This is a genomic window from Granulicella sibirica (genome assembly GCF_004115155.1).
Taxonomy (GTDB): domain Bacteria; phylum Acidobacteriota; class Terriglobia; order Terriglobales; family Acidobacteriaceae; genus Edaphobacter; species Edaphobacter sibiricus.
In genome coordinates this window covers 115343-173013 of the sequence record NZ_RDSM01000007.1, presented here as the reverse complement: position 1 = coordinate 173013, position 57671 = coordinate 115343, and the positions used below count along the sequence as shown (strand labels likewise).

At 54.4% G+C, this 57671-nt stretch carries 47 protein-coding genes and 2 pseudogenes (2 of these 49 running past the window's edge); 21 read left to right on the top strand and 28 right to left on the bottom strand.

Translation table 11 applies throughout. From position 1 onward, the window contains the following. From GRAN_RS24960 to GRAN_RS24950, 3 genes are all read left to right on the top strand, one after another. A protein-coding gene (locus tag GRAN_RS24960; RefSeq protein WP_128915783.1) for a GNAT family N-acetyltransferase crosses the window boundary here: on the top strand, positions 1–309 show its 3' portion. It extends 237 nt beyond the left edge of the window; 309 of the gene's 546 nt are visible here — the last part of the coding sequence; its start codon lies beyond the left edge, outside the window; it ends in the stop codon at positions 307–309. Positions 310–394: 85 nt separating this feature from the next. Beyond that, a complete protein-coding gene (locus tag GRAN_RS24955; RefSeq protein ID WP_128915782.1) occupies positions 395–1360 on the top strand; it encodes a 6-bladed beta-propeller in 966 nt (321 codons plus the stop codon). 371 nt (positions 1361–1731) lie between these two features. Next, positions 1732–3066: a glycoside hydrolase family protein gene (locus GRAN_RS24950; protein ID WP_128915781.1), complete on the top strand. Its 1335-nt coding sequence runs from the start codon at positions 1732–1734 to the stop codon at positions 3064–3066. Positions 3067–3543: 477 nt separating this feature from the next. Here GRAN_RS24950 and GRAN_RS24945 read toward each other — a convergent pair whose 3' ends face one another. Together GRAN_RS24945 and GRAN_RS24940 are read right to left on the bottom strand one after the other, a co-directional pair. After that, entirely contained in the window at positions 3544–3831 is a 288-nt protein-coding gene (locus GRAN_RS24945; RefSeq protein WP_128915780.1) for a hypothetical protein, read from the bottom strand. A 385-nt stretch (positions 3832–4216) separates the two neighbouring features. After that, on the bottom strand, positions 4217–5953 hold the full coding sequence (locus GRAN_RS24940) for an FAD-dependent monooxygenase (RefSeq protein WP_128915779.1): 1737 nt from the start codon (positions 5951–5953) through the stop codon (positions 4217–4219). 250 nt (positions 5954–6203) lie between these two features. Between GRAN_RS24940 and GRAN_RS24935 the strand changes: the two genes are divergently transcribed. Continuing rightward, positions 6204–7064: a helix-turn-helix transcriptional regulator gene (locus GRAN_RS24935; RefSeq protein WP_128915778.1), complete on the top strand. Its 861-nt coding sequence runs from the start codon at positions 6204–6206 to the stop codon at positions 7062–7064. Positions 7065–7677: 613 nt separating this feature from the next. Here GRAN_RS24935 and GRAN_RS27245 read toward each other — a convergent pair. The 3 genes and pseudogenes from GRAN_RS27245 to GRAN_RS24925 form a co-directional block, all read right to left on the bottom strand. Next, the gene (locus tag GRAN_RS27245) at positions 7678–7848 is read right to left on the bottom strand and encodes a TetR/AcrR family transcriptional regulator (RefSeq protein ID WP_421800892.1); all 171 of its coding nucleotides are present in this window, start codon (positions 7846–7848) and stop codon (positions 7678–7680) included. A 62-nt stretch (positions 7849–7910) separates the two neighbouring features. Next, a pseudogene (locus GRAN_RS26540) lies at positions 7911–8129 on the bottom strand (IS630 family transposase); the annotation flags it as partial. Next, positions 8129–8383 (bottom strand): hypothetical protein, encoded by a 255-nt coding sequence (locus GRAN_RS24925; RefSeq protein ID WP_128915777.1) that lies wholly within the window; start codon positions 8381–8383, stop codon positions 8129–8131. The gene GRAN_RS24925 and the pseudogene GRAN_RS26540, both read right to left, overlap by 1 nt. 1070 nt (positions 8384–9453) lie before the next feature. On the opposite strand from GRAN_RS24925, the gene GRAN_RS26860 reads away from it, so the two are divergent. After that, the gene (locus GRAN_RS26860) at positions 9454–10242 is read left to right on the top strand and encodes a helix-turn-helix domain-containing protein (protein WP_128915776.1); all 789 of its coding nucleotides are present in this window, start codon (positions 9454–9456) and stop codon (positions 10240–10242) included. A gap of 415 nt (positions 10243–10657) precedes the next feature. Here GRAN_RS26860 and GRAN_RS24915 read toward each other — a convergent pair whose 3' ends face one another. Continuing rightward, positions 10658–11398, bottom strand: a complete 741-nt coding sequence (locus GRAN_RS24915) for a hypothetical protein (RefSeq protein ID WP_128915775.1) — start codon at positions 11396–11398, stop codon at positions 10658–10660. 307 nt (positions 11399–11705) lie between these two features. Between GRAN_RS24915 and GRAN_RS24910 the strand changes: the two genes are divergently transcribed. Beyond that, positions 11706–12164: an RNA polymerase sigma factor gene (locus tag GRAN_RS24910; RefSeq protein WP_128915774.1), complete on the top strand. Its 459-nt coding sequence runs from the start codon at positions 11706–11708 to the stop codon at positions 12162–12164. A gap of 192 nt (positions 12165–12356) precedes the next feature. On the opposite strand, the gene GRAN_RS24905 is transcribed toward GRAN_RS24910, so the two are convergent. From GRAN_RS24905 to GRAN_RS24890, 4 genes are all read right to left on the bottom strand, one after another. Then, positions 12357–12551: a hypothetical protein gene (locus tag GRAN_RS24905; protein WP_128915773.1), complete on the bottom strand. Its 195-nt coding sequence runs from the start codon at positions 12549–12551 to the stop codon at positions 12357–12359. A gap of 405 nt (positions 12552–12956) precedes the next feature. After that, a complete protein-coding gene (locus GRAN_RS24900; protein WP_128915772.1) occupies positions 12957–14327 on the bottom strand; it encodes a phosphotransferase family protein in 1371 nt (456 codons plus the stop codon). A 204-nt stretch (positions 14328–14531) separates the two neighbouring features. Then, entirely contained in the window at positions 14532–15809 is a 1278-nt protein-coding gene (locus tag GRAN_RS24895; protein ID WP_128915771.1) for a S41 family peptidase, read from the bottom strand. A gap of 26 nt (positions 15810–15835) precedes the next feature. Continuing rightward, the gene (locus tag GRAN_RS24890) at positions 15836–18418 is read right to left on the bottom strand and encodes a CHAT domain-containing protein (RefSeq protein ID WP_128915770.1); all 2583 of its coding nucleotides are present in this window, start codon (positions 18416–18418) and stop codon (positions 15836–15838) included. Positions 18419–19124: 706 nt separating this feature from the next. Between GRAN_RS24890 and GRAN_RS24885 the strand changes: the two genes are divergently transcribed. From GRAN_RS24885 to GRAN_RS25690, 3 genes are all read left to right on the top strand, one after another. After that, entirely contained in the window at positions 19125–20393 is a 1269-nt protein-coding gene (locus GRAN_RS24885; RefSeq protein WP_161571180.1) for a PAS domain-containing protein, read from the top strand. Positions 20394–20473: 80 nt separating this feature from the next. Continuing rightward, positions 20474–20779 carry a hypothetical protein gene (locus tag GRAN_RS24880; protein WP_128915768.1) on the top strand — a complete coding sequence of 102 codons (306 nt, stop codon included), beginning with the start codon at positions 20474–20476 and terminating at the stop codon, positions 20777–20779. 633 nt (positions 20780–21412) lie between these two features. Continuing rightward, a complete protein-coding gene (locus GRAN_RS25690; RefSeq protein ID WP_161571179.1) occupies positions 21413–21589 on the top strand; it encodes a hypothetical protein in 177 nt (58 codons plus the stop codon). A gap of 957 nt (positions 21590–22546) precedes the next feature. On the opposite strand, the gene GRAN_RS24875 is transcribed toward GRAN_RS25690, so the two are convergent. Together GRAN_RS24875 and GRAN_RS24865 are read right to left on the bottom strand one after the other, a co-directional pair. After that, positions 22547–22804, bottom strand: coding sequence for a hypothetical protein (locus GRAN_RS24875; protein ID WP_128915767.1), 258 nt, complete (start codon positions 22802–22804; stop codon positions 22547–22549). A gap of 576 nt (positions 22805–23380) precedes the next feature. Next, positions 23381–25159, bottom strand: coding sequence for an ABC transporter ATP-binding protein (locus tag GRAN_RS24865; protein WP_128915766.1), 1779 nt, complete (start codon positions 25157–25159; stop codon positions 23381–23383). A 411-nt stretch (positions 25160–25570) separates the two neighbouring features. Here GRAN_RS24865 and GRAN_RS24860 point away from each other — a divergent pair, with 411 nt between their 5' ends. From GRAN_RS24860 to GRAN_RS25685, 7 genes are all read left to right on the top strand, one after another. Continuing rightward, entirely contained in the window at positions 25571–26050 is a 480-nt protein-coding gene (locus tag GRAN_RS24860; RefSeq protein ID WP_128915765.1) for a helix-turn-helix domain-containing protein, read from the top strand. Positions 26051–26337: 287 nt separating this feature from the next. Beyond that, on the top strand, positions 26338–26622 hold the full coding sequence (locus GRAN_RS24855; protein WP_128915764.1) for a PqqD family protein: 285 nt from the start codon (positions 26338–26340) through the stop codon (positions 26620–26622). 1 nt (position 26623) lies between these two features. Next, entirely contained in the window at positions 26624–27982 is a 1359-nt protein-coding gene (locus tag GRAN_RS24850) for a phosphotransferase (protein WP_161571178.1), read from the top strand. Next, positions 27973–29994, top strand: a complete 2022-nt coding sequence (locus GRAN_RS24845) for a prolyl oligopeptidase family serine peptidase (RefSeq protein ID WP_128915762.1) — start codon at positions 27973–27975, stop codon at positions 29992–29994. The genes GRAN_RS24850 and GRAN_RS24845 overlap by 10 nt, the downstream gene beginning before the upstream one ends. Then, positions 29991–30368, top strand: a complete 378-nt coding sequence (locus tag GRAN_RS24840) for a lasso peptide biosynthesis B2 protein (RefSeq protein ID WP_128915761.1) — start codon at positions 29991–29993, stop codon at positions 30366–30368. Before GRAN_RS24845 ends, GRAN_RS24840 begins: the two co-directional genes overlap by 4 nt. A 9-nt stretch (positions 30369–30377) precedes the next feature. Further along, positions 30378–32258, top strand: coding sequence for an asparagine synthetase B family protein (locus GRAN_RS24835; RefSeq protein WP_128915760.1), 1881 nt, complete (start codon positions 30378–30380; stop codon positions 32256–32258). A gap of 91 nt (positions 32259–32349) precedes the next feature. Then, positions 32350–32499 carry a hypothetical protein gene (locus tag GRAN_RS25685; protein WP_161571177.1) on the top strand — a complete coding sequence of 50 codons (150 nt, stop codon included), beginning with the start codon at positions 32350–32352 and terminating at the stop codon, positions 32497–32499. A gap of 314 nt (positions 32500–32813) precedes the next feature. Here the strand turns inward: GRAN_RS25685 and GRAN_RS24830 are convergent, their stop codons facing one another. The 4 genes from GRAN_RS24830 to GRAN_RS24815 all read right to left on the bottom strand — a co-directional run bounded on the left by GRAN_RS24830 (position 32814) and on the right by GRAN_RS24815 (position 42634). Continuing rightward, positions 32814–34988 carry a prolyl oligopeptidase family serine peptidase gene (locus GRAN_RS24830; RefSeq protein ID WP_128915759.1) on the bottom strand — a complete coding sequence of 725 codons (2175 nt, stop codon included), beginning with the start codon at positions 34986–34988 and terminating at the stop codon, positions 32814–32816. 45 nt (positions 34989–35033) lie between these two features. Next, complete coding sequence (locus GRAN_RS24825; RefSeq protein WP_128915758.1) at positions 35034–38222, bottom strand: TonB-dependent receptor; 3189 nt, start codon at positions 38220–38222, stop codon at positions 35034–35036. Positions 38223–38266: 44 nt separating this feature from the next. Further along, on the bottom strand, positions 38267–41278 hold the full coding sequence (locus GRAN_RS24820) for an RNA polymerase sigma factor (RefSeq protein WP_128915757.1): 3012 nt from the start codon (positions 41276–41278) through the stop codon (positions 38267–38269). Positions 41279–41863: 585 nt separating this feature from the next. After that, entirely contained in the window at positions 41864–42634 is a 771-nt protein-coding gene (locus tag GRAN_RS24815) for a response regulator transcription factor (RefSeq protein WP_128915756.1), read from the bottom strand. A gap of 130 nt (positions 42635–42764) precedes the next feature. Between GRAN_RS24815 and GRAN_RS27240 the strand changes: the two genes are divergently transcribed. Continuing rightward, the gene (locus GRAN_RS27240) at positions 42765–43046 is read left to right on the top strand and encodes a helix-turn-helix domain-containing protein (RefSeq protein WP_161571176.1); all 282 of its coding nucleotides are present in this window, start codon (positions 42765–42767) and stop codon (positions 43044–43046) included. Between the two features lie 300 nt (positions 43047–43346). Beyond that, on the top strand, positions 43347–43640 hold the full coding sequence (locus tag GRAN_RS24805) for a helix-turn-helix domain-containing protein (RefSeq protein WP_161571175.1): 294 nt from the start codon (positions 43347–43349) through the stop codon (positions 43638–43640). Between the two features lie 19 nt (positions 43641–43659). Here the strand turns inward: GRAN_RS24805 and GRAN_RS24800 are convergent, their stop codons facing one another. The 4 genes and pseudogenes from GRAN_RS24800 to GRAN_RS24780 form a co-directional block, all read right to left on the bottom strand. Continuing rightward, on the bottom strand, positions 43660–44394 hold the full coding sequence (locus GRAN_RS24800) for a response regulator transcription factor (protein ID WP_128915754.1): 735 nt from the start codon (positions 44392–44394) through the stop codon (positions 43660–43662). Between the two features lie 270 nt (positions 44395–44664). Beyond that, positions 44665–45206 (bottom strand): annotated as a pseudogene (locus GRAN_RS24795) (transposase); the annotation flags it as partial. Positions 45207–45823: 617 nt separating this feature from the next. Then, entirely contained in the window at positions 45824–46054 is a 231-nt protein-coding gene (locus tag GRAN_RS24785) for a siphovirus Gp157 family protein (RefSeq protein ID WP_114210205.1), read from the bottom strand. A 567-nt stretch (positions 46055–46621) separates the two neighbouring features. Next, a complete protein-coding gene (locus tag GRAN_RS24780; RefSeq protein WP_206662850.1) occupies positions 46622–47566 on the bottom strand; it encodes an NADP-dependent oxidoreductase in 945 nt (314 codons plus the stop codon). A gap of 225 nt (positions 47567–47791) precedes the next feature. On the opposite strand from GRAN_RS24780, the gene GRAN_RS27235 reads away from it, so the two are divergent. Continuing rightward, positions 47792–47938: a winged helix-turn-helix transcriptional regulator gene (locus tag GRAN_RS27235; protein ID WP_128915799.1), complete on the top strand. Its 147-nt coding sequence runs from the start codon at positions 47792–47794 to the stop codon at positions 47936–47938. Between the two features lie 394 nt (positions 47939–48332). Further along, positions 48333–49073 carry a nuclear transport factor 2 family protein gene (locus GRAN_RS24770; protein ID WP_128915753.1) on the top strand — a complete coding sequence of 247 codons (741 nt, stop codon included), beginning with the start codon at positions 48333–48335 and terminating at the stop codon, positions 49071–49073. 234 nt (positions 49074–49307) lie between these two features. Here GRAN_RS24770 and GRAN_RS24765 read toward each other — a convergent pair whose 3' ends face one another. The 5 genes from GRAN_RS24765 to GRAN_RS24745 all read right to left on the bottom strand — a co-directional run bounded on the left by GRAN_RS24765 (position 49308) and on the right by GRAN_RS24745 (position 54208). Beyond that, a complete protein-coding gene (locus GRAN_RS24765) occupies positions 49308–49508 on the bottom strand; it encodes a BBE domain-containing protein (RefSeq protein WP_161571173.1) in 201 nt (66 codons plus the stop codon). 706 nt (positions 49509–50214) lie between these two features. Beyond that, positions 50215–50691 carry an FAD-binding protein gene (locus GRAN_RS24760; protein WP_128915751.1) on the bottom strand — a complete coding sequence of 159 codons (477 nt, stop codon included), beginning with the start codon at positions 50689–50691 and terminating at the stop codon, positions 50215–50217. Between the two features lie 605 nt (positions 50692–51296). Then, positions 51297–52205 carry a PhzF family phenazine biosynthesis isomerase gene (locus tag GRAN_RS24755; RefSeq protein WP_128915750.1) on the bottom strand — a complete coding sequence of 303 codons (909 nt, stop codon included), beginning with the start codon at positions 52203–52205 and terminating at the stop codon, positions 51297–51299. 192 nt (positions 52206–52397) lie between these two features. Then, positions 52398–53450 carry a DUF2235 domain-containing protein gene (locus GRAN_RS24750; protein ID WP_128915749.1) on the bottom strand — a complete coding sequence of 351 codons (1053 nt, stop codon included), beginning with the start codon at positions 53448–53450 and terminating at the stop codon, positions 52398–52400. Between the two features lie 326 nt (positions 53451–53776). After that, complete coding sequence (locus GRAN_RS24745) at positions 53777–54208, bottom strand: lysozyme inhibitor LprI family protein (RefSeq protein ID WP_128915748.1); 432 nt, start codon at positions 54206–54208, stop codon at positions 53777–53779. 540 nt (positions 54209–54748) lie between these two features. On the opposite strand from GRAN_RS24745, the gene GRAN_RS24740 reads away from it, so the two are divergent. Next, a complete protein-coding gene (locus GRAN_RS24740; protein WP_128915747.1) occupies positions 54749–55999 on the top strand; it encodes a glycoside hydrolase family protein in 1251 nt (416 codons plus the stop codon). Between the two features lie 717 nt (positions 56000–56716). Here the strand turns inward: GRAN_RS24740 and GRAN_RS24735 are convergent. The 3 genes from GRAN_RS24735 to GRAN_RS24725 all read right to left on the bottom strand — a co-directional run. Further along, positions 56717–57229, bottom strand: a complete 513-nt coding sequence (locus tag GRAN_RS24735) for a cupin domain-containing protein (protein WP_128915746.1) — start codon at positions 57227–57229, stop codon at positions 56717–56719. A gap of 111 nt (positions 57230–57340) precedes the next feature. After that, complete coding sequence (locus GRAN_RS27230) at positions 57341–57592, bottom strand: hypothetical protein (RefSeq protein ID WP_421800891.1); 252 nt, start codon at positions 57590–57592, stop codon at positions 57341–57343. Positions 57593–57657: 65 nt separating this feature from the next. Continuing rightward, positions 57658–57671 carry the final stretch of a DUF418 domain-containing protein gene (locus GRAN_RS24725; protein WP_161571171.1) on the bottom strand. Its footprint extends 1225 nt past the window's final position, so the window shows 14 of its 1239 coding nt (coding positions 1226–1239); the start codon falls outside the window, past its right edge; its stop codon occupies positions 57658–57660.

The window sequence follows — 57671 nt, the reverse complement described above, 5'->3', positions numbered from 1 at the left end:
GGCGGCGACTGTCAGATACAGGCCATCGCGCCCGAACTTCTTGATCCATCTCACGATGCCGCGAAGATCCGCGCCATTTTCGTCCACCCCGCCTATTCGCGTCAGGGACTTGGCTCGGCGATCCTCGCGCGATCAGAAAAAGCCGCTGAGGATGCCGGCTTTACTGGCTTTGAGATGGGGAGCACGCTTGCCGGCGTGCCGCTTTACACCCTCAAAGGCTATCGCAAGCGTGAGACAATCACGGTGCCGATCGGAGCGGAGAAGACGATCACGATCGTGCGGATGGCGAAGAGTGCCAATCCAGCGTAACCGCATCTCTTCGCGTCGTAGCGCTGCAGGTCCACGCGAAGAAAGGTGAGGCCGTCTCTGCGAGAGACGCAGGGTAAATAACGGAATGCAATCAAACAGCAAACGTCTTATGTCTTTACTGTTCTTAGCAAGCTTCTGCTTTGCCCCCTCGATTATGGCCCAACTCCCGGAGAAGTCAGACTCTGAGCTCGCTCGTCGGATCGAGGCATCACCGCCTCTTCCGTTTCTAGAGACGAGGCTGTCACTTTATTCGTCATTCTCCGATTGGGAACTTGGGGCTGTGGCCGGGGTCGCGATCGGCAGAAGTGAAGATATCTATGTCATTCAGCGAGGAGACAAAGCCGATCCCATCCTTGTGTTCGACAAACAGGGTAAGCTCATACGGTCGTGGGGACGAGGTGACTTCGCTCTACCTCACAGTCTCCGCCTCGATTCTCGTGGAAATGTGTGGGCGGTCGATGCCCAAGCGTCGAAGGTGATCAAGTACGACTCGACGGGTCGAAAACTCCTAACAATCGAGGTTAGTCCGGTACCGATTGATGGCAGTTCTTTCCGCGGAATCACAGACGTTGCGTTCGCTCCAAACGGAAATCTTTACATCACGGATGGTTACGCAAACGCCCGAATCCTTGAATACACCGCGCGGGGTAAAGAGTTAAAGGAATGGGGACACCCCGGTAAAGGAACCGGTGAGTTCGAGCTACCACATGGGATTCAGATCGGCCCGGATGGCATTGTGTATGTTGCAGACCGCGAGAACGGGCGAATCGAAAAGTTCAATTTGAATGGGAAGTTCATGGGAGAGATCGATGGGCTCGGACGTTGCTACGCACTCAAGCTAGTTCAAGGTGTGCTATGGACAAGCGTCAGTCCGATGGGTGAGGCGCCTGGGGCTCCGGGCTGGCTATTAAAATTAGACCCGCATACTGGCGAGATTCTCGGGCATGCGCGAGTTCTAGATCAGCGCCAAGGACACGCTCTCGATGTCTCATCGTCCGGTAAAGTTTTAGTCACGGCAGGCAACGGCGTTCTCTCATTCCAGCGAAATTAGGTGGCAAATCGGCACTTGCCATCTAGACTTCAAAGGCCGTGACTTCCACTCTTGAGAACGACCGTTCAGCGCGCAAGAGATTCACCCAATGGATCTTGAGAGGTGCTCCGACCGTCGCTGTAATCACATGAGCGTTGTTTCCGTAAATGCTGATGTCCGAAAGCCGATGAGAACAAATTCGGGGCTCCCCCTGTAAGTGTCACGGGCCACAAACAGAATCTGCCAATTTCACTGCTAAAAAGGCCAACTCAATCGCTTCCGTCGTTTCGCTCTCATAGTGCGGCATCTGAAACAGAAAGAGTGATTTAGCTTGTGATCAAAGGTTGAACATCAGTTAGCTCCACTCCAAAAATCAGAAATTCGGAGGACCCATGACTACCCCCCATCGTTTGAAACCCCTTCGCACCGCGTTGAAGACTGCTTGTTGTGCCTCGCTTTTAGTTCTCGCAGCGCCCTGTTCATTCCTTTCAACGGTATACGCTCAGTCTTCAGGAACGCAGAATTTGACTGCTGACCCAATTCCTCTTCACCCCATGACACAGGTCGACGAAAAAGAGCATCTCGGGTATTTCGGCGATCCTTATCCGGTTCATGTGGCCCCTTGGACAGCACCCTTTCTTCCTCAGTACTTCTCTGGGACTACAGAGGAGTTGATGACTTGCGAACGTCCGATTAAGCCGGGCTGCTTCGAGACCTCGCCAGTCACGGTGAAGATCGCGGACGAACTAGAGGCCAAGGCCAAGGACGCGAACAATGAATTCTTCGACAAAATCAATCGAAACATCTATCAGACAGATGACGGCCACTGGAACATGGCAGTGACGCTTTATTTGCGCAAGACGTCTGCCCCCAAGACCAGCTTGGTAGGCTCATGGACAGTAATAGCGCATGCGCATCCGGAAACTGAAGATACTATCACCACGCCGACGTCATGGATCGTCGATAAGATCCTCATAGGCTCAGTGGAGGAACCCGCCAAAGCCAACTATGACGGCAAGTATTTCGAGGACGACAGGAAGCTTTACCTCATCTACAGCAAGCGCGAGGTTGGCACCGTTCACGACGGAATCGTCGCGCAAGCGCTGACATCGCCTACCGATCTAGATTCCACCAGTCCCGTTTGGCTGCTTGCGCCCAGCACTACCGATGGAGGGTTCAACTCCGAGTACTTCCACATCAATTGGGCGGAGGGAGGCTCCAATGCTGACTTCAAGCTGATTGAGACAGGTAACATCACGAAGATTGCTGGTAAGTATGTGATGGCTTACTCAACTGGCGACTATCAGCAGCTTGATTACAAGACTGGAATCGCCTATTCCGACACGCTGCTGCCGAAAGAGGGCGAGATGTACCGCCGTATCCTGCAGCCGGATACTAATGGCGTATGGGGCAAGCCAGGACACCCCGAGGTGCGCTACCTTCTCCAGTCCGACAAGGAAGCGTGGCCTAACTATGTCGGAACGCAGGTGTTTGCTCCCGGAGTGCCTTCCGTTGTCGAGGAGCCAAACGGAGAGTATTTCCTATACTTCGATGGATTCTTGCCCAGCAATGCGCCCCCGGCGACGAGTGCACCCAAGACCTCTTTCGAGGCGACCTACCGGAGGCCCTTCTACGTTCCCCTAAGCGTTAGGGTTCCCTTCAACGGTTGTGTGGAGGCGGCAACCGACGAGGAGCTCGCTTCGTGGATCACGGTCCGTAACAAATAGATTACTGGCTTTTTTCATTCGGCGGGCTGTATCTTCAATCAACGCTGCTACTTCTGCATCGAGCAGAAGTAGCAGCGTTGATTCGTTTCACACCATTCGGGTAGGAGATGGCGTGACTGCAAAGATTACCGAACTCAATGACGAGACAATTTGACGGTACGCGTGTAGTCCGCAGCTTCAGGTTCTGTGACAAGGTGTGATGGCGAAGCGTTCACAATTTGGCCATACCCTAGCTCACTTTGCACAGATGACGTCCGAGTTTCTGCAGTCCTCTCGTTTCTTTGCTAAACGAGCGATGAATGATTTTTCGGGAGTGTCGCCAAATCCGTGCCGGGCACACGCCCCGGAACGGAAGCTCTCCATTGCGCTTCGGTGATGTTCAGCACCGCAACGGTTAGACAGAGCGAGCGTACTAAGCTCTTTGATCAACTCGCCGATTGACTCAGTGCGATGAGGGATCGTTCCCAAACCCCTTTGTCATTTTGCGCGCGGTGCCGGTGTTGACGCATCAGCAAGCGCGTAGGCGGTCACAGCGATCACAGCCGCGTTCTCGGCCAGATGGTGTTTGTCCAAGGTGTCTGCGGCTGTGTGGTGGTGATAGTTGAAATAGAAGAAGATCTGCTCGCGATCGCTGGGTATTGGTCGATACCGGGTGGACGGCACAGTGGAGGTGAACAAGCGGGAACGGGAGAATTTTGCGTTTATGCGGTTGAAGTGAGTTGCACCCGACATTAGCAAAGAGATGCAAAACGGAAAACGAGTCATTGCTTCAGCTTAGAGGGATCATTGCTTCTAGGTCACATGAGAAAGCACGCTGGCTGAACGTAGAGCCAGCTGTCCATATCCATGGAATGCTTGGTAGGGCCTGTGCGGTAATCTCCCAACGCGCCGTGCTTAGAGTACAGCAGCTTGGGGAAGAAGATCTGCGCGCGATCCTTAGGGGTTGGCCGAAACCGCCGGAAGGCGGCACAACTGAGATGAACAAGCGAAAGTGCGGAGACGGTTGAACATTGGGCCACCTGCCCGCGCCGAGGATTGCGGTCGCTCTTGCAAGAAGTACAAGTTATGCAGGAGCGACCGTCGGTGATGCCATGGTTCGCGGGGAGGGACGAGCTTTGAAGGGGAAGTGCGAATCCACAAGTTCTTGAAGTTAAGCCTGTCGATCAAGTATCCGTGCTACCGCATCCGTCAAGGCTCCTTCAGGATCTGTGTCCGTGGACATGCGTCGCCAGGCGATGTGCGCGTCCGGTCGGACCAGAAGACATCCATTTTCTGCGATCTCTCTCCGCTCTGCCCACTCATGGTGTAGATCGGTAACTTCGCACCCCGGTCCGATTTTGACTGCGGCGATGTTTAGACCGAAGCGCTCCGCGACGGCTTTTGCCGCACCGATCCACTCATCGCCACCAATGCCTGTCAAAAGTGTGAAGCGCCCTTGTCCTACCAAGTCCAGCGTGGAGACTTCGTGCCCTGACCGCTGTACCCACGCATGCGGCAAATGCGCGCCCGGGCAGGTTGTCGCGCGGGCATACAGCTCGAGATCGCGGCCGGTATCCTTGGGTTGCTGTCTCTCGTCGATCACGGCAACGGATTGATACACGTGATTGAGTTCGAGACCCCGAGCACGGACTTCATGGATCTTCGCATGCATAGTTTCCTGGATCCCGCGTCGACGAGCAGCGCCGTCAGTTGAATTTGCAGCAATCCGCGCCAAGTCACCATCTCCCTCCGGTCTATTAGGATCCGCTAGCCCGATCGCTTCGAGCAAAGGCCGGTGAAGTTGCATGCTTTTGGTTGCGCGCGCAACGTACTGCTGCCCTACGGGAACGCGCTCTTGGCTATAACTCTCAAGGAGGCCGGCGCCCGCATGGTCGCGCAAGACGAGCGCGAGCTTCCAAGCGAGATTGTATGCATCCTGCATCGCGCAGTTGGAGCCTAGACCGTTGGATGGTACGTGCCGATGGACTGCGTCTCCCATGCAGAAAACACGACCGCGCTGATACAACGAAGCGCAGAGGGAGTTGAGATCCCACTTCCCAATAGAGGTCACCTTGGGTTCGATCTCTGGAATACCAAGATAATCGCGGATCACATCGACGGCCTCCGTCGTCGTCAAGTGTGGTGTCTCCTGCCCGGCGGTGTAGCCCTTAATGAACTGCCAGGTATTCCACGGCCGGAAACAGATGAGAAGACCGAGACCTGGACCTCCCTTGTCGGTGGAACTCCGGAGGATGTAGAAGATATGGCTGGGCCTGTAGGCCGTGTATTCCGAAAGGTCACAATCAAAGTGAATACTGAGGCTCCCTCCGAGTCTTCCAGGCCCATCGAAAGGCAATTCAAGAGCTTTCGCAACGCTACTATTCCCACCATCGGCACCAATCAGGTAGCGGGCACGAATTGTTAGGTCCTGGCCCGTCAAGAGATCCCTGACGACAGCCGTAACCCCGGTTTCATTCTGGTCAAACGTCGTGAGTTCCGTTTGAAAACGAACTTGCGCTCCCTGTTGCGTCGCTGCTGTGAGCAAGATCGGTTCCAAGAGATTCTGCGGCAAATCGGCAATGGTGCACGGACTGGCGTTGAGGTTGTCCTCATCATCGAGCTGCAAACCCTTCAACCGAGCAAACTCGACATCAGAGGAAAGAGAACGAAGATACGTGAAGTTTGGCATTTCTGTGTACGGGGTAGCCGAGGCCATTGCCTGCGCCTCGATACCGAAATCTCGGAAGATTTCGAAAGAGCGCTGATTAGTGCAATGTGCGCGCGCCGTCGGAGCAAGTTGCGCATACTTTGTGATAGCAATCACGCGCACACCCTCACGCGCGAGCCCGATAGCCGCGGTCAGGCCTGCCGGCCCGCAGCCTACGATCAGGACGTCTGTTTCGATCAATTAATTCTCCTTACTGAATCTGGTGATGCGACGCTTGCGCCAGCGAGTACACACCGTGAGCGGTATTGCGCCGCGATCAGGACATGTTGTTTCGGTACTCGTTGATCACTACCGCTTCTATTTGTTGATTCATGTGCATGTGCTCTAAACTTCCCCTATGGGGATTGCAGCTTTAGCTATCTTCTGCCTGCCGTCCGGCTTTGAAAAGTAGTGACGGTATACCGGTAGGCCGACTAACAGGATGGGCGAAATGATCACAAACGCTGGAACGATAAACCGAGAGAGCGAGAACCTGCTTGGCACCTATCTGAAAGAGCGTCGATCCAGGCTGGATCCGGCGACTTTTGATCTGCCCACCGCCAGACGACGTACGCCCGGTTTACGACGCGAGGAAGTGGCTCAACGTGCCCATGTGAGCGTCACCTGGTATACATGGCTCGAACAGGGTCGCGGTGGGGCGCCCTCCGCGGATATGCTGGACCGGCTCGCCCGCGCCCTGGTCCTCGAAGAGACCGAACGTGAGCACCTTTATCTGCTCGCGCATGGCCGTCCGCCCGAAGTAAAGTCCCCCGTACGAACGAACGGTGTGTCCCCACGTATGCAGCGAGTGCTGGATGCCCTGGAGAGCAGCCCTGCGTTGATCAAGGATGCCGCATGGAACGTCGTGGCCTGGAACGAGGCAGCGGCTGCGGTGTTGATCGACTACGGCACCTTGTCGCCTGTCGAGCGCAACGTTCTGCGTCTGGTGTTTTGTCACCCCCGCCTCCGGGCCCAGTTGCCGGACTGGGAACAGATCGCCAGCTTCGTGGTCGCGACGTTCCGCGCTGAGCTCGCACGCACAGGCACATCTCAGCAGACGCAAGCTCTTATCGAAGCGCTAAGCCGCGAAAGCCCGGAGTTTGCGGCTATGTGGCGCAACCACGAGGTACGAAAACACGGCGAGGGTATCAAACGCGTCCAGCCCGAGGTGGGCGAGTCCATCGCATTGGAATATTCCTCCTTCGCCATCGATGCGCAGGTAGGCCTGAGCATGGTCGTCTATATGCCCGCAACCCACGCAGACGCAGAACGGGTCAAAGCTTTGGTCACGCGTCGACGTGCGTTAGCATGAGTATCGACAATTTATGATCCGCCGCCTGAGTGCAAGGACTAGTTTGGTCGAGAAGACAATTTTGCGGCAAATTATTCGGCTCTTTTGATCGAGACGCGTGCTCCTGGACGGTTTTGGCGGTGTGTCTGTTCTTACAAGTTGGACGCTCATCGAAGATCACGTAAATGCCACTACGTTGCCAATGGCTATGGCGCCTATCAGAGCAATGCTCGGGATCTTGCGAATGCTGCCGGCGTGATTGGCTGAGATATGTTCGAGCTTGTCGTAACTCCTCGCGCCCGAGATGCGCATGTGTCAGCGGTGCGCTTCACCGGTTATGTATCCCGAGACGGCACCGAGCAGTCTCCGCGTCAAGCCGATGGACACTCGCTTCTCTTCTTTCACCTGCGGCGTCGACCGGACCCCGTGTAATCGCTCAGACATCTGCGGCGGCAATGCTTCTGTTTGTTACCTTCGGAGCGTCGGGAAACTCAAGGATGTGTTCTATAACGGCTGCAATTGAGAAAAGGGGGAAGAGACCTGACTGTGGAAGACCTCAAATCGCTCAGCGATGTCGACAGCCTAGCCAGTTGCGGGCGCCGCAATGGTTTCGCACTGAAGCCTTTATGTAGGACTAAATCGCCGCGTGGAAGCCGCGAGTTTGCGATAGCTCCTCAGTGACACGTAAAAGCGGCGCGCTCTCGCGCCCGATAACAGCGCTCAGAAGAGCCTCCTTACTAGTGAAGTACTGGTATACCGACCCTATGCTCACGCCCGCCTTGCACCCACAGCATTGGTATTGAATCCCTCAAAACCCTCCTCCTCCAAAAGAGAAGAGGCAGCTTCCACGATAATGCTCACGGTCTCCTAGTGTGCTGTCCCAGAGATTCGTGAACAAAGACGTACAAGCTTTTGAAGGATTGAGTCTGCTGTTGCGGTCCATGCGAAGGGTCAACAGGAGCTGTTGTAGTGCTGGACGAAGTGGTCGATTCTTTCGATCAGGTGTTTGACGCTCCTGAAGCTTTCTCTGGTACGTAGCCGAGATGTGAGGGATGATAGTTGCAGTTGATTCCAACTTAGGCTCGTCAGCAGATTTTACCCGCAAGGATGAGCACCTCCTCATATTCGGGCGCGTTACGCTTTACCATTTCGGCGAACCGGGGGTCGGCTAAAATGCGTTTTAAGGGATTGCCAAATGCCCGGCCTAAGATTGTGGACGGAATCACGCCGGCACTCCGCAAATGCTCGATTCGTTCGAAAAAATCCAGGCACCGCTCGATCACCTCGCGAATCCCTGGTTCATCAACAGACTTTCCGTCGAGTGCATGGACAACTGCCATATGATCTTCAAGTTCCTTGAGCAACGCGTAGAGTGCCGGCGCCGCGCCGAAGCGACGTGCGTCCCTTATCTAGAGCGCGAGGAGCAAGAGGCTCACTGCAGAGATCAAGGCATAGACCGCTGAAGAAATGGCTGAGATGATCTTTGCGTCGAAAACCTTTGATCCGAATCCCATGGAGACGCTCCCGATTAATTGGAATGACCAAGCCGAAAGCGGCAGCGGCAGATACGACCTAGAGACACTGTAACAATGAGATTGCAATAGCCACCTTCTTAGGGCTGGTTTCCGTATGCGCGCAATGGCCTCTCGCACGGGACAATCTGCAGGACGCACCTGAAACCGGGAGGCCATGCTTGCGAGACGCGACTAAGAACGGACGTGACCGATAAGGGGAAACCTAACCGGCACGGCTAGCAAGTCGATTAAGCATATCTTCAATCGCGCGTTTGCTGTGGACCTCGAGCTCGTAGCGGCAAGCGACGCGATTGCACGCGGCTCGGTGGAGTGACCTTTGTGGGCTCGCGCTCTTGTCCTTCAAAGTATGTTTATTGTCCTCATCGATCTGTTCATTGGTCCTTCGCTAAACATCATAGAACCTGAGGAAATAGCACGATCTCAGCCGGAGCTTTGGGATGAACGACACACGGCGGCGAAGCAGACAATTGCGGCCTTCCATGAACGTTTGCGCAATAGGCCTTTAGCTGTGGAGGGCAAGCATGGACGGTCGTGTTCGAAATGATCGAAAGCACAATTGGATAGGACCTGTCCTGTGGCTCTTGGCAGCTGCCCTTCTTGTGCGCGCAATAATAGTTCTCTTGAGAACGTCGCCTCACAAGAGCACGAGCGTTTCAACATCTTCCATAGCTGCGACGCCCGTTCTTTCTAATAGGGATGATGTCGATTCATCTCATGCAATTGCAAAGGTGGGCACGACACCTTCCGGGGAGGCGATGTTGAAACGACTGTCAACGTGGCAGCCGACTTCTTCTCGGTCTGTTCAGTTTGTTTCCTCGCGGGTGAAGAAGAAGACCCAATTCTCGTAGCTGACAAATCCCTACGTCGATCAGGCCATGGAAAACAAGTCCTATGATCATGTGAATCTTCAGACGGCCCCGCGACCGGTTTCGACGCTGGCTAAGGACGTTCCTGCTGGATACAACGGCTTTGTTCATGCTCACCCGCACGCAAAGCTTCTCTGCGCCACTTCGGGCAGCATGAAGGTCACGTTCGACTTCGGTTATTGGATCGTTCCTCCCCAGAGGGCCGTATGGCTCCCTCCTGGGTGTCTTCATCGGATCGGGAGTCTCGGTCCGGTAGCAATGAGAGCTCTTTACATCCGGAGAGACGTCTGTCCTTCCGAAGCGCCTGAAGTTCCGAGGATGATCGGCGTCTCGGCCTTGCTTCGCGAATTGATGCTCCGCGTCATGGATATTCCCGTTGAGTATGACCAGCAAGGGCAGGACGCGCTAATCATCGCTGCTCTACTGGGTGAGATCAAGTGGACCGCGGTCGAGCCCGTAGGCCTTCCGACGTTGAGGGATCGTCGTCTTCGAAGGATGGAAGACATCCTCCTACGAACGCCGAACGACAGGAGCACACTCGATCAATGGGCTGAACGTCTAGGAGTCTCCAGACGCACTCTGAACCGTCTTCTTCAGCGCGAAGCCAACCTCACCTTCCAGGCGTGGCGGGATCAAATGCGCGCGTTCTCGGCCTTACCACTGATGGCTGAAGGACGGCGGCTCACGGAGATTGCAGATACGGTCGGCTATGATACGGCTTGGAGCTTCACAGCGATGTTCAAACGTGTGACGGGAGTCGCCCCGAGCCGCTACTTTTCGGTGGATGGCAATGTATGACTCGGCGGGTACGCTATCTTGATGCTCTACTCGCAGGGCGAATTATCGAAAAGCACGCCGCACGCTAGGCATCGGCAACGAATCGTTTGTGCAACGATTTCGAACGGGCCTAAAACCTAGCATTTTGAGTGCGACAAAGCTGTGCTTTGATAGAGTGCTTGGCGATACCTTTCCGCAACCCTTGGTGGATTACAAATCGTCGATCCGTTCCCGCCAGATCAAGTGGTCGAATGACCTTTGCCCCTGATGCTCAAGCCAGTGTTCAGTTATGCAAAATAGAGGGATGGCTATGGCCATGAGCAGAATGCAGCATAGGATATTTGTCGCCAACTCGCCTAGCGAGACGTGGTCGAATCCTATCTGACGTCCACAACAGGGACAAGCCTCTCGCGTAAGGGAATGGCTGCGCTCTGCTTCAGATACGCACACGATATCTTCCTTCTTCTCCCGCATACTCATCCTCCGGTTCTTGCTGTTGCACCTGTCTGGATTTCGAGACCGCAGAGAAGGCGGCCCGTTCACGTTTGTCTCGACGCACGTCCAAAAGCTGTTCGCCGACCGTATGCTTCGGCGAGTAACAGTACTGGACGTAGGCTTCGAACAGTGATTGGTTCGGAAGACCGCGGCCAAGGACGTCCATGTGGTGATGTTTGTGGAGGTGAAGGAGAGCTTCCGGCGTAATGGTGTAAAAGCGCAAGCGTCCTTTGCTTACCATGGTTGCCGGAAGCCAATTCTGGTCGATCCAGTATTGAATCTCCGGTTTTCTAATGTGCAGGGCGGCCGCGAGGCTCTCCACGGAGAAAAGATCGCACCGAATATCCCTAACCCGGAGCTTGTTCCGCTTGAGGATACTGCGGACCGCCTCGGGAGTTCGATCGAGCTTTTTAGCGACCTCTTCGATGGACCGCTTGACCAGTTCTTCTCTCAATGTCTCGATTTCGTCGTCAGTCCAGCGTCTGTGATCCATCTTTTCCTGGAGCCCTTGCTGGATAATGAACTTCCAGCAAGCCTCTTTGGAGCGACCGCTGTGACGCTGCAATCGAACGACCAGTGGTTCGAGCTTATGTCCTGAAAGCACCTTCGCCTGGCGAGCCATGGCGAATGCTTCCTTACTCCATGATTGCGGCTGTTCTTGCATTTGGGGGAGGGCGGCCATATTCACCTCTGAGAAAGAAGTAGGGAATAACCCCTATACTCTTTAAGCCACCGAAAACGAGGAAAACGAACACGTCAATCTGGAAATTCTGATGGCTGTGTGGATTTTTTCTTTAGAGTTGGGTTATTTTGAATTTAGACAGGGCGGGTGAAGCAATGGCGCTTCCCTCTAGGCCCTTCTGCGGGCCCCTATGGCATCCCCTTCGCCTTCAGATCTCGTCTGGGTTATCGGGTTCACACCCCACGGCCGCTGGATCGCGCCGGTCATGCGAGCAGCTGTGAGGGCAGAATGGCCGGATGCCAAACATATGGCAGCTAATCTGCTGGGCGACGAGTCCCTCGCTCACGAACTGATGGAAGCTGCCATTCAGCAGACGAAGGAAAAACTAGCGGACCTGGCCCCCGTCAGTTTGGAAGAGGCGCGGACCGAACTTGGTCGTGCCTATCGAAATGCAATCCGCCGGGAGCGCCGCGCAAGATCAAAGATAACTCTGGAAGGAACGTGCGACGATGTCGAACTCCTCTTGTCGCCGGTCGCCCCCGCGACTGACGCTATTCATGCAGAACACGATCTCGCTGCAATCCTGTACGACACGCCACCGGATCTGCAACGCGCCATGCTCATGCGTTATGGTGCTCGCAGCACATGGGAGGAGGTCGCTGAGGAGGTGCAAAAGCCAAAGGATTCGATTCGCATCAGATGCCAACGCGAGATTAATCGCATTCGCAGGAGACTGGGCATTCAAGTGCGGCCAAGCAAGGATTAGTATGAGCCGGTGAAATCAGGGAAGGGTTACGTGAAAAGCTTCCGAACTTTCCGGGAGGACGACGAGAACGATACGCATCTGTTTAACAAAGCAGAGGAGTTTGTGCTCAAGAACCATCCAAACCCCGATCGGATTGGCTGCCCTGGGCCCGCGACTCTCAGGGCCTTCGTAGAGTCGCCAAGGAACGTCGAGCTATCCGAACTGAACGATCTCCATATCCTGCGGTGTGCCGAATGCACTCGCGACCTCATCGAGTTGCGGCGAGAACGCACCAGAGGGCTGCAGGCAAGGCCCGTCCTTGCGGCCCGATCCATCCTTGGGAACTGGAAGCTCGCGGGCATTGCGGCTTGCCTCAGCCTGGTCGCCCTCTCCTGGTCGGTATGGCACCAACGGGAACGGAATGAGGAAGTAGCTCGCCTCTCCAGCGCATCGATCAGTCGAATTCCTGTTCTGGTTGATCTGACCTCCGATGGCGCATCGCGAGGTGCTGAAGCATCAGCATCTGGTCCGATTCGGTTGCCACGCAGAGCTCTGAATCTGCATCTCCTCCTGCCGTACTACAGCCCGTCCGGCACCTATCGCATCTTTCTTGCCCGTGATAAGAGCACGTCGTCGTTGATAGTGTCGACCGAGGGAATTGCGACCGCGGATGGCCCACGCACTGAATTGAAAATTGAGTTGGACATAGATCAAGTGGGCACAGGCAAATACTTTCTTGGGACTCAGCGTCTAGGAGATGGAGCCCCTTATTACTATCCGGTCAGCATCGACTAGACCGTCCTTGAAATCCGCTCATGCAGTCAATGCTTCGCGAGCTTCGTATTCCCGAACGGCACGATCCATCTGACGTGCCATGGCCCTTGCGTATCGTACAAACTCTGGCTCTCGCAATTTCTCGGGAGTAAGCCAGTCGCGACGAGTGTTCAGATACATCGCGATTGCCACAGGCGGAGTGGACATGAACGCTTTCCGTATTTGCGAATCACTAAGCTGGCTTGACCACGTACGCATGTACGCAGCGAGCAACCTGCCATGAACGGCAGCTGCATTGTGATGCTGTGCCACTTGTATCCTCAGCTGTTCAAAGTTCGCCATCGGGTTACCGACCGCGGCCTCTGCCCAATCGGCGAAGACGCAAGTGCCGTCCCCGATGAGGATGTTCTCTGTACTGACGTCGGAATGAACCAGGGTGTCAGGGATGCTACTGGCTTGCAGTTGATCTGCAGCATCTTTGAAAATCTGATGGAGTGCTCGAATTCTAGCCTTGCGCAAGTAGGTATGACTCCCATAATCAGGTATCTCGACAGCTTCCTCAAGGGACGCCATGATTGCGGGCATCCGGGCGCGGAGTGCGGATAGCCTCAGATCGGCGCAGCCCTGCACGAGTAGAGATGCAGCTTTTGGAATACTGGCCTTCTGCAGTTCCGCGAGATGACGGGCCACTTCTTCAAAGAGGCGAGGACGGGCATTTTCCATTTCGTCCAGAGGCCGGCCCGCGTCCTCCATAAGCCAGGCGTGCCACACATCGTGCGTCGCCAGAAGTGTTGGAAGGTAATCGGGGAAGTGTTCTCTCAGTTTAACCGTCACGCGGTATTCGATCATGGACGGGTCCGCGACCGCTTTGAACCAGACCGCAAAACCATTCTCTGTCGCAAACCGGATGAGTGTGGAACTCGACGCGGCATTGACCTGTTTGATCTCCACGAATTGCTTAGTTGCTACATCGGTATGGGAGGCGGTCCATGACAACACCTCGCTAAACCAACCTAGACGAGAGAATTGCCCGCGTCCGGTTGTCCCATCAAACACCAGAGCTCGAACGGTTCGGAGTTCCTCGCCCACAAACTCATCTGTCGCAAGGTCGCTAAGGTTTTTCCAGGAAAAGGAGCTATCGTTACCCGATTGAGGACGGTCGATCACCTCAGCCAAAATCAACGAGTCGTGAGCAAGAGCATCAAGTTCATCGAGAACGATAGCTTGAATGCCAAGTTGTCCTCTTATCTTCGACAGTATGTTTGGTGCAATCCGGCTCCAACGCGGTATGTTCGCACGAGGTAGAACCCAGCGCTCGCCATCTCGTCTCGCTAAGACAGTCCGCGAGCAGGGCTCAATCAGGAACAGTCGAAAGTGAATGCAATCGGGATCCGTAATGGTTCTCTGCACATCCCACCGCGCACACGCCAGATTGACAAACTGAGCTTATGCCGGTGGGGACGACCTGATGCTCTTCACCAACGGTGCTTGGCTCGAGATTTGCTTCGGCACGCGGGCGAACCCGCGTAGCACAAACGATTCCGAACAAAGTTTCCCATCCCTCTTCCGTAGAAACAACGAAAAGTAGGTCGCAGGATGCGACAAAATGCGGGCTCAGAGTTGGCGTACCACTTGAAGCGCCATATCCAATTGAGTATCCCGACCCTTTTGTGCCTCTCGAGCGTCGAACGGGACCTCGACATCGGGTGGCATTGGCCGCCCCTCAATGAAATCCCCACCTCTCGTTTTGTACGAGCCAACCGGGAGGGCGAGCCAATAGCCATAAGGCAACTTGAATTTGTTTCCGCCTAGGACGCGGCCCGGGGTTGGCTCACCAACTATTTTTGCCAATTTATGCTCGCGGGCGAAGGCGATCAGCATTTCGTTCGCACTGGCGGTATGACGATCAACCAAAAACACCACTTTTTCATGAAACAGCTGATCGCCCAGTCCCTCGGTGACAACCGTGATCGGCATCTTCTTTCCGATCAGCTTGTGGGTGAGAAGCCGCGTAAAGAAGCGAAAAGCCAACGGAATTAAACCTCGCTTCGTCACTGGAATTTCGTTGAAGACGAAGCTTCCATTCGGCATTTCTTGGGTGCTCTTTAACACTCCGTTCGAGAAGGTTCCGACCACCAGTTTGTCGGGAGTGAGTAAGCTCATCACTCTCAGCACTCCAATCCCTCCCCCACTGTTTCCGCGCAAGTCAACGATGAGGCGATCGATAGGGCCGAGATTCTGGAGCGCGTGAGAGATGTCATTTGCGACGTCGATGCCGATTGCACCCGGATAGCTCGCAATCCTGACATACCCAGTGCTCTCAGCGACACGCCGCGCAGAGACAAGTGGATTCGGCTCGACTTTAGGCAACTGGTTTCGCTTCACCTTAACAAACGGAATCGAGACTCGATGGGTCCTAGGCCTACCGTCAAGGGTCGAAACCTCAATAGTCAGCGTAGAGCCCATCGCGAACAATGGATGATCAGGTGGCCGAAATGAGCGCCCTTCGACGGCAATCAAAGCGTCGCCTGATCTGATGCCTGCGCCAGCCGCAGGTCCTCCTTCGTGGACGTCCTGAAAGATCCACCGGGGCCCGTCCGCCGTCGATCCTGCAGAATACACAGCGCAAAGCGCCATCTTGCATGTACAGCGGGCGAGCCCACTGTGATAGAAACCCATGTGGGAGCTCTTCAGTTCAGCCAAGAGCTTAGCAATCGTAGCCTCGAATTCCTCGTCCGAGGATGCGGATAAAATTTCAGAACGATGCCTGTCCACAGCTGCATCCCAATCTTCGTGTGCCGACTGAGGGTCATAGAACTTCTTCGCAACCGTCTTTGTGATCGCCTTTAATATCTCTCCGCGTTGTGACTCATTCAATGAAGACTGCTGCATGCTTCTATTCTCCTTGGCCCGATTCCTTAGACTGATCTGGAAGCGTCTCCTAAAACCTCCACGCTTGCCCAATAGTACGGAGGCAGCCCTGCGGCAAGTACGTCAAGCTGAGCATTGCGGAGAGCGTCTCCCTTGCTTTTGTGCGTACTGAGATTTTTATAGAAGTCCGTCATCAAGAGTGCAGTCGTCTGGTCCTCAAGATCCCAAAGCGCAGCGACGACACTCTCCGCACCAGCTTCGATAAACGCATTCGCAAGATTGTCGACGTCCGCCTCACTGATCGGCCCCACACCAGAGTCGCAAGCTGACAAGGTGACAAGGCTGGCACGGAATCTAAGCCTCTGGATCGCCTGAAGGTCCATAACTCCATCGTTCCTTGCGGACGCATCCGGGGCAAAAGCTAGAGCCGAGCGCTCCGGGTGCTCGACGTTCGCGTATCCGTGCAAGGCGAGATGAATAACGCGATATTGGTCAAGGGGACGAGCCGTGAAGTTGGCTGTTGTCGCCGCATGGCCAAGTAGCAGAGTAGCTGCTCCCGGAAAATAGCCGGCGATTGTCTGCACCTCTTGTTTGCTTTGCGGCAAAGGATCCAGCGACCGGGCTCTACCAAAAGATGTCAAGCGTGGGATCCAACCGGTTTTCGCTTCAGGTTCCGTCGACGCGGCCACCCCGAGGTAGCCCAAGGAGTCTTCCTGATTCTGCTTCTCTCGATCCCGCAACAATGCCAGAACCGATGCCGAAGGGCTGACACTGAAGCTGTGTGTCTGAATCGTATACTTATCGTTTTCCATGAGAGATGCGAAGGGTAGTAGATGGAGTTGACCATCTGGAACGATAATGATTTCTTGTTTCTCACGGTATTCAGTGATCGGGGCAATTAGTTCGTTAAATAGTTTGCGCGCAAGCTCCGTATCGGTCTTTCGAGCGTGTATTTCTTTTCGGTATCGAGATGCAAGACGTTCAATCTCATCACCGGGCGGTAGATCATACTTCTTTACTCCGCTTTCAGTGATTGCCAGAACACTGGAGGCTGGATTGTCGAGAACATACTCCAGCAGCAACTCGTTCGGGCCTAGATGATTCTGGACCTGGGACATTTGCAAGGGTCTCCGGAAGGTCCGTCCAGATAACGTAGTGTCAGCGGCAATCAGTTTCGATGCGACAAGGGCGCGATCTAATCTCACAGCCACTCCGGGATCGTTGTTTGCGATCAAGCTGAGGTCCATCTGCGTGACCTTGTTGTCGTCTTCGGTCGATTCGTGAGGTAATGTAGCGGGGCGTTCCGATAAGGACTGGGCCTGGATTCTGCCCCGAGCTCGCTCGATTGTTGTAAACGCATGGTCAAGATCACCTGCACGACTAAGAGACTCAAAATATCTGGAATACACTTCGCGCATTTGGTTGAGAAGTTCTCTTTCAACGTTGCGAGTCGGCGCTGTAGCGAGCAACGAGTCGAACAATCTTAGGCTCTTCTCATGGAAAAGATAAGATTCCCTTTGTTTTCCAAGCTTATCCAGCAGCTCCGCCTTGATAGCCAGGTTGCGAGGCGAGAAGTAGAGTTCCGCCGGGATCATTTGATTTGCTCGGATCGCCTCATCAATGCTTGCCAAAGCATCCTGGATTCGATTCTGTTTCTCATAAGCCAGAGCAAGCAGGCCTCCGGTTTGAACGCACCCCCTCCAATATTCGAGCCTGCGGGCATACCCAAGTGCCATCGTGTATTGAGCAATGGCCTCGTTCCATTCGCCTGCATCTCCGTAGACCTCCCCTTTCGATGTCATGATCTGATAGAGATGTGCGTCGAGTTGTGTCGAAGGAAGCCTTCGAATAGCCTGGTCGGCCAGCTGCAAAGCCTCGGCATAGCGTGCGAGACCACGAAGCGCGTCGATCTTGGAATTGATCGCGATGCTCGGATACGCGACGTGCTGCGACTGGTCCGCGGTGACGATGGCTTCATCAAGTACGTGGATCGCTTCGTCATACCTTTGTAGTTCAACGAGTCCGGCTCCGTACATACTGGCATACCGGACGTGCGCAGCATCGTCCTGAAGGTACTTCGCGGCAAACCATGCGCGCACGACGAGCTTTTTTGCCGAGGTGAAGTCCCCGAGAAGAAAAGCGGCGATTCCTTGCTCGCCCATCGCCCGCGACATCAGCAGATAGTGACCACGACTCTCGGCTATTCCCTCCACCTGTTGCCAGGTGTTGCGTGCCATCGCTGCGTCGTAATTAGTTTCAATCATCCCCTGGATGACCAGTATCCGCAGGTGTGTCTCCGGATCCTGCGCCTGCGGCAAGCTGAGATCTCGTTGGAGTTCGATCAGGAGCGATGGTATCGGATCGGATTCGGCACGCACGACGAACCGACTGACGTGTGCGTAGAGGGCTTTTGATAGTTGGCCTTTGTGTAAAAACTCATCCTCGGCCTTCGCATAAAGTGGGTCTGCCTCTAACCAGCTGTTATCCCATGAGAGTTTGTCCGCACGAGAAAGCATCATGTCAGAGGTGTTCTGGTCTTTGCTATGCCGATGTATCAGGATGGCCGTTATCGCTGCGATAGCGATGACTGTTACGACCATCGGCCATTTTGCTCTGCTGAATATCTGCATCCTGCAGCACCTCGTTTGCGTGCTCGTAAATGCTCGTCAATGACACACACTGTAAGTGCTCCACTCGTGCCCAACGGAGACCTAGTCACTGCCTCCGGTTAGTAGCGTACCTCGTTTCACTCACCCATATCGACGCAGAGTTCACAGAAATCTCAGTCGATGTCCTGATACTCGTAGGGTATGACCCGATGCAGCATGAAGAGTGCCTGCCAAGGACGCGCTAAGTTATAAACTCTCGACGTTTCGTAAGAAAGTGTCATCGTTCTGGAACGAACTTTCAGAGTTAAGCATCCATTGAACAGTCAGAGCTCTGGACAAATGTCTGGCTTTTGCACGCGCTTCAGAATCCGGGCTAGCTGGTAAGACTTCCCTTTCCAAGGGAGCCTTCGCTGTACATAACGTTTCGCGAGGGTGGAAGTCAGCGATCCTCGTATTCCCAGATCAGAGCTATTTCAATGGGTATACGGCTGCGCTTGAAGAAATTCAGCGCGACCAGGCCGGAGACGTCGAGCATGGGATCATGGACAGGTTCAGAAGTAAAGCTCGCCTCTCTGAAGCCGTCAGAGATTGTGATGTGATAGCTTCCGCAATGTTGGCCGTAGCCTTCTGCTTCGTAATCGTTTTTGGCGGCAGGATCATGTGGTCGATTGCTGTTCTCTTGAGTAGTGCCCTGGCCATCAGCTGGCGGACAGGGAGAACGGCCGGGTTGATCGCTTCAGTATTAGCCGCCGTTTCTTTCCGCCTCCTCTGTTCGGGCCTCGCTAACATTTCAATGGTTCTCTCCTTCCTGCTTCTCTGTGCGGCCTTGAGCTGGGTGCTCGCATCGTACCGGCACCAGTGGAACGAGATGCAGACCGAAAGAGACGAAATGAGGATCATGGTCGATCACGCTCCATTAGGCATAGCGCTGCTCGACAAAAACCGAAGAGTTCTGCGCTGCAATCCAACCTTCCGTGAGATCTACGGCTGGAATGAAGAGGACATCGTTGGCCGGACCCCGCCTCTGCCCGAGAGCCAGCGCGAGAGCTGGGCCGGATTGATCGAGCACCTTCAGTCCGGAAAGTCCTTCGTCAACATCGAAACGTTGAGAGCACGGAAAGACGGTTCGCGGTTTTATGCACGAATCTCAGGGTCTCCGATCTTTAGCCACTCCGCGGTCTTGATTGGGCTCGTGGGTTTTATTGCAAGGACCGATGACGGCCGCCATTCAGACCTACTCGAGCTCAAGAACTTGGAATCTCTGGTTCAAAGCTCTTCGGAGTTCATGTGTGTCGCTCAACTCGACGGAAGGACCTTCTTCCTCAACGATGCCGGCAAAGACATGATCGGGCTATCCGATGAAGCTGAGATCAATGACATGCCACTGGAACGGTTCTTTGATTACGAGGATCAAGATCGCATAAAGGAGATTCTTCGCCTCCTGCCTCTGCAGAGAATTGGCTTGAGCAGTCAGACGATCCATTTGAAACAGTTTCAGACGGGAGGCCGTATTGCGGTGTCCTGTAGTTTTCATGTGATCAGCGATCCGCTTACCCAGGAGCCCTCGTCCCTTGCCTGTGTTGCGAAGAGCTCAGGGCCGGACGACGCGTGGGGCCAGGAGGACCGTTGCGATGAGGAAGTTTTTCGAGCTTTCTTTCACAACGCCCCTATAGCGATCGTTCTCCTGGATACAGCGGGTGGGCCTTTCGAGAGCAACGCGCTGTTCCAAGAGATGCTTGGTTACGAAGTGGAGGAATTGCGGCAGATGCGTTTTGGGCAGTTGGTTCACCCTGAGGACTCTCCTGCAGGCCGGAAGCTGTTCTTATCACTTATGGAAGGTAAGGTTGGCCGCTACCAAGTGAACAAGCGACTTGTTTCTCGAAAGGGAGAGGTCCTTTTCACGAAGATGACTGTCGCCCTGATGCGAGACCGCGAAGGTAAACCAAGCTACGCCATCAGCATGGTGGAACGGGTTGCACAAGGCTCTATGCGATGATCCTTCCCCGACAAACCTTTCGGGACTTGATAGGATTGGCGAGGTGCAGGAATCATTAGGCTTGCCCAATCGGAGGATAGATGAGCGTACCTGGAGCAGTAGCGGAATTGAACAAGGAGATCGCCGATCTCACAAAGAGGATCACGCGCCTCACACAGATTCGTGACTCACTTTTGCCGGATGCATCGCCTGCGGGAATACGTGGGAAGGCGGATGCCACTGCTGTTGCGCCCCTGAAGGCGAAAAGGAAGAAGACAACTGCCAAGAAGGCTGCTCCAGTGAACAGTGCGCCCGGGAAGCGGATTGTCTCCGCGGCTACCCGCAAGAAGATGTCCGATGCGGCAAAAAAACGAGCGGCTGCAAGGAAAGCAAGTACTGCCAAGTAGAACTGCGGCGAGGCGAGCTTGGTTCCTTCGCCTCGTCTATCAGTTCTGTGACACGCACGTCTCTCATTTTGTCTGGCCTTTCATTGATGTTGGGCGATGATTCCAGTGTTCGCATCGACAATGTTCGCAGGATCACCTTCTGACTGCAGATCGTCATTGTTCTCGTACAGATCCCGATAGAGCGCGCACTCGCGGTAGAGCATCGCATGAGTTCCTTGAGCGGTTATAGATCCAGAATCCAAAACGATGATGCGGTCGGCCCAGGTTATAGAACGGAGCCGATGTGAGATTGTCCTGCAACCAATGCAGACGGAGACAGAGATCGCATCCGTCCCTCCGTCTGTTCTATTAACTCCCGGCGACCGCGACGGAGAGTTGAGTTCCGAATGGTACGCGAACACACAGGCCAAGCTAGTGGAAGCCCGTTATCTCAGCCTAGTCGCCGGTAAGCACTTGTACTCGACAGGTGCCTATCTCACCGCAGGTAACAAAACCGGCGTGGCGTGGTCTGACTCGCTCATGCCGGTGAGCAAATGGCAGATACCGAAAAGTATTGCTGCGTGATGCCGGAAACGTATGGGGTCGGCGTGGGAGACTCCAAGTTCGCTATCTGCTGCAATCGCAAAAGCCACAATGGCCCAACTTGTTGGCAAACAGGTGGTGGGTCCCGGTGTTGCTGCCGCGGTTCCGGCGCCCGACGGACAGTGGTGGCACTACCTCAATGGGTTCGCCCCTGGCGATATGCCTGATGGCCCTGACGGCAAGGACAAGGTTCGCATCGACGGCCCTTCGGACTGCGGCTATGAATGAACGTGCCATCTGACCGTCGCGTAGGTGAAGTAAGCGACAGCGAACTCGCGAATTGGATTCTGCCACAGAGACGGAGACACCCATCCTCGGCAGACGTGTGATACAGAGAGCAGCGGTCCAGTAAAGGGCCATAAGCTCAGCCGCGCGGGATTGGATTGAGAGGGCATCGCTGCAAAGCAGGCCGAACTCTGGGCCGACGATCTCACCGAGCCGCGGATCGAGCACTGAAAATCTCACCCTCTGCCCGCCGTTGAGATTGTGACCGAGATCGCTTTCCAATTGAGATCACAGTCGGCGGCCTGCTATTCGACATGGATGGCGTTCTCGTAAGGTCCAGCCACGGAGATTGGCTGGACACGGTGAGCGCATCATGGTCTAAGCGGCTTTTTTGACCCTGCGTTGAACGCACGGCCGTGGAACTGTCCACATCATTCGAGAACACATCTCGAATTCTCACCGTCGACTTGATCGGTACCATTTCGCACAACACGATTCCTTCGCGGGAGAAAAGCAATCCGGTGTCATTGCTGACCCCGGTTTTGTGGAGGTGCCGGCGTCGCTCCCGTCCTACTGATGGGCTGTCGTCACGTCAGCTTCTGATGAGATGATGCGTAATCGGCTGGCAGCGGCTGGGATCCCGACACCTGCGCACACAGTTGGCCGCGACACCGTGAGCCTGGGGAAGCCACATCCGGAGGGCTATCTTTGAGGTGCTGGAATCTCACTCGCTAGCCCAGGAATGTCTCGTGATCAGAGATGTACCGGCATGAGTTCGAGCTGGCAAAGCGGCAGGTTGCCAGGTTCTCGCTCTCGCTTCTTCGCATCGTCCGAGCCAGCTTCAGGAAGCGGATTGCATTCTCGATTCCATCGATCGAATTGCGGTCTACGTCGACTCAGAAAGTGCAGCACCCACCTCGATTATTTCGCGCTCAAAAGTAGTTATGAGGGGTTGCCAATCTACTGTATTCCGTAGCGCTTCAGCAACGTTTCGATGCATTGCTTCACAATCAATGCGGCGATAAACCCGATCATTCCGAAAATTGCCATGAGCGCTGACACGGTCCACCAGCGTGGTTCGAAGAAGACATCATGACCGAGTAAGCCTGTGGCTTGAAAATAGTTGGGGAGTTGCGAACCGACCAGCAGCCCGAAGACGCTAAGCGGAGCAAAAATGAAGAGTAGAAAAAGAAGTTCTTTGTTTGTGAGTTTGCGCATATGGCTATCATAGGACCGCTTCCTGTGAGTTTTCCTTCTGTGAGGAGATCTTGCTTGGAATGCGTATCCCGCGTGCCACAAACCTACAGGCACGGCGGTGGAGTGTAGTTGGCGTGCACTGCAAAGTGCAAAGGAACTTTGCTTCGCATCGAGAGAGGGCCTGACACGTCATCACCAAAGAAGGAGTTGGCGCATAAACACATATTTCTGGCAGTTTATGCTGTGACCGTCCCACGTAGAGAACCGTCTGATTTAGACGAGGCAGAAGAGGACTCACCGCCGCACTGCCGATCCGGAAAGCTGAATACAATTCAGCTGCCTTCTAGAACGTGGATGCGAATATGCTATACGACGCAATCATCCTTGGAGGCAGCTATGCTGGTTTATCGGCGGGACTGCAACTCGCGTGGTCTAAACGTAAAGTATGCATAATCTACTGCGGTGAACCAAGTGAAGGATGCGCGATCGTGCGGGTGATCCTAGTTACAGTATCAGCATGGTGGAACGTGTTTCACAACTGCCAGTGGCGTCGTCCACTGTGAGATCATGAGGCCTCCTTGGTCCCAAGCGAGGAACCTACCCGTCTTCAGTCTCGTTGTCGTATAGAGCCTGATAGAGCTTAGAGCCCTTGTAAAGCAAAGTGTGAGTCCCCTCCGCCAGTACATGGCCGCCTTCGAGAAGGATGACACGATCTACCCAGGTCAAGGAACGCAAGCGATGGGAGATCAACACCAGCGCCGTATCTTTGCAGTAATCAGCGACCGCCTGTAGGAGAGCTTGTTCCGTGGGAAGATCAAGCGCTGATGTGGATTCGTCCAGTATGAGGATCGATGAGTTTCGCAACAGCGCTCTTGCAATCGCAAGCCTTTGACGTTCTCCTCCGGAAAGCCCGACGGCCTCAGGGCCAACGATCGTGTCCAGGCCCCTCGGTAAACGAAACAGGACGGAGCTCAACTGAGCAATGTCGATCACCCGTTGGAGCATGCTGTCCGTGGCATTTCGATTGGCCATCAGCAAGTTATCTCTAATCGTTCCCGAAAACAGGACTGGATGTTGTGGCACATAGCAGATTGTCTGACGGAGAGCGCGCAACGAATATTCAAATGCTGGACGACCATCAATCAGAACCGCTCCGGCCGTTGGATCCACGATGCGGGCGAGCAGCTTTGAGAGGGTTGATTTTCCGGAGCCGCTCCGGCCGACAATGGCCACGTTTTCGCGATCTCCGATTTGCAGTGAGACCCGGTGCAACACATTTTCATTCGATCTATACGCAAAGGACACCAAGTCGCAATGCACGCCTGTCGATAGCGGCAGCCTGATCTCTGTAATTTTGCCCTGGTCAGGCACTGTTGGCTCAGTAGAAAGGATAGTTCGCACGCGCCGAACGCTGGCCAGCATGCGCTGCGCCCTCGAGTAAAGTTCCAGAGCTGTAGATACCGGCTCGAAGATGCGGGTGACATAGGTGTAGAACGCCACGAGGCCGCCTAATGTTAGGAGGTCAAGAGAGTATTCGTGTATTCCGAAACCGAGGACCAGAAGAATGGCGATGGCTAGCACACTCGTTACGGAGATACTGAACAGAATCTCCGTTCGTCGCTGAGCCCATTGCGCCCTCATCACGCGAGCCCACGCGTCGACAGTCCGTCCAATCCGATCCTCCTCGGCGCCAAGCAACTGGATCTGCGGCACGGCCCCTAGGTGCTCTACGAGAGCACCAGACGCGACCCCTATCTCGATCTGGGCCTGGTCCGCTCGCTCTTGAATCACTCCGCGGAATCTTGAGCGAACCCAGATGAATAGCGGCGGGAGAGGAAGCGTCACGATCGTCATTTTCCAGTTAAGTACGAACATGATGGCCAAATTTACGAAAAAGAAGACGACGCTCCGAACGACAACATTAGCCATCTCAGCTCCGATCTGCGAAATCTGGAGCACATCCTGATCGATCCGACTCAGCTTTTCTCCTACCATGGTCCGTTCATGCCAGTCGGCGGACAAGCGTGTCATATGTGCGATGATCTCCACGCGAAGATCCTGCGCGAGCAGCTGCGCGACCCGAAAACTGACGAGTCCGCTTCCTCCATTCAGGGCAGACCGCCCGACAAAGCATAGAGCCAGGGACACGACTGTCAGGAGCGAATCGGAAAGCCTCCTATGTGGCAATGTCGTATCGATCAAATATTTCATCAGGAGTGGATCGAGCGTTGCAATTGCGCCGGCGAAGATCGCCGTGACTAGCCCAAAGCCCACTAGTGTTGCATGTGGGCGCAACCAGCCAAGGAGCCATTGAGAATCCCCGACAGTTGTTTCGGCGGGGTTGAGGACCGTTTTGGTTGGTTGACTTCCTAACATCGTCGTAGTTTCCTTTGAGAGCGAACTGCTTTACCCTTGTTGCTAGATCCGAAGGCGTAGCTCTGACAGAGCAGCTCGCATTCAAGGAGGAAGAGTGCCATGAGAGCTCCACTGTTTCTGTTCCCACCCAGCGTCGCGACATTGCATCGATGGCCAGCAAGACGCTCCGTGAAGACGCGCCAGCATTAGTTGCGAGCGTCTTCTCGATACTGATCGGGCATTCCAACCAGCTCCCGCCGCTATATCGGCAGAAGCCCTGCTCGAAGTTCTCCGTGACGGCGCGATAGGCCTTGCTAGTACCGTGGAAGAGCCATCGCAAACAGTAACCAACCCCGCCTGAATCTGTAGACCGTAGAGCTTTTTCCAGGTGCTGTATAGCGTGTGTTGCGTCGCTGACCTGAGGACCGCTTTGTGTCGAACCGCGTACCAGAAGAACTCTCCCCAATAGAGAAGCAAGCGATTGCGCGCATTCGCGCTCTCAGGTTTTCGCCTGAAGAGGATCTGTCTTCGGTCCTGCAGAATCCCGCTCGCGCGATGCACAACATCATCCTTACCTTTCACGGCCACGTGAAATTGCGTATGGCTCCGATCGCGAATGAACTGGGTGTGGAGATGCGAACATTGGAGCGGGCGTTCAATGTAGAGATCGGGAAGACAATGCTCCAATGCCAAATCGATGCACGCCTCGGTCTCGCACACTCGCTTCTCAGTATGATTCCACCGACCAAGTTGAGTGTGATTGCCAACCTGCTCGGCTACGATGAGGTGCGGGATTTCGCGCGGTTCTTCCACAAGCACATGCATGAAACACCGTCGGCTTGGGGCCGCCGCGAGCGTGAGAAGACCAAGAAGCAGGAGCGTCTGGCTTCCGGCGTGCGAGAGCCGATCTAGCTTCTAGCCACTGTAGCGCTGATCCATAGCGAGGCTTACGAAGGCCTTTCACTTTGTCGCATCCTGCGACCTAGTTTCGATTGCATGTTACATAATGCAGGAGCACACTCGTCCTCACAGTTGGTTCGTAGAGATTGAGTTCTCTCGTATTCCGGCCATACTCCCACAATTCCGTCTTGTGACCTGACGCCCACCGAACCATCTCAAGGTACTTCGTCAACCGGCATTTCCGTTGCCGTCTAGCAGGCATTGCCGTTTCCTATAACGGCTAACGATGGAGAAAACACATGGTAGCCGTGGCTCCCAACCTCAAATCAATTTCAGATCCAGATGGAGCTGTTGTTTTCGATATTCTTCGCGACACCTTTATCGCATTGAATATGACTGGTGCATATGTGTGGACGCGATTGGAAAAAGGCCAGCTAGTGGATGCGATTGTGAACGAGTTAGCTCGAGATACGGGATCAGATCCACATGAAGTTGCCGCTGACGTTGCTGAATTTATGGAGCAATTGATGATAAGACATCTCATCGTCTCACCACCGGATGGAAACCGCAGTTCGAGGTTGTAACATGCCGGATTTCCTAACCTATCGTTTAGCTTTGATATTGCCTCGACCGCGTGCCCTACTAGTCGCTTCGATCGATGGAGTCTTCGTGCTACCTCAAATATCTATCTCACGGTGGGAACGTGTAGCCCAACAATTGACTCGAAGCATTCAAGAGAATTGGGGTTTAGGAGCAATACTCCTTGATGTAGTAGATGAAGATTGTCCTGATACCCCTTGTGCTGTAGTTGAGGTCAGGAATTCGCTCCTCTCCTATTCAGCGAGTCTAGCGGCAGTAGACCTTGACGAAATCAACGGCCAAGCATTGAAGCTCACGGAGCGAGAGGTAATTCGTTCTCTACTCAATGGCCGCAACATTGGACGTGGGCCATTTTCACGGATCGGATGGCTTGAGGATGTGCAGGACTGGATTCGTCAATGTGTAACCGATCAGGCGACTTATTTTGACGAAAATGTCAGACAGCTTAATGCGAGCGGCAGCTTCGCGCTGGTCCGTTTTCCGATGCATGCTGGTCCAGCATATTGGTTGAAAGCCACGGGCACACCGAACATCCATGAGCTATACATCACTGTTTGTTTAGCACAGATCTCCCCATCGTTTCTTCCACCGCTGCTCGGCGTGCGCACCGAGTGGAATGCGTGGATAACACAGGAAGCGGGTTACCCGCTGGATGACGTACCTACTTTGTCAAACTTCAAGACAGCGGTACGCTCTCTCGCGGAACTGCAAATGGAGACTCTCAACTGTACCGACATGCTCACCAGGGCTGGAGCCCTCGACCATTGCGTACCAGTGCTTCGATCCCGAGTCGATCAGGTGATGAACTACCTAATGGCGGTCATGCCACGTCAGACCTCTACACGTGCGCCGCGGCTCGAAGAGCACAGACTCCGACAACTAGGAATCATCCTTCGGGATGCGTTCGATAGGCTGGAGGCATTGGAGATTCCCGATACTCTCATCCATAACGACCTCAATCCAGGAAATATTCTTTTGGACGGCTGTCGGTGTCGCTTCACAGATTGGGCCGAAGCCTACGTTGGTAACCCGTTTCTATCTCTTCAACTCTTTCTCGTGATTGCTGAAAAACGCGCACCAAATCATGAAGGGGAGTTCTGGAGAAAACAGCTCAGTGAGGCCTATTGCGATATGTGGAGCAAGCTACTTAACGGCTCTCAAATCGCGCGGGCTTGCTCTCTGATTCCTCTTCTCTCCGTCTATTCCTGCCTGCATGGAAGGGGCGATTGGTTCGGGTCCGAGAGGAGTAAGACGCCCCCCTTTGAGGCTTATGCACGCTGCCTCGCACGCCACATGGATCGCGCAGCACAGAGTCCGGAGTTCCTGGGTGCGCTATGCCGGTAAGCAAGCTTTCCATGCCTGGTGTCGAAGAGGTCCTTCACGGCGTTACCGTTTCCGACCCTTATCGCTGGCTCGAAGATCGACGCCTCCCTGAGACAGAGGCTTGGATCCTGAAGCAGCAGAAGCTCTGCACAGAGTATTTCGAACGCGTCCCCGGACTCGACGCGTTGCGGGAGCGGGTCCGCTCATATCTCGATGTGGATACCATCGAACAGCCTTTGCGAATCAAGGATCGCTACTTCTACCTCAGGCATGAAAAAGGAGAAGAACAGAAGTCGATTTGCGTGCGATACGGAAGAACCGGTGAGGAACGACGACTGATCGATCCGTCAAAGTATGATCCGTTCGCCTCCGTCCGTATCCACCGTGTTTCACAAGACGGTAAAATGCTTGCGTATGAGCTCAGGCATGGAGGCGAGGACCGGTGCTCGATTCATATCCTCGACATCGAGACAACCACTATCCTCCCTGACCAACTGGAAAGTGGCTATCCCCGCGGATTCGCATTTACCCCCACAAACGATGGCTTCTACTATTGTCACGACACCGGTGAGGGCAGAAACCACTCGATTCGGCTACATCGATTCGGAGAAGCTACCGCGGAGGAAGTTCTCCTTGAAGTCCCACGTTCTCCAGGGAGCCGTCTGGTACTTGTGGCGGACGAGTCACGTCTGGGTGCGATCTGGATTCATCAGCACGCCAACACAGAGAAACTTATTGATTTCACCATTTCATCAGCAACGCACACACTGGCATGGAGAACAGTTTTCTCTGGCAAGCCGCATCCATTCCATCCTCTACTCTGCAGCGGAAGAATCTTTGTTTCGACCCAGAATCAATATGGCAACACCAGAGTGATAGAGCTAGCCGAGGATGGTCGCGAACTGCGGGAATTGATTCCCGCGCGTTCGTTACCTCTCCGGCAGTTTGCCATAGCCCACACTCGCATCTACGCCGGATATGTTGATGACGGAATAGAGGAGGTATTTGCATGGGATTTCAGAGGGCAATTTCTCGGAAGACTAAATCTTCCGAACGATGGCACCATACAGATTTATGAGACCCCTTATCAGGACGCGGACGATTTCTTCTATACCTACGAATCTTTTAGCCGTCCTCCTGAGATCTTCGAATATTCCGCCCTTACGGATAGCTCCACGGTGTGGCATCCATCCACGACCCTTACCGAACGGGTTTCTTACCACATAGGGCGCGTCTCCTATCTGTCAAGGGACGAAACCGAGATCCCACTCACGCTCGTGGCGTCCGACGGTGTAAGCCTGCACGGCCCTGCTCCAGTCATCATGACTAGTTATGGCGGATTTGGTATCTCAGTCACCCCCCACTTTTCCATCTTAGCCACCATCATGATGGAGTTTGGCGCTATCTTTGCGCTACCGCATATCCGTGGCGGAAGTGAATTCGGCGTGCAGTGGCATGACTCAGCCCGTGCACGTAATCGCCAGAAGGCTTTCGACGACTTTCTCGCGGCCGCCGAGTTTCTGTGCGACCGGGACATCACGACACCCGGCAGGCTTGCTATCTTTGGTGGATCGAACTCTGGATTACTCGTTGGTGCTGCGCTAACTCAACGTCCGGATCTCTTCGGAGCCGTTCTCTGCATTGCTCCGTTGCTCGATATGGTTCGATATGAATCGTTCAACGGCGCGGCTAGGTGGCGACGCGAATATGGAACGGTACAGGATGCGGACGACTTCCATGCGCTTTACGCCTATTCTCCCTACCACCGCGTCCAGGAGGATGTCGACTATCCTCCCGTAATGTTCGTCTCGGGTGATAAGGATGATCGCTGTAATCCAGCTCACGTGCGAAAAATGGCTGCTCGTCTCCAGTATCGTGACGCCCAGCGTTCGGCAGTCATCGTGGACTATGGTGAAGAGCGCGGACATACCCCGGTCCTTCCGCTTTCTGTCCGCATCGACGCACTTGTTCGCAGAATGGCCTTTCTCGCAAAGCAGCTGAACATCACACTTTTGAAACGGGAGACCGCATGAAACGCTACGTGCTGGAAAGCTGGCTGCTTCTATTGTTCTTTGAATTCGTTATGCGCTTCCGGGCGATCAAAACGCTCCATCGCATCGTGCATGCGTGCATAGTAGAGCCCAAGGAGATGGCGGAAGGACCTTCTAGTGATGTCCTCTGTAGAGCAATGGATTACGCATGTGTCCTCTATTTCAAGCAGGTCCTATGCCTTCAGCGCTCTTCGGCAACCACATTGCTGCTGCGCCGTCACGGATGGCGGGCGGAGATGGTAATCGGGGCACAGATACGGCCCTTACGGTCCCACGCGTGGGTGGAGATTAATGGAACGGTGGTTAATGACAGGCCCTACATGCTGGACATCTACCAGGTACTAGAACGCTGCTGAGGTTAGGGTATGAGCATTATATTCGGAGTTCGCAAGTCGGAAGAAGATCTCGTCACTGAACAAGATCTCCTGCACCTAGGCCATACTACGGACCGCTACGCGCTGGATGGAACGTCGGTGCATAGCCGGGGCAGGGTGGGAATGGGCTTTCAGCCATACCACACTCACGAGAGGTCACGGCTCGAGTGTGGCCCATCTAGCGACAACGATACCGGCAATATGCTGGGCTTCGATGGACGACTAGATAACCATAAAGAGCTCTGCTCTCTGTTGAATATAGCGGTTCCCCAGGCGTCCGATTCCGTCATCGTGCTTGCCGCATTCGCCCGTTGGGGAGAGTCTTGTTTCGCGCGTCTCACCGGCGATTGGGCTTTGGCGCTCTGGTGTCACAATGATCGAGCGCTGTATCTTGCCCGAGATCACGCGGGTTCGCGCACGCTCTATTACGAGATCACGAAAGACACACTGTTGTGGACCAGCCACTTGGAAACATTCTTCGCCGACACCCCATCACGCACGCTGGATGAAACCTACGCAGCAGGCTATCTCGCGTGCCTGCCCACCGGAAACTTAACTCCCTATCGTGGAATTAGGTCTGTCCCACCAGCCCATTATCTAAGGTTTAGGGATGACAATCTCCTATGCCAGCCGCATTGGACCTGGATGGTGCGGGAGCAGATTTCCTATCGCAGCGACGTCGAGTACGACGAACACTTCCTCTCGCTGTTCAAGCAGTCTATCAAGCGGCGAACGATCCCAGGCGCACCTGTCATAGCCCAACTGAGTGGCGGGGTGGACTCTACGGCCATTGTTTGCGTGTCGGACGCCATCCGGCGTGAACAGGGTGTTTGTCCGGAAGATCTCCTCGATACGATCTCTTTTTATGATGACTCCGAACCAACCTGGGACGAGAAGCCATATTTTATGCTCGTAGAACGCCAACGCGGGAAGGTCGGTCATCATGTGCCGGCGTCCTTCTTGAAGCACACGTACAAACCTCATGAGGGTACCTCGGGCATTTATCGCTTGCCCGGCCAGGACAGCTACACGATTGAAGCGGAACGTGACCTTTATCAGCTAACCGAGGCTAATGGGTATCGGGTGGTCCTGTCGGGCATCGGTGGGGATGAGGTATTGGGCGGTGTTCCAAACGCTCTCCCGGAACTCTCCGATCTGCTCATGTGCGGAGACCTCCGAGCCCTGTGTCAACGATCATTTGCATGGAGCCTTCCAACACGCAAGCCACTCATCCGTTTGATCGCCGAGACTATTGCATTTACTTATGAAACCTACCGCGGAGATCGTATGGCGGAGACGACCGCACCTCCCTGGTTAAATCCTTCACAGCTAACTTCGTTATTAAACCAGGGAACGAACATCTCCGATACACGTTCTTTAGGACTGCGGCCCAGTGCGATCTGTAACGGTGCCACATGGTGGACAATTCTGGACACGCTTCCCCATCTATCCTTCACCCTTCTGCCGTCCTGCGAGTACCGCTATCCCTACTTGGACAAGGACCTTGTAGACTTTTTATTCAGGATTCCGCGCACACAGATCATTCAACCAGGGCGTCGGCGGTTGTTGATGCGCAGGGCATTGAAGGGGATCGTCCCTTCTGAAGTGCTGGAACGACCCCGCAAGGCATATTTGCTGCGAGGGCCATTGTCATCACTCCAACATGCCGAAGCTCCTATCAGGAATCTCTTCCGTGCGCCACGCATCGCAGGTCTTGGTCTCGTCAATTTACCGAACCTGAACCTTGCACTTGAAACACTGCTGAAGGGCGCAGATACCTGCAATTTCCGCTCGCTTACGCGAGCCATCGCCTTGGAGTTGTGGCTTCGCAGCATTGACAACGCTTCTGGTCCGATAATCGCGGCAGCCTAACACTCCCCGTGCGCGGACCGACAAGTCCGCTTCAGTTATGCCCTCTTGACGCATGGCCGAAGCGGAAATTCAATAACAGAGGAGCAATACCATGCAATATCACAAGCCGGAAATCACTGCGGTATCCAATGCGAAGGATACTGTACAAGGAACCAATGGGAAGGTTGGCATGCAATTCACCGACGCCATCAACGGTCAACGCCAGCTAAGCACGCCCGCAGCCTATGAGGCTGACGAATAGCAATAGAACGGTCTCGGGCCGCTGTCACGCCCGAGACCGTCCTTTTACTTGTTTGGGCGAATGTGATCCCCTTCCCATCCTCCTCGATCAATGTGCTAAGAATCTACCTGAGAACCGTGAAAGAGAAAGCTCATGAAAAAAAACCGATGATATATGTCGAGCCGCGCATCATTGCTACATCGAATGCTCAAACAACCGCTTAGGGACCAATGGTAAATGCGGAAACCTATATTGCGAGGTTGCTCCTGGCTACTGTGAGCTTAGTTACCCCAGCAGTACACGAAGTAGACGAATACATTGCCATCCAGATCACCCTATGGTTCATTTTGACGGGATTTCTGCGGCTCGACCATTGGCTCTGAAGCATGTTGTAATCGTCGCAACTTCTTCCATCGCAAATACTGCTCACGCTTATTCGGAGATGGATCTTCATAATCTTGCAGCCAAAATGAAAACCAATCCACGAGGCCGTCCATGGCAATACATCGGTCGGATGGCCTTTCCATCGTGTGAGCAGCGCCTCGCAGGCTAATGAAATCAACAGGCTTATCTTGCATATCCAAGGCGGCGTACCACTCCCACATCTCCAGGACAGATGATGTTCTGTCGCGAGCGACTAGCCGGACTGGTGTGTGTACCTTGTCGAAACTGAAGCTTGGAGAATCTTTGAGCCAATGACTGAGGCCATCGATGGTAAATGGACTCCCATCGTTATACTCATCAAAAATGCGTTCTTCATCTGCGACATACAGGAAATAGCCTTCATCGACTCCGTCTGCAAGCGCCGCCGCGGCGAAAGGATAGTTACTATGCGTTAGAGTGAAAGCTGTAAACATCACGCTTATACTGAACCCGCTAATCCCTACGCGCTTCCGATCAATGAAGCCCTGAGCGTCGAGCGTATCGATTCCGGCCTCATAGGCTTCTTTCTCCATCTCCCGCGCACGCTCCCCTGGGATTCGCCCTAAGCTCCGCTCTATTTGATATTTGGCAGCATCTTCAGGCGTAGCGAGACTTAATGTTTGAAGGACTATAAACCCATTGGCTGCAAGCGGGCGAGCAGCAAAACCCGTGCTCCATTCGTCCATGCCGTCCATCGAAAAACGATCGCGGTCGAAGCCGTGGGTTTGAATCACGAGAGGATAACGCTTTCCTGCCCGGTAGTCAGGAGGTAAATATAGCCCCATAACCACTTTTACACCATGAATCGAAAGCGTCAGAGTCCTGACCTCCCCAAATTCAAGATCACGGAATTGAGGGTTGAGATCTATGAGCAATGCTCTGCGGTTATCGATCCTCGAAGCCACAAAGATACGCGGCGGCGAATTGGGGTCCTCTTCCAGATCAACTGTCACGCTGGGCTCGGCCGGATTCGAAACAGCCGCACTCCACTCAGCATTGGTTAATCGATGGGCATGGCGGTCTCGCAGGTTAACCTCCACCGGCTCAGATATTTTCGATTGAGACGGGGGCAAAAACGTCTTCATGTAAATTGTCCATCCGTCGGGTGACCATTTTATCTCGGGAGCGAATGATGCTGGTGCACCTACTGCTGAGGTCAGCTCATGCTGCTTCGTATCGAGAATGAATATCTCCTTCTCTCCCACACCATCACGCAAATCATGGTTGATTGCTCTACTTCCCCACAACCGCAAAGCCTTATCATCGTACTGAGCCCATGACAGATTCGCTCGACGGAATGTCAGCGCTACCGCGGCGTATGTTCCATTCGGTGACATCCATATTCCAGTGCCATGTGGGTCCGGTATGAGATAGCCAGGTGGAATCTGGTAACGCTGCTCGCCATCTCCGGTCTGGATAAAGAGATCCCGCCCATGTTCCTCTGTCTGCCACTGATCGGTCAATACATCAATCAAACTATGTCCGTTTACAATCAACTCATCATCTGTCTTGGACCTTCCATCTCTCAATATAGGCTCCGCAGAAAAAGCCACCACCCGCCCATCGGCAGAGATATCGAACGAATCAATCGCCGACTGATGATGAGTTCGTTGCAGAACTCGGCGGCTACTAGTGTCGATTATGTACACTTGGGATGGTTCTAGCGCTCTTGCCCCAAGGAAGACTAACCGGCGATTGTCGTTAAGCCATCTAACTTCGGATATTGCCGGTGTATTTGATGAAGATGACATCTGGCAAACGACGTTCGGTCTGGCCTGGTCAAACACATCGTTTACAGAAAACAGATACATCTTGTAGATGTTGGTATTTGTCCTTGTATCCGCCGTCCGCAAGACAATCACAAACTTCATCTTGTCTGGAGAGAATTGCGCCACGGAATAACTTCCAGGTGGGGCGCCTCCAAAATACAGCGGATCGGCCAATCGCGTCATCCGGATGGCGTCATCTACCGTAATCGCCCTTTTCTTTCCTGTCTGCGCGCCACTGGAACAACTTATCGCGACGACGATCATTACTGCTGCTGTCTTTCCTAACCATACAATGGCATGGTAAAAGCGGACATTCATCTTGACCTGACCTCATTCTGGGGTTGCTTGATGTGGTCTTGATTGTTAGAACTGCAACTTCAGAGCGAATTGCATGGATCGAGGCCCACCCTGTTGATATTGCGGAGCCACCGTGCCGAGGCTTTGATCCAACATCTTGGTCGCTTGCCCAAAAGTGGCGTCAGCTAGTATCGGGTCTACATAGCCGAAGTTGGGGTGGTTAAAGAGATTGAATACTTCGGCGCGAAACTGGAGCTTCACCGCCTCACGCATGGCGATCTCGCGCCGCGCCGCTAGGTTGAATTGGGTCTCTCCGAAGCCACGTACCAAATTGCGGGGAGCGTCGCCTACGGTGACACCAGCCGGCGCACTGAACGTCGCCTTGTTTACCGCGCGTCCACCAGGGTACTGATCTCCATATAGATATATGGGCTGGTTCGGTATGAGATTCACTCCACCATAGTTGAGTGTGCCTGTGATGGGGTCAGTAATGAAGCTCCCTTGGAGAGAGACAGGGAATCCGGTACGTCCCACGAAACGTCCGTCAACGGCCCAACCGTTCGTGACAACTCTCAACAGGGCATTTTCTCCTGCAACAGGAAGATCCCAACCAGCTCCCGCCGAAAAGTTGTTCCGAACATCAAAATCTGAACTGCCCCGCCGCACTGGAAGAAAGGAGATATATGTGGAGGCCTCGTCGATCGAATGGGCCCATGTATATGAACCTAGAACCTGAATCCCATGTCTCACTGAGCGCTGAAATTTAATTTGTAGCGCGTTATAGCTAGAACTGAGGCCTCCAATGTATTCGCCTATGGTGGAGAAATTACTGTTTGGTGCAGGTAAATCTTCCTGGCCAAGCTGACGGCGGCCATTCGCCCCCACATAGGACATGGTGACAGATTGACTTTTCCCAAGTGCTTGCTCGATGCTCGCATTCCACTGAAATGAATAAGGTAGTTGTAAGTGCGTGGGAAACATGTACACACTCGAGTATGGCGGATTAGAGGATGGACTGATGTTCACTTGGGAAGCCGTGAGCGGAAGAGTTGTACCCGAGTAAATTCCCGTGGCCGAAAAGCCGTACCCGCTGAATCCTGCCGCGCCCTCTTGATTGTCTGTATCAAAGAAGACACCGCCACCGCCACGGAAGACGGTCTCCCAGCCGGGAATAGAGTGGGCCTGCCACGCTGCACCGAATCGGGGCGCAAAATTGAACCATGTTGTGTTCCACAAGGGAGTGCCTCGTGGAGCAATCGAGAGGCTAGAAGGAACAGCCAAGCTGCCGGAGATTGTGTAAGCGTCCTTGCCATTTGCACCCGTGGGTGCAGGATTCACCTCCCAGCGCAGTCCGAGTGACAACGTCAACGATGGGATGACTCTCCAGCTATCTTGCCCGTACGCCGCGAACTCTTGAAAGATGGGCGTCGCCTGTACAGACGCGATCACGTAATTGAGCGAAGGTATACCTGTCAATACATCTGACGGCTTTTCGAGATATGACTCAATGAGAGGAGAGTAAAGCGGCGATCGTATATGCCGGTAATCAACTCCGAACTTAAGGACATGGTTAGCGCTTGTCCAGCTTATGGCGTTTACAAGGTTCCACTGAGTCTGAGAATTCGAGGTACCGCCAGCTTCGATATATGAAGATCCGACGCCCGGAAACGTAATGAGTGGCACAACGAACGAGGGGCTGGTCAAACCGTGAGCTATCGTCCCGGGAAGATCAACTGGAGCTGCGCCTCCAAAAGTGTCGAGCGAATAAGATGAGCGGACAAGGGATGTGGTGTACCCATAACGAGTCTCGTTGCTCAGATGATCTGTCATTTGAGCATTTGCGCCTGCCGTATAGCTTCGATTCATGGCCGCCGTTGTGCCTAGCGAGGACAACATGCGAGTATCGCTATTGCTCGGCGTATTCGCAAAACGAAAAAACACCGTAGTGTTATGGAGAAATGTGTGGTCGATTCGAACACTAGTGGAATTTATATCGCTCGGAAGCGAGTAAGACTGGATGAAGTCGGCCAAGCCGCTTTGGATCCTCGTTCCGGTTGGGACACCAAGTGGACACGGATAGTTGCTCGTCGCACCTTGAGTGCAAGCTACTAGCTCTTCATTTCCATTCTGGACCGGAAAAGTGTTAAGAATCGGCTGCATAGCCGCCACAGAATTCTGACGTAAATATGAGTCCGGGACATACTTGACCGTGGTTGCCTGTGGTTGGAGTAGCCGGAGGCCTTCATACGAGAAGAAGAAGAAGCTCTTGTTAATCCCGCTATAAAGTGTTGGCACCTGGATGGGGCCGCCGAGAGTTCCACCGAAGTCATTTTGGCGAAGAGCGGTGATAGGCTTGCTGACGTGGTCGTTAAACCAATCGTTGGCGTCGAAGTAATTGTTCCGCAAGTAGTCGTAGGCCGTTCCATGAAGGCTGTTGGTTCCCGACCGTGTTAAGAATGAAATCTGACCGCCGGGCGCACGTCCATACTCCGCCGAGTATGTTGACGATGCCACGCGAAACTCTTGCAATGCATCAACCGATACCAAACTTTGAGTCGTCCCAAGCGCTGTAGAACTTGCTACAGAGCCGCCAGTGGCGGCGCTTGCCGTGCCTCCGCCCGGACCCGCAGAAGTATTAGCCGCCACTCCATCTACTGTGTAATAATTTGACTCCGTCCTCTGTCCATTGATCGAAAAATCCCCGTTTGATAGCTTGCCTGAACCAGTTTGGGGGCTTTGCGTCACAACGCCCGGTGTCATAGAGATGAGATCCTGAAAGCTTCGGCCATTAAGTGGCATATTCGCCACAGATGTTCCATCGATTACTGTGCTGACTGAGGCATCAGTGGTATTGATCGTCAAGCCGCTGCCATCGACCGTCACCGTCTGATTGGCGGAGCCGACCTTCAATACAAGCTCCAATAACTTCTCGTCGCCGATATTCAGCAGAATGTTGTCCACCGCCAGATCAGCAAAGCCAGGCTTCGAAATTATTAGCTTGTAGTGGCCAGGTTTTAGATACGTAAAATGACCCGAGCCGGCTTTGCCACTGTTCGCACGCTGCTCCTGATTGGTGTCCGTATTGCGAATCACCATCGAAGCGTCCGGGATGAATGCTCCTGACAGATCAACGACAGTGATCGAGACGCTTGCGGAGGTACCGTCCGCGACTGCGTTGGGTTGAAGGAAAAGGAAGAGGAGCACAATCATGATCCAGGAAGCGGAATTTCGACAAAGCAATACATTCGGTCGCATAGTTATCCTCGGGCTCCGTGAGCCATGTATCTGAAGTCCTGGTTCTACGTCTTGTGGCGCTGCGAAGGGGTTTCGTGGAGGCGGTCGATAGTGGCTTCGAGCCAGCTCTCCTCGGCTTGGAGGTTAGTGATGAGCTCTTCCAGCTCTGCGGGGGTGATAGAAGGCGGTTGCGATTCTGGCGAGAGCGCAAAACCTGATGCGAGTGAGGAGTCGAGTTTTTTGGAGGCTCGAACGAGAGAGGTGAATCCGCCTCTGAACTCGACAACCGTACTGAACGGCGAAGCGGCGGGACTGGCGCCGGTAGCGTCGTGTGAGCGAAGTGGGATAGCTATTGTGTTCTCAATCAAGTTCGCGTGTTTGGCGCACGCATCGAGGTGCAGCTTGAGCAACGCGAGCCATCGTGCACGCTTTTCTGGGTGCATTGCCTGCAACTCGTCCGAGGTGAAATCCTTTGTGGCGATCTGGTCGGCAACCCAGGCTTCGCGGTGAAGTGCTGCGCCTGCCTCAATCAGTGCCGCCGCCGAGGCTCGGATACGAGCGTCCAATTCAGGTCCTTCGAAACCCTGCGCCTGCAACGGATCTCGCAGCAAACCTTCCCACGGAAGGTGGCCGTCCTCAATCGATACCTGAGTGTCGACCGTCAACGTCCTTGCCGTAGAGGAGCCGTATGCTCCGGGGCCATCTGGGGAGTGCAATTCGATCGTGAGTGCATTGAACCCGGGCGACGATCCTAGCTTCTCGATGAAAATCTGCTTTTGTGCAGATGATTGCAACACACCGCTAACCACCACCTCGTTGTTCTGTCCCCTTTCCACATCCACGCTGTCCTGAACCTGTTGTTGCTGTTTACTCAGGACTTCGAGAACTTCGAGGATGAGTTGCGCGGTATCAGTTCTGGCGATAGCACCTCCCGTAGCCGCGGCGCGCTTACCCTCAGAGATGGAAGTCAGCCTGAAATCGCCGTCGTGAACGCTGGAAGCGGGAAGAATCTCGTAGCCTACTTCCCTGAATCGATACTCCCGTTTGGCATCGCCTTGTTGGAGTTCCAGAGTTTCAACAACGGGTCGCATGGACTCCGATTCGATCTGAAGCGTCGCCTCGACGATGGTCGGCTGGTTGAGTATAGGGGATCGTCTGAACCCTACTTCGTAACCACCCTTCACCTCATTCACATAGACGTCGCTTGCGCCAGCCACCAGATCCTTGAAACTCTTGGCGTCCGGCGGGCAGCGCCAAACCCCGTCTGTCGATACGGTCTCCAACTGTGTCTCTGGCATGGGCCGAGTGCCGTAACCGGAAAAGTTAGTCTCTTTTCCTCGAGCATCGACCTCCTGCGCGGCCACCAAAGTGCCGTTCGCCGCACGGAGCCTGACAACCCGCAGCGGTAGATCAGAGCTGCGCAATGCCTCGACCTCAAGGTGGTTCGTTGTACGACTATCGCGGCGGGTGACATCCAAACTGAACTTGCTTCGGACGGCGCCGTGCACTGGGGTAGAGACCTTCAGCTTTTCTTCTGACCGGGAGAGAAGGGTGAGAGCACTGGGTGTTTGTAGTTTGCTTCGTGACTGATGCCGAAGCCCGATCACGGCTAGGAGCACGAAGCACGCGACAAGAGCGAAGATGCCAGCCGTCCTCCACCAATCGCGAATCCGAGTCCGTATGTGATCGATCCAGTTAGGTGAACTCGTTCCCTCAAGTGGGGAGGTTTGACTTACGGCCGAACCTGCTGTCCGTCTCTGTGTCGCTTCCGCAGCTCCCGAGGGAGGCCCGTCGCCCTCCGATTCGAACAATGGATCGTAGTAAGAGACATGGACCACCGGCGCTCCCTCGCTCCAGGTGAGCGAAACGGAGAGTTGCCGCCCGTCGCTCAGCTCGACCTCGGCGTGTTGGGTGTTTGGAAGCCCGGGTTCATCCGGTTGGAGATCGAGATAAAGCAGCCCCAATCCCTGCTCACTGAGGATTTCGACAAAACCAGGCTTTGACAGAGGCTGGAGTGCAATCTGAACCTTACTGGAAGCCCCTGCTATCGTCTGCACTCCTCGCACGACTCCATCGACGATGATCTGCAGCTTCGATGGTCTGTGCTCGTAGGTTTCGCGAAGCTTACGACGGAGTTTTTTCAGATCAGTTTTTTCAGATCTGGCTGGTGGTGGTCCGGCCTCTCCCGACGAGGGAATGTCGGGAAGGAACTGCAGTGTCAGGTCGGGTAAGGCCAGTATCTCGGTAGCCAAGTGAAGACAAGCGTGGCAGCTGACCAAGTGAGCGATCTCGTCGGTGCCGAAGGGAATCTCTATTGACGTTCCGTAGCGGTCATTGAGAAAGCCGGCGGGGAAGCACTGACCTTCCGGTTCTGCGAAGATCCTGTGGAGCAATTCCGCAAAAAGTGCATCGGATTGTTCGGGAAGATTCTTCGACGAGGCTTGTGGCTTCTTGTCGCTGCGGTCGAGAAACCGAAGCACGCTCGGCCGTTCCAGGTAGGCCTTTGCCTCAAGCCGCGCCGTCTGCGTCAGAGTGTCAACTCCGGCGCGCTTCGACTTGAGAATGGCCATTGTCTCCGTAGGCAGGTAGCCAATAAAGAACCGAAGAATTAAGGCCGCGGCTGCACGACTCGACTTGCGCCGTATGCAGGCGTATTCACAGATGCGGGCGAGATCGCTGCGTACGTACAGTAATTTGCTGCGATCTACCGCGGACATAGCCCACGCTACGGAATCGAAATCGACCACTAGGAGACCAGCTACGGCGTCATGGCCATGCCGTAACCGTTTTGAGAGGAAGAGGTTTCTAAGTGCCTTATAGAGATAAGCGCGAGCCTGGTCAGCGTCCGGAAGATCCGGCTTGTTCTTCATCCGCACGAGGCGGACACACAGGTCCTGCACCAAATCTTCGGCTTCTTCTGAGGTACCACGGGTTAGCTGATGCGCCCAGTCAAGCAGCCATGTGTAGTGCTCGAGGACAATAGCCTCGAGGTCCCGAGGGCTTTGCGATGACAAGAGTCTTGGGGAATTCACAGACGCGCTCCTGGATGTGCGCGCTTCAACAGGTAAAAGCGGCATTTTCTGATTTGGGGAGTTTTAGGGCAGGTCGTCGGAATCACGCCACTGTCGAAGCATGTTTCGGAATGGGAAGGGGAGTTTTGGAGAGATAGAGGGATAGTGGAGGCAGATGTAGACGACATCTAGACCTCACGGCTGCCGATATATATATGAACGCGAACGGAAAGATCCGAAGAGGGAGCTGATCGAAGAGATGTTCGGTTCGTAAGCGCGCCACCAAACAAAAAGCGCTTCAGCCCTTGATCTAAAGGGCTGAAGCGGATGCTGTTGGAATTACCTGATCAAGCTGCACAGACCAAGAAAGTCCGACATTAGCGTGTGTTTTGGTGGCTGAGGCCTGACCTTTCTTCGGTTATTGGCTTGATATCTTCCCGGTGACGCGTTTGAGCATCGCGGGGACTGACCAAGCCTTCTCACCGCCGAGCGCCGTGGCAGTCTCGACCAATGGTCTTCCCTCAGTCGGCGTAGGGATTGCGACGAACCTAGGAACCGCTTCGTTGACCACATGTCATCCCGGTTGCTTGAGAATGCCCGGTGCGGGTGAACGGATCGTGGCAGGTGACATCGTTGCGTGGAAACACAGAGTCATGCATCAGGCTTGGTAATTCTGCGGACGACCGAAGTCGAGAGCTTGCAGCCTCTCCCCCTAACACTTTCGATGGGATCGGCAAGCCCATTCTTCTCCATTTTGATACGGAGACGTTTAATACACGCGTTAAGCGCGTCTGGAGAGCGCCGAAGCTCATTTCCCCATACGTCATCGAGAAGCTCCTTCTGGGGGAACACCCGGAGGGGGTTCGTCGCAAGTTTTTCCAAGAGCCTGCACTCGCGAAGCGATAGAGCGATCGGCCTCTCTTCGGCTAATAAGATCGCCGTCTCACGATCTAAGGTGTACCGGCCAATAGCCACTCTACGGTCTGATCCAGAGGAGAGTCCGAGATTCCTTTCTTGGCGTCGGATATGAGCATGTAGCCGTGATAAGACCACCGAGAGGGGATTTGACTTAAGAATGAAGTCATCTGCTCCCGCGTCGAGAGACGCCGTCTCGTACGGTTCACCTTCAAGGAACGAGTAAATGATGATTGGGGTCATGACACCAGCTGCCCTCAGTTCCCGAACCAGACCGGTTCCGCTGCAGGTCGTTGGCTCGGATGATGAAACGCTCGGCCGAGACATGTTCCCCTTGGGCATGAGGTCGAACTCCACCAGAATTACATCGTATTGTTCTCGCTCAATAAGGTCGTGAAGAGCGCATGCAGATTCTGCGATCGTCACATGGAAGCCGAACCTTCCGAGGCTTCGTTGAAGAGCGGGCGCCACAATCTCATCGTTGTCTACCAGCAGCATCGACTTCATGGGCCCTCGTTTCTATGTGAAGTTTTGCAAGTGAAAGCTCGCGACAAATCAGCAACTATAGTTGCCTCAAAGGGATATACACAACTATAGTGGTTATTATGAAGTCTCCGTCCCGCGCAACCATGACAGGGTGGGCAAACCGGTCGGAGCTGACGAGAACCGCAAATCGAAGACTCCACGTCAGGTGTTTGGGCGTGCCGTCACAGAGCTGCGCGTGTCGAGAGAACTGTCGCAGGTCTCCTTGGCTTCGGCCCTTGGCTATAGCACCAATTACCTCGGACAAATTGAGCGCGGTGCTGCGAATGTGACCGTCGATGTAATGGCAGCGGTCAGCAGCTACTTCAAGTTGTCGATTGGGCAATTCTGGTCGTACGCCGAGGGGCTCCCGACTCGACCACAAAAGAAACGATAGTTCGCCGAGATTTGGCCAGCCCGGCTTCCCTGAATGCAACGATTGATATGAGCCCATGAGGGGCGATCTGCTTTCGGTACTCACCCGAGAGGTCCTCAGCTCTGTCATTCGCGCCCTTTTCGTCGAACGGCCCAGCAAATATATTTTGGTTACGAGGTTCATTGATCTCCTTGCGCCCCTGAGCCTGGCACGCGAGACTGGTTAGGTGCTCGCTGGAGTCAGGCCATAAGCACTATAGTGCCACAAACAAAAGGCACTATAGTGCCTTCAGTGGCGGCGCCACTTAGAAAGCATTGCTATGTGGCCAAAAGAGAAGAACGTCCTAGTGCGTCATTAGAGTGGGCATTTGGCCAGATTCTGCAGGTCTTGAGGAAGAAGCAAGGTTTGTCGCAGATGGATTTGGCTGTCGCAACTGGCTACAGCTTGCGCTATATCGGCGATATCGAGCGAGGGACAAAGAGCGCGACAATGCGAACCATGCACGATTTGGCCACACTGTTGAATGTGAAGCTCAGCGTATTGGTTGTCGAAGCTGAGCGCTTATGGGAGAGCGACACGAAAACAAGGAAGCGTCCTCAACGTCCAAAACAATAGCCATTTGACGGTGCATTGATCAGGAGCTCTGACTTAGGCTTGAGGGAGCCAATTTGAAGCCGCGACCTTTCACGTTCTCAACCAGATCCTGTATCTGGTTTTCATCAAGTTTCTGGCGAAAACGCTTCAGTGCGCTGTTCAGCGCAGCCGATGACTTCTTGTCCCCTTCCTGCCACAGCTTATCCAGTATCTCCTGGGTAGGAACCACCCGTTCCGGGTTCGCCGCCAATAATTCCAGTAGCTCGGTTTCTCTCGCCGTCAATGGGATCGGCTTTTCATCAACAGCCAGAACCCGGGCGGTCCGATCAAGTACAAACCGGCCTATGCCAAGCCGGCGCGTGCTGCTTGGGGCCTTTCCCATGTCACGGTCATAACGTCGAAGGTGCGCATGAATGCGGGAGAGCAGCGTCGATTTCGGGGCGCGCTTCAGGATGAAGTCATCTGCACCGGCATCGAGAGACGCCGTTTCGTACCACTCGGCCTCAAGCGCCGTATACATCAAGATCGGAGTGTTCACCTTCGCCGCTCGCAATTCGCGAACCAATCCTGTGCCGGAGGTTACTTGCGCCTGGGGCTGTTTCGGTATGCTTAGGTCAAAGTCGACCAAGATCAGATCGAATCTTGTCGTGCTCACGGCGGTATGGGCAGCTTCCGCGTTCTCAGCGATTTGAACCGAGAAGCCGAAGCCACGAAGAGTGCGCTGCAATCCCGTCGAAGAGACAAGATCAGCATCCACTAGAAGTATCGTTTTCATAGCACCTGCATGAAGATGGAGGCATCCAAGGCGGATGGGCTACTCTGCGCGCTGTTGCGACTCTATGAGCGCCATTATAGGCGGAAGCCCGGCGGTGCAAAATAGCGAAGATGCAAATTGTGCGCATAACGAACCGCATCGAACAAAAGAGCGAATTGTGTTGTTCTGGGCTCTCTCCCTTTATGTTGGCGTAGTAGCGCTGGTTTGAGCTTGTCAGACCCAGACGGCCTATGAAAGTTTCAGTCCGACATTATGAGCGGAGCTCATACCTCGGGTACTTCTCTCGACCCGGTCCTTGCCGACATGCCAGCCTGCGTGACGCAGCAGAGCTGTGATGCGGCGATAACCATAGCGACCATACTGACTGGCTAGGGTCACGATAGCCTGGGTCAGAGCATCTTCATCCTCTCGCTGTGTCGGCCGATAGCGCTGCGTGCCGCGTGGCTGCTTCACCACAAGGCACGCATGCCGCTCGCTCAGCCCATGCACCTGTCGCGCATGGTTCACCGCACAGCGACGCCGCTCAGGGCTTAGAACTTTCCCTCCGCGATGTCCTTCAGCACCAGCTTCTCCAGGCTAAGGTTGGCCACGATACGCTTCAGCTTCGCGTTCTCCTGTTCCAGTTCCTTCAACCGCCTCGCCTGGTCTACCTGCAACCCGCCATACTCTTTACGCCAACGGTAGTACGTCTGGTCCGTGATCCCGCCTTCCTTACACGCCAGCGACGTCGTCTTCCCGTTCGCCACAGAGACTTCAATCTGACGAAGCAGGTTCACCACCTGCTCTGGACTATGCTTCTTCCCTCGTGCCATACAACGCTCCTTTGTTCCCAGTTTGTATCAACTCCACTGGTACAAAAGAAGCCGGGCACTGCAGTCTGATTGAGATCATTTCGATAGACCTTCACCAAGGCTCCATCCATCGGTAGCCGACGCCAGCGCAGAAGTTCGCTGATCTCTCATTCTCAAAATACGAAGGAGTAATCGTGCTCGAATCGATTCTTACTCAGATTGATGCCGAGATCGCACGTCTGCAGCAAGCAAGAACTGTACTATTGACGCTCGACGTACCCGTTCGCCGCAAGCCAAGCAGGCCGGCGAAGACGGTGTCCGTCGCGGCGCCGACACCCGCGAAACCGAAGAAAGGATGAGTGCCGAAGCGCGAGAACGAATCAGGCACGCACAGGTGAAGCGCTGGGCAGTAGCAAAAAAGTCTGCCATTGCTAATGGAGCTCAGCCTGTCAAGAGAAGCAAGAGAGCAGCGGAAACTTCCAACTAAGGTATAGCGCCTAGCTTGTAGCAATCAGGGGATTTATTAGGCGGCCCTGAGATGGGACCCGCGTTGGACGTGGGCTCCCGGCACTTCTTCCTGTCTTGAAGCAGCAGCCTTGATTGCATCCGAGTCAGGTTTGGCTTCGTGAACACACCTCTCAAGGGTTTTGCCTCAGGTCTTCCGGCAGCAGCGAAAGGACGGTTTCCCCAAGGACGCCGTCGATCCTCGCCTCGATCCTTCGATACGCTGTCGGGATGGCCTCCTCGTCGGTGACCTTCACGGAGTCCTGGCTGTTCTTCTGGATGCGAAGCGTGAACTCTTGGCCCTCGACCTTCTTCAGATCACGGCTTAGGAGGTCGCGACTACTTTGCCATTTTCCCTCATCCATGGATATGCTGTTTGATCCGGACGGCGGTACAGATTCGCGCCGGGCAAGTAAAGATCTACACCGACAGAATCGTGGAGGTCGACTGGGTCCGGCGCTGTAGACCAAGTTCCTCCAAAGATGTCAGGTGATTGATTTCCAGCTGCAAGGTCGGCCATCCCACCGAGGAGTGTCCTGTTAGAAGGCGTCCGCTCGGCTTCGCGTCCATCCTGTACTTTCGCTCCATCTCAGGAATGCATTCGCTGACCACGCCGCGCCCCAAGGCCCATCATTGACTGATTCCGCAAACTCATGCGTGCCTTCGGCCAGAGATTCGTCCAGCATGACCCAGAAATTTGGAGGCATCTTCCCAGCAACCATTCGCGTGCGCAGCGCCTTGCCCTTGATGAGTGCGTAGTCTAAATTGCCCCCAAACTGGCAGCCCAATAGGCGGTCGGATATTTGTTTGCGGAATGCGCTGTAGCAAAAAGCACTGAGTCAGAGCCGTCTTAAGAAATAACTAAGTGCCACCATTACTCTTGAGAAATCTCACCGTCTCCATGCCTGCGTTCATCACTTCAGGGTATGCCTTTATAGTGAGCCGGCTACGATCTCCAGGACGATTTTTCCGCGCGTGCGTCCAGCAGCAGAAAGCTCAAGCGCTTGCTTGACTTCCCGGAGCGGTAGCACGGTGGCAATATGCGCCTTGAGCTTGCCCGTGTCTACCAGTTCACGGATGAGGCCCAGTTGTTCAGCGTTGGCCTTGCATTGGACCCGCGCGACGCTCACACCGTACTTCTGCGCCTCGTCCTTGGGAAACGCAACCACCGTCGCTAGGAAGCCCCCCTTCCTCAACGTGCGGAATGCCTTCTGGAAGGTGTCGCCACCTACGGTGTCGAACACCACGTCCATGTTGTTAACAACCTCTTCAAAGGCTTGCTTTTCGTAGTCGATGAACTCGTCCACGCCCAAGCTCGGCACGAATTCCTCATTTCGCCCGGATGCCATGCCAGTAACCTGCGCACCTCGGTCCTTGGCGAGTTGAACAGCAAGAGAGCCGACACCCCCCGAAGCGTTGGTGATCAGAATCTTCTGTCCGCTGCAGAGTTGGGCTACTTCGAACATAGCCTGCCATGCCGTTAGCGCGCCCAGCGGCACGGCCGCCGCGTTCACGAAGTCCAGGCTGACAGGCTTGAGCGCAAGGTTTGCTGAGTTGGTGACAGCGTACTCGGCAAAGCCACCGCACTTGATCGTGCCGAAGACTGCATCGCCTGCCCGAAAATTCTCAACGCCCTCACCGACCTTTTCCACGGTCCCGGCGATCTCACCGCCGAGGTAGATGGGCAGAGCCATGCCCATTCGCTCGCCTGCTCCATCGCGGATCTTCCAGTCCACAGGATTCACACCCGCCGCGTGGATTTTGACCAACACTTCTCCAGAGCCCGGCTCAGGACGCTCAACATCGAGGTACTGGACGACATCGTTGCTGCCATACTCGTAGATGACTACCGCCTTCATAGTTGGATTCATGGACATGTTGTGCAACTCTCCTTTTAGGGCTGCAAACATCTTCTGCCTGCTATTGGGCGTTGAAAAGTAGTGACGTTATACCGGTAGGCCGACTAAGAGGATGGACATAAACGCTGAGTACGGGCAGGGAGGTCTCTAAAGTTTCGCCGCTCACTACAAGTTCATTCGGTGCGAACAGTACCCGCCCTGCGAAATAGCCTGAATGCCTGACTGACCCGATAGCGACGACCAATTCTCTGCGCCATACGATTACATCCCGTGCGTTTGAGTGCACTCAAGCGCAAGATACCGTCTGCATCCAAAACGGCTCTGACCGACAACTTGCGTTTACTTGAGGCCCGAGTGGTGGTACGCCGCGACCTCACCCGTTCGGTTTGAATAGACAGAATGAAGACCTGCTTGCAGCTATCTGAAAGACGTGGCCCCGAACGAGCAACAGTTGCGGCGATGCATTCAGGCCGCCTACATCGGGACGACCTGACCGGAAGGTGCCCTTCGACAGCCGGCTGATGCCCGAATAGCGGGGTAATTAGGTATGTTGGAGGAAAAGCCCCGTGCAAGTCGGTCAGAGAGACCAGTGTTCAGCGAGACCATCTGAGCGTTCTTGGCAGATGAGCTTGAAGGGGTTTGAGATTCTTTGGATGCTGCTCACACTCGAAGATTCGCCGCGCATATCATTAGGGTTGTTGCTCCGGTTCAAGACGAGATCCGTCAACATTGGGAAACTTGCCGAAAGCTTTGCCCTCCGCCTTCGGCAAAATAAGGAAGAGTCATGTCAATTTCTTGGTGCCTTGCACCGTTGCTCGCGACAGCTGCGGTACTGCTTTCGCAACCGGATGACGCTAAACTGAGAGCAGAGCTTCGCGCGAAAGATGAGGTTTTGCTGAACGCGGTACATCGAGGAGATCAGAAGACCTGGGCGGCGGTCACCACTGAGGACTTCCTCTATATCGAGGATGGTCAAGTTCTAACCCGAAAACTCTTTCTAGAACAACTCAAGGAAGATGGTTATACTCCTCTGATCATCCGCACATTTGAGGTGCAGCGCATTGGCACAACCGCGATGGTATTGCACTTAGATGACGTGCCGACACGTCCACTTCGTGATAGACGCAATAGTCACCTGCTGTTTTCGGAAACATGGCAGCTGACGGGGCGAGTTTGGAAGCTGCGCCGAGTGGATATCACGCGCCTTCGAGTAGATCCTCCGGCCATCACACTCAGTCGCGAACAACTGGATGACATAACAGGGACGTATAGAGCATCCGGAGAGACTTGCACGATCCGTCGTGAAGATAATCGCATTCTTGTTTACCGTACCGGACAGCCTACGCAGGAATGGAAAGCTGAATCTCGCGATTTGTTCTTTGCGCCCGGCGACGCACGATCACGCAAGATCTTTTGGCGTTCTCAAGACGGACGAGTCACTGGTTTTGCCGACCGAGATGAGAGCAGTGAAGTAGATTGGGAGCGCCAGCTCACTCCAAGTGCAACGATCGCCCCGGAACGATAAACCGAATTAGCGGTCGCACCGGGGATAGTCTCAGAGATTCTCCCTGACAGAATACTGAGCCTATGCAGCGTCCGGTTGGGGCAAGCCCGGACCCTCCGACGTGACAAAACAAGCGGAAGATCTGCCGCTGGAACTAGCTCTCCGCGCGCGAGCCCAACTACAAGCTATCCAGATCGCTGCAGCGCAGTTGGTTATCCCGCATCCCTCAAGGCAATTGATACCCGCTCTAATGACTCACGGCCGCAGTCGAGCCGTAGCGCTGCGGAACCGATCGTGGGGATCAACTTGCAGCTTGATCGCCCGAAGTCTCTCCGCAGCTTGGCCGTAGAAGCGTTCGACCCGTTCCGTGTCTGAAGGAGCAAGGAAATTGACGTACCCACCCGGCATGGCCGATTTTTCGAGACTGCCGGCCACGTTGTCCAACCACTTGCGCATGATCTCCTCGCCATCCTTGTCACCAGGCTCTGACATGCCACAAGCGCGGCGGCGACATAGTGGTCTTCACGGAGCGCAAAGGCCGTCTCCGATAGCGGAACTCGGGAAGCGTAGCCATGAAAGTCGTGGAGAAATAACCGGGCCCCAAGGGAGGGCATGGTTTCGGCTACCTCAAGACATGTGTCCACCACTGCACCATCAAGGCGGCTGAGGGATCGGGTGCGGGCGCCCCAAACCTTTCCCCAAGGCCAAAGTTCACCCCTATCCAGTGTTTCGCGAAACGGCACGAGCCCCACATTCGCCACCTGGGCGCCTGGTAGGTCGCTCAACACCTTGAGAACAGCCCGTCCTTCTTCTTCTAGACCGATCCAAGCGAACTGGAGCGACAGGATGGCCGGTCCATCGTCGACTTTTGCAAAGACCGGTGTAAGGCCCAAGCGATCCGGCTCTTCATCGAGCAAATCCTGAATGATCATCAGCGGACGCCTTCCCGACGACAGCGGAAAGTTGTTTTGCGTGCTTGGTACGTGCGGACAAGAGTAGGTCGCAAGCCTTGCGGAAGTCACGACACCAAAGCCGTTGCCTCCGCCACGAAGCGCCCAAAAAAGGTCCGGTTCGTGCGTCGCATCTACGCTCACCTGCTGACCGTTGGCTAAGACCATCTCAACTCCGAGCAGCGCATCGCACACGAGACCATAGCTGCCCGCTAGTAAACCGTAGCCCCCCCCGTCGCCGCGCCAATCAAACCTACGTTTGCGTTGCACGTGGTAGGTGTCACGATATCCGACGAGAGCCGACCGAGCAGGCGGCTGGTGGTCACGCCACCACCGATGCGCGCGGCCCGCGTTACTGCGTCATAGATAACATTATCCATGTGGCGCAGGTCGACGACAAGGAAACCTGCCCGACTATTGCGCGCGAACGCATCTTCGCGGCCGCCGCAGACGCTGACCGGAACGTCGTGATCTGCAGCGATCTTCAATGCGGTTGAGACCTGCCCCGCAGTGCGGCACTCTATGCGTGCAAGCGGGCGCTGTGCCTCGGCGATGTTCCACGGTCCAAAGTCCACGCCTGGGTCGTCGCTCCCGCCAAACACATCTACTCCCTCGAGGTGAGCGCGAAGATCTGTTGCAAGCTGTACGCCTTTTTCCATCTCAATTTGCGCCTTTAATCCAGTCGACATGGTCGTTTGATCTCCTCCTGAATAAGCTAAAGCGTTTTGTTTATGCCTTCTTCGCGTCGCGTCATTCGGCGGCGCACGCTGCTGTCGCGACTAACGTTATCTCGCGACTCGGAGATATCTGTTGAGATGACAGCCGAGTTCTAAAGGGCGATGGCAGTTTCGGCCAAACACCCTTTTGATCCGGCCACACCTGCCTGGCTATTAGTTATGGAGTCTCATTCGCGACATGACCAGCTGATGAAACTTTGGAAAATTGCAGCCTCAACCAAAGGTGGGTCCCGGCGGGGGTGGTATCGCGTGGCCATTTCCTCGGCCCAGGGTATGCAATTTTCGCGGCTAGGGCGGACTGCAACTAGCTATGGTTTACTGCATGTCATTAAGTGCTGACAACAAGCCTAGTCACTTGTTGACGTGTATCCTGCCCATCATAAAGACGGTGGCATCACAGAATCTCTGGGGCGCTCGAAGACCGACTCGCCCCCTGCCGTCCACGCCTCGGACAATGGTCGTATTCGCTGCTTCTGAGATTCTTAAGACAGTGCCTGGACAATGTCTCTATTAGTTCGAAGCCGTTGGCTTTTTCCGATGAAGGTAATCGCTAAGGATTACGGAGCCACCATGATTCCTTTAAGTGTAATGACAGCCTCCCCAGCAATTCTGATAGCGATTGGCCCATCTGAAGACGAACGCGTAGCCTCAACTAGTACGCGTCCAGGCCGGCCGACTTCCCAGCCTTGACCCGCGTAGAATGAAGCCACCCCGGTTTCGTCGCCCGACAGAAGATCGTGGTGAACGAGATAGGCCCCAAGGCAACCGCTCGCATTCCCAGTGACGGGATCTTCCGGAATTCCAATGATGGGCGCAAACATGCGACCGTGGGAGAGATTGCCTGGATCGGGATCTTCCATCGTCCAGGTGTAGTAGCCGTTGCAACCAATTCGAGTGCTAAGGCTACATAAAGCATTCATGTCTGGGGACAGACCCGCAATTTTCCTCCGGCGACGAACAGGAATGACCACCTTTGAATGGCCTGTTGAAACGATTTGGACTGGGCTATTGCTCTCTACATCGCTTGCTGCCAGACCAAGGGCCTTCAGCAAAGCGTCCAACTGCTGGCCTTCCAGCGGAGGGGAGAAGTTGGCAAGCTGCTGGTGCATCCAGATCCTGATCACTCCATCGAACTTCTCAGATTCAACAGCCAGCATTCCGGCTGCAGTCTGCTGCCGACGCGTTCCAAGTGGCGCTCCTTCTACCGCCAGGACGTAATGAGCAGCGATCGTCGCGTGGCCGCATATAGGAACCTCGGCAGTGGGCGTGAAAAAGCGCACTTCAACGTCTCCGCTCGGATCGCTGCTTGGGAAGATGAAGGCAGTCTCCGATTTGTTCATCTCGCGCGCCATGAACTGCATGGCGGAAGCCGAGAGACCCCGCGCGTCGGGGACAACGCCAGCGGGATTACCTCTGAATGCCTGCCTGGTGAACGCATCCACCTGATAGATCGAATATTGCTGCACGTGTGTGCCTCCATCTTTTCTTGGAACGGCTCGTCAGCTCAGTTGTGATGATGAAGGATGCTCACTTTCAAGAATACTCAGGATCCATTCTGGCTTGTGTCGTCGGCAAGGCCGTGGGCTTGAGGCCGAAGCCCGCGGTGCTTTGAGCACATTCCGAAAAGTAGCCACCCTTAAGGAATTACAAGGCCAAGATTATAGCTCTCCGGCAGGAACGATCTCCGTCTCCTTGTAGGCGTCAAGCGGAGTATTAAGGTTTTCGGGTTTATATTCTGGCTGCATGCTGGCAAACCGAATTTTTACTGTATTTGCCAGCACTGCGTTCGCCGGCACTGTGCGATGTTTCCAAGGTCCCCACGGTATGAGCTTCCATTCATCGTGACTCGGTCCTAGGGGATTGAAGGGCATCGGCGAAAAACACTGTTGAAGGCCTTCCTCATCAAACTGCAGCCCACAAGACTTCGCGTTGTCTACCATCCAGCGCAGGGTGATGTTGGAAAGCTGACATTCTGAATAGCTTCCTCCTACGTCGCAATGGGCTCCCGGAAACCACACCTGTTCCAACTGTGAATCGTTATCCCTTTGGCTCCCGTCAGCATTGGTCCAAAGTGTTGGTTTGAATTGCGAACGGCGTTCGTCGATTGACACCGCTTGAAACGCATTCTTTATGCAATGGCTCAAGCTCGTATCTAGAAAACCGTACTTCTGTTGGTCGAAGTCGGTGAAGAGATGGCCTGGAATGCCGAGTGCGCCAACAGTGTCCCAGACACCAACCATACGCACGTCAACTTCCGTTAGACCGTATTCCTCGACGAGGGGCACTTTCGCAGCCTCTCGCTTGTCATGGTCAGTGATCCTGTACACATCAAAGATGCGCTTGACTGTCTGATTATCTAAATTCTTGGTCGGAACACCAAAGAGAGCGATCATGCCGGCCAAACTGCGAGCGGTATAAGCTCCGCGACTAAACCCGAAGACGAAGATTTCGTCGCCCGGATCCCAAACATAAGAGAGGAAGCCATAACCGTCTTGCACCTTCTGGAAGAGGCCGTCGCCCATCGCACCACCGAAAAAATGTTCGAATGGTGTGCCGTCTGTTCCCACGCCACTGTCGTAGTACTTCAACTGCGAAGGTTTATCCCCCAAGAGCATATAGAGTTTACGGACGTTCGTATCAGTTTGCATTCCGGTAGAACCATGCGGTGAATCCCATGTGCCATCCGCACAGAGAATAATTTTCTTGCTCACAAAATCTCCTATTTTGGAACCAACGTGGTTTTAGCGCGCCTGCCATTCTGCCGACGCAATGTCGGTGATCATCATCTTGCTCCTCCACTCCAAGCGTTGGATGATGCAGCGAAGAGAGGCGGCCAATCAGAATCTGCCATGGTCAGGTTGTTTTCTGCCTTCGCGTGTGGTCGGGACACTGCTTCATTCGAAAGTGCATGGCCACTGAGTACAGGGTGGCAACTTCAGAACAAGATGACCGAGCTGCACCGCAATGTCGGTCTTCTTCGTGAGCTGAAGCCCCCGGGGACGTTTCGGGCTGCGCCACCGGGCCAAAAGCAGACAACTTAGCGGGCGCTACGAACCGTTTCCAGGGCTTTCACGCGCGTCTTGGTCATGGTGTACACGCAGTCGCCATAGGCGTTGGGCTCGCCTGTACCGCCGAGCATTGATGTGCTTTGCAAGCTACAGTCCGCGTCCCTGAATGCGATCCAGGCCCGCTCTGCCGCGACGAGACGCTTCAGGATTTCCGCGTCGTCTTTGACTTCGTCCGGCTTCGGATGCTTCAGTGCTTCGGCCCAGGCCTGATAGACACTGTTCAGCCGGGCGTCCGCGAAGATCTGGGCGACGGAATTGCAGGCCATAATGTGCATGTTGCTGCTGTCTCTGGCCACGCAAGCCTTGAGCTTGGCATCGGTCTCGGAAAAATCCGACGGGCCTTGAGCCAGCGCGCCGCCGCAGGTCAGGAAAGCACAAACGCCGATCAGGATAGATTTCATGGTCGTCCCAGACACCCTCAGTTTATAGCAAAAGATTTGACGTTATGTCGTGCTATCTGCACACAAGACTTCACCATACTGCACGGAAAGTAAAATGTCAGCAGAAACGTGGTTTGTAGAATTGAAGTCGGCTATCCGGCTGATAAAGTCACAGTTCTTCTTGTGCTGTAGGTGAGACTGACCCCAGAATTCCACTCTTGGCCGAACGAGTGTGCATTTTGGCAGAATCGAGCTGTGACACCGCTCGCTACGTGAATCTAATCTTAAGCAGGTGACGGCGCTGTCCCGGAAGTTGTCCGAGATGTGCCTAAACATGCAGAGTTGCTTCTCTAAACAACCTTTCGGTCGCGTTAAAGATTGATTGATCACTGGCTTCGGGCTTGAGATTTCGAACCCGGTAGTTCCACTCCATCTCTATGAATATCGCGCCGGCGAGTGTGATCAAATGGGTCGCGCCAAATCGCCAGCCATTATAGCCAGATGATCTGGACCAGCGCTATGTCTTTTTGAGACTCATCGACAAAACAGTTTGAGGTATAAATGAACCCGCCTTTCTGCCTACACAGCTTACGCACAATTGCATACCTGGCAGTCATCGCCACCTCCATCGTTGGCACCATCTGTGCCGCGCAGGCATTCGATTCGACTGCAGACTCACTGCGATTGATCCCACTAACAACCATCAATTCGAGTGGTGATGGCTATATGGCAGACCCGCAGCCAGTTCGACTGGACAGGGCAAACGCGCTGCGCGAGGTGATTATTTCCGGAACGACCCACGCCGTCCTACAGTGTTCTTTTCCAGTTCTTGCGGAATGTTTTTCGTCTAGGTCACTACGCGTGACCGGAGGCTCACTCCAGTCAATGATTGCGGCGGCAGGAGGGCAGATCACGAATATCCAAAACGTCGATCTTTTTCAGAACGACCGGGGAGAGTGGCATGCTGCAGTAACCATTGGCATACACACGATGGCCCATCCGAAACACTGGACTGTGGTGGCGCATGCACACCCGGTCGGTCCAGTCTCGCCAGATACGCCTCCAACTGACTGGGCCGCTGACTCGCTGTTAGCCGGTTCGCTGACTGAAGCAAGCAATGGCAACTATGACGGCAAATATTACGAAGAAGACGGACGTCTATACCTACTCTATGTACGCGGCATCGCCCCTCCTCCCGCGTTGCGCAATGAGATCGTCCTGCAACCAATGCAGACGGAGACAGAGATCGCATCCGTCCCTCCGTCTGTTCTATTAACTCCCGGCGACCGCGACGGAGAGTTGAATTCCGAATGGTACGCGAATACACAGGCCAAGCTAGTGGAAGCCCCTTATCTCAGCCGAGTCGCCGGTAAGCACTTGCTCGTATACTCGACCGGTGCCTATCTCACCGAAGGCTACAAAACAGGCGTGGCGTGGTCTGACTCGCTCATGCCGGTGGGGAATGGCAGATACCGAAAAGTATTGCTGCGTGATGCCGGAAACGTATGGGGCCAGCGTGGGAGACTCGAAGTCCGCTATCTGCTGCAATCGCAAAAGCCACAATGGCCCAACTTTGTCGGCAAACAGGTGGTGGGTCCCGGTGTTGCTGCCGCGCTTGCGGCGCCCGACGGACAGTGGTGGCTCTACCTCAATGGATTCGCCCCTGGCGATATGCCTGAAGGCCCTGACGGCAAGGTACAAGGTTCGCATCGACGGCCCTTCGGACTGCGGCTACGAATGAACGTGCCATCTGACCGTCGCGTAGGTGAAGTAAGCGACAGCGAACTCGCGAATTGGATTCTGCCACAGTGACGGAGATACCCATCCTCGGCAGACGTATGACACAGAGAAAAGCGGTCCACAAAATGACTATGCTTCGGAACGGCCGTGAATACAGGAGACCGTATTCAGGGCTGCTCTCGAAGTAAGTGTGGTCACACCGGGAAGAATTCGTTGCATTTAGCGTCGATGGCCTCGGCGATCGGAACAAACGCGTGGTCCCAGTGACCTACGGTTCTGAACGGAGGTATGACTATGACATCCAAGATGCACGCCGAATTGGCGGCACTGGGCCGAATCTTCCATTCAGGAGTAATCTCCGAAGAAGATTGGGCTGTGCTGCAAATTCATTTGGCCTATTGCGAGGGATGCCACAGGGCGTTCGTTCCCAACAAATCTCGATTCCTGAGCGTCATACTATAAATACGAATGCCTCAACAACATTCAGTGATTGATTCCTAGATGGTGCGGACGCTGGCGAGTTCGGCGAGACCGAGCGGGCCCGCCAGACTGATCGCGGACACAGGTTTTCGGCAGTCGCTCCATCGTCGTTAGACTTGATCTGTGTAGACCTTTGCTGCTCATGAAACGCGGTCGATGCTGGATTCTTCCTGCCCACGCTCTTGGATCCTACGAGATTCGGTCAGAGCGACTTTTCCGCGCGCGGGTGATGTGCCCCAAAGTCACTGACACGATTTCAAGATCACCCGCATGTCGGTTCGGCGTGGCGAGACCAGCCGACAGCCATCCTTAACCGAACTTGAGCCCAATCGCTGCATTCTCCTCAGGCGTGGCGAACCAACCATGAGTTTCCGTGGCGAGATCTTTTATCTTTTTTAGCATGGCCTGTGGCGGTGTTCCTTGTTGCAGAGCATTTTTGCGGTACTCAATGACCTCCAAGAGATATCGAAACACATCGCCTCCCGTAATGATGAGACAGACGCAGGGAAGAGAAGAGCTATTTCGCCAGGCGTGCTTCACATTGCTGCCGATCAAGGCAAGTTCACCTTGGCGTACTTTTTGCCAGGCCCCCTTTCCCCCAAGATCCTGATACATCTCCATCTCACCTTCAAGAATGTAAAAGCATTCCGTATCAGCATGTGCATGGAGGTGAATATTCCCGCCCCCTTCGACAGTACCCCGCAAGAACGCAAGGGAGCGCGAACCCGTGAGTTCTGGTGATGCCAGAAATTGAATCCCGGAATGCCCGGTTTCCTGCATTGTTACTGCATTCGTGTCCACGACGACGTCTTGAGGCTTCATCCAATCTCCTTAGTGTTAGAACTGCAATGATGTGACTGCTTCGTCAGACGGCTAACAGCTTCAGAACTGCTCCCCATCTACTGGCCTTTGTCGCTCGCAGCGGCGTAGTTGTCAGAAAGTGACGGTAAGTTTCGGTGTCGGGAACCCTCTTTCCATGTTCCACCACGGAAGTGCAGAACGTAAGATAGCTTCCAAATCAGCAATTGCAGCTTGCCTGACTTTAGGGAGGTTCTCGAGGATGGCCTGCCTAATTACCACCGCCCAGCAATGAAGGGGAATCAGCGCCCCCCGGAGTGTCATCCCAACATCGGTTACCGCGTAAACCAAGCGCGGCGGCACACTTGGGTATTGTGTGTGGTTTATGATCGCGCCCGCCCAAAATGTTCAGAGTCAATGTGAACCTGGTCTTTGCAGTTAGCCTTCCGCGCTTATCTTTGTCTAC

Excerpts from the sequence above, each read along its gene's own strand:
- GRAN_RS24855 (WP_128915764.1), top strand. The coding sequence starts at position 26,338 with ATGGTAGCCGTGGCTCCCAACCTCAAATCAATTTCAGATCCAGATGGA.
- GRAN_RS24835 (WP_128915760.1), top strand. The coding sequence starts at position 30,378 with ATGAGCATTATATTCGGAGTTCGCAAGTCGGAAGAAGATCTCGTCACT.
- GRAN_RS24935 (WP_128915778.1), top strand. The coding sequence starts at position 6,204 with ATGATCACAAACGCTGGAACGATAAACCGAGAGAGCGAGAACCTGCTT.
- GRAN_RS24740 (WP_128915747.1), top strand. The coding sequence starts at position 54,749 with ATGAACCCGCCTTTCTGCCTACACAGCTTACGCACAATTGCATACCTG.
- GRAN_RS24865 (WP_128915766.1), bottom strand. The coding sequence starts at position 25,159 with ATGTTAGGAAGTCAACCAACCAAAACGGTCCTCAACCCCGCCGAAACA.
- GRAN_RS24895 (WP_128915771.1), bottom strand. The coding sequence starts at position 15,809 with ATGCAGCAGTCTTCATTGAATGAGTCACAACGCGGAGAGATATTAAAG.
- GRAN_RS25690 (WP_161571179.1), top strand. The coding sequence starts at position 21,413 with ATGGCCCAACTTGTTGGCAAACAGGTGGTGGGTCCCGGTGTTGCTGCC.
- GRAN_RS24955 (WP_128915782.1), top strand. The coding sequence starts at position 395 with ATGCAATCAAACAGCAAACGTCTTATGTCTTTACTGTTCTTAGCAAGC.
- GRAN_RS24840 (WP_128915761.1), top strand. The coding sequence starts at position 29,991 with ATGAAACGCTACGTGCTGGAAAGCTGGCTGCTTCTATTGTTCTTTGAA.
- GRAN_RS24850 (WP_161571178.1), top strand. The coding sequence starts at position 26,624 with ATGCCGGATTTCCTAACCTATCGTTTAGCTTTGATATTGCCTCGACCG.
- GRAN_RS24950 (WP_128915781.1), top strand. The coding sequence starts at position 1,732 with ATGACTACCCCCCATCGTTTGAAACCCCTTCGCACCGCGTTGAAGACT.
- GRAN_RS24845 (WP_128915762.1), top strand. The coding sequence starts at position 27,973 with ATGCCGGTAAGCAAGCTTTCCATGCCTGGTGTCGAAGAGGTCCTTCAC.
- GRAN_RS24825 (WP_128915758.1), bottom strand. The coding sequence starts at position 38,222 with ATGCGACCGAATGTATTGCTTTGTCGAAATTCCGCTTCCTGGATCATG.
- GRAN_RS24820 (WP_128915757.1), bottom strand. The coding sequence starts at position 41,278 with ATGCCGCTTTTACCTGTTGAAGCGCGCACATCCAGGAGCGCGTCTGTG.
- GRAN_RS24875 (WP_128915767.1), bottom strand. The coding sequence starts at position 22,804 with ATGCGCAAACTCACAAACAAAGAACTTCTTTTTCTACTCTTCATTTTT.
- GRAN_RS24910 (WP_128915774.1), top strand. The coding sequence starts at position 11,706 with ATGGCAGCTAATCTGCTGGGCGACGAGTCCCTCGCTCACGAACTGATG.
- GRAN_RS24880 (WP_128915768.1), top strand. The coding sequence starts at position 20,474 with ATGAGCGTACCTGGAGCAGTAGCGGAATTGAACAAGGAGATCGCCGAT.
- GRAN_RS24915 (WP_128915775.1), bottom strand. The coding sequence starts at position 11,398 with ATGGCCGCCCTCCCCCAAATGCAAGAACAGCCGCAATCATGGAGTAAG.
- GRAN_RS25685 (WP_161571177.1), top strand. The coding sequence starts at position 32,350 with ATGCAATATCACAAGCCGGAAATCACTGCGGTATCCAATGCGAAGGAT.
- GRAN_RS24745 (WP_128915748.1), bottom strand. The coding sequence starts at position 54,208 with ATGAAATCTATCCTGATCGGCGTTTGTGCTTTCCTGACCTGCGGCGGC.
- GRAN_RS24770 (WP_128915753.1), top strand. The coding sequence starts at position 48,333 with ATGTCAATTTCTTGGTGCCTTGCACCGTTGCTCGCGACAGCTGCGGTA.
- GRAN_RS24890 (WP_128915770.1), bottom strand. The coding sequence starts at position 18,418 with ATGCAGATATTCAGCAGAGCAAAATGGCCGATGGTCGTAACAGTCATC.
- GRAN_RS24735 (WP_128915746.1), bottom strand. The coding sequence starts at position 57,229 with ATGAAGCCTCAAGACGTCGTCGTGGACACGAATGCAGTAACAATGCAG.
- GRAN_RS24780 (WP_206662850.1), bottom strand. The coding sequence starts at position 47,566 with ATGTCCATGAATCCAACTATGAAGGCGGTAGTCATCTACGAGTATGGC.
- GRAN_RS24765 (WP_161571173.1), bottom strand. The coding sequence starts at position 49,508 with ATGCGCAAGTGGTTGGACAACGTGGCCGGCAGTCTCGAAAAATCGGCC.
- GRAN_RS24945 (WP_128915780.1), bottom strand. The coding sequence starts at position 3,831 with ATGACTCGTTTTCCGTTTTGCATCTCTTTGCTAATGTCGGGTGCAACT.
- GRAN_RS24925 (WP_128915777.1), bottom strand. The coding sequence starts at position 8,383 with ATGGCAGTTGTCCATGCACTCGACGGAAAGTCTGTTGATGAACCAGGG.
- GRAN_RS24800 (WP_128915754.1), bottom strand. The coding sequence starts at position 44,394 with ATGAAAACGATACTTCTAGTGGATGCTGATCTTGTCTCTTCGACGGGA.
- GRAN_RS24760 (WP_128915751.1), bottom strand. The coding sequence starts at position 50,691 with ATGTCGACTGGATTAAAGGCGCAAATTGAGATGGAAAAAGGCGTACAG.
- GRAN_RS24785 (WP_114210205.1), bottom strand. The coding sequence starts at position 46,054 with ATGGATGAGGGAAAATGGCAAAGTAGTCGCGACCTCCTAAGCCGTGAT.
- GRAN_RS24830 (WP_128915759.1), bottom strand. The coding sequence starts at position 34,988 with ATGAATGTCCGCTTTTACCATGCCATTGTATGGTTAGGAAAGACAGCA.
- GRAN_RS26860 (WP_128915776.1), top strand. The coding sequence starts at position 9,454 with ATGGAAAACAAGTCCTATGATCATGTGAATCTTCAGACGGCCCCGCGA.
- GRAN_RS24815 (WP_128915756.1), bottom strand. The coding sequence starts at position 42,634 with ATGAAGTCGATGCTGCTGGTAGACAACGATGAGATTGTGGCGCCCGCT.